The following is a 56,066-nucleotide window of genomic DNA, read 5'->3' as shown; positions in this document are numbered from 1 at the left end:
CTTCCATCCTAAGAGCCTGCAAAAACTGCTTTCTAGTTGCGAGCTTGAGATTGAGCCGCCTTTGATCGGGGTGGTTTTGTCTATTTTGGAGAGCATCAAGATGAATCTTTCTGGCAAAAATGCCCTAGCCTTGGTCAACTCGCCAATTTTGGGTGCCTCAATCAAGCACGTGCTGGAGTGCCGTGGAGCGAAGGTGAGGCTGCTTACTGGTGCTGAGACGAATCTGAAAGAAAGCACGATTGAGGCAGACCTATTGATTTCCGCCATAGGGCGCCCCAAGTTGGTGACTGCAGGCATGGTTAAGGATGGGGCCGTATTGATAGATGTCGGCATCACCCCCACGGCAGATGGATCGGTTTGCGGCGACATCGACTATAAAGCGATGTCAGAAAAAACAGGGTACGTCACCCCAGTGCCAGGTGGCGTCGGTCCGATGACCATCGCATTGGCTTTTAAAAATACTCTAGAACTCTATAAAAAGAGACATCTTGGCAATTAGCTATATCAGTGACTATACAGGAACAAAAACAAGCTTTGCGCGAATTGTTGAAAATCCATTACGGTTACGATGATTTTCGAGCCGGCCAAGAACAGGTGATAGACAATCTGCTCGACGGCGAATCCACTTTGGTCATCATGCCCACTGGCGGCGGCAAATCTTTGTGCTATCAGCTGCCAGCCTTGATTTGGGAGGGGGTAACGATCGTAGTCTCCCCGCTTATTGCCTTGATGAAAGATCAAGTCGATAACCTTAACCGCATCGGCATACCCGCGACTTTCATCAATTCATCCATCTCGGCGAATGAGACTTCGAACAGATTGGCTGAAATCAAAGAAGGCCGCTTCAAGCTATTATACATCGCGCCTGAGCGTTTCTATAGCAAGGAGTTCATCGACGCCTTGTCGCAGATCAAGGTTAGCCTGTTCGCCGTGGATGAGGCCCACTGTATCAGTTCTTGGGGGCATGACTTCCGTCCGAGCTATTTGAGGTTGCGCCAAGCGGTAGAATTTTTAGGCAACCCGCCAGTCGTTGCTTTGACCGCTACGGCCACCCCTCAGGTGCGGGACGACATCGTAAAACAGCTCGCTCTCAGTAATCCGCGCCAAGTCGTTACCGGTTTTGCCCGGCCTAATCTGACTTTCGCCGTGGTTCGAGCTAATGAAGGCCAAAAACCCGGCATCGTGCTGGAGGCCGTGCAGAATGCCCCGGATGGAGCAGGCATAATTTATGTCGGCACCCGTTCACGTGCCGAACAGCTGATGCAAGCTTTGCTGGATAGCGGCGTTGAAGCCATTATGTATCACGGCGGAATGGAACCGAATGAGCGCAAGTGGGTCCAGGAAAGCTTTATGAAGAATAAGGCAAGGGTTATCGTTGCGACAAACGCTTTCGGTTTAGGCATAGACAAGCCTGATATCAGGTTTGTGGTTCATTATGATATGCCTGGCACGATCGAAGCGTATTACCAGGAAGCTGGACGTGCTGGACGCGATGGGCAGCCCAGCTTCTGCCTGATGCTTTATAATTCACGCGACCGAGCGTTGCAGGAATTCTTTATAAAAGGCGACAACCCATCGCCTGAAATGATTTTCGAACTTTATGAGGTGTTATTGTCCTATGATTCGGATAGCGTCTTGGTAACCTATAGCGAATTGATGGGTCTTATGTCGGATAATGCCCCGGATATGGCGATCGGTACGGCCATTAAGATATTAGAACGAGAGGGTCTGATCAGGCGCAGTCAAGAGAAGTCGGCCAACGCCTATTTGAAATTGCTCAAACCTGCCAGTGAGGCTAGAAAAGTTTTTGGCCCTCGCTCAAAAAATAGCCAGGTCATCTTGGATCAGCTTTTGGCCAAGCACGGCCATGAGCTAGATGCCGGTTTCAACTTCAACCTGGAAGAGTTGGCCGGCGTGTTGGGGGTAAAAAAAGAGTCACTTCGGCGTGTGATCAAAAAGATTCAGGACGAAGGCTGCTTGGATTATCAGCCGCCCTTCAAGGGTACGGAAATCCACATATTGAAACGCCTTGATCGGCAGCATTTGAATATCGACGTTACCGCCCTCAAGGTGAAACTAAGTCACGCCTATGAGAAGCTTGATCAGATGGAAGATTATGTCTATCACCTGGGCTGCCGCCAACATTATATTTTGGACTATTTCGGCAGCCAGGGGACTTTACGCTGCGGTAAGTGTGACAATTGCGTCAACAGCCAAAGTGATGAATTGCCCGAAGAGCCGGACTTCCAGCCTTTCAGCGATGCTACGGACAAGCATGAGGCATCGAGCCCCAGTTTGGGCACTAAACTGACCCAGCTCGAAACGCTGGAGCTTTATCAGAAGGGTCTGGGCTTAGATGAAATCGCTCAAACAAGAAATTTGAAACCGGCGACGATTGTTGATCATTTCTGTTTTTTGTTGGAAAAAGGCATGAAGGTAAATGTCGGTGATTTCGTTTCGGAAGATAGCCGCCGCCTCATCATGGAAGCGGTGGAATCTGTCGGAGGTTCGAAGTTGGGGTTGATAAAAGAAAAACTGGGAGAGAACTTCAGCTGGAATGATATCAAGCTGGTTTTATCGTCACTCAAGTCAAAAAAATGAACAAGCAGAAAGAGTCTGAATTACTAGACCTGGTAAGACAGAATTATGAAAATATCGCTGATGACTTTGATCAGACGCGCCAACGGAAGCTTTGGCCGACATTAGCAGCTATCGCATCAAAAACCCCTACTGGCGCCAAAGTTCTGGATGTCGGTTGCGGTAACGGGCGCTTGCGCCAGGCTTGGCTGGGTAGAAATGTAGAATATGTAGGCATCGAGCCAAGTAATAATTTGCTTTTTTTAGCCAAAAATAATGCTTCCTGGCAGCTCCCAGGGCAGAAGCTGCTTTCTGGTGATATTATTGATTTGAATCGACTTGACCTGGGGCTGTTCGATGAAGTGTTCTGCATAGCGGTAATACACCATCTGCCCGGAAAGGATATGCGACGCCAAGCGTTAAGGTTATTGCTTGAGCAGGTCAAGCCAGGCGGCAGAGTTGTCATTTCGGCTTGGTCAATGTGGCAGGCACCATTGTTTAGGAAACTTGTTGTAAAAAATTTCCTATTGAAGCTGCTGGGTCTGAATGGATTAGATTTCGGTGATGTCGTTTTCAACGGTTTTAACCAAAAATGTCCACGCTATTATCACGCATATACCGAACGGGGCTTCAGGAAGGCTATGATTATCGAAAATGCGGAAATAGAGGAATTTATTTCTGATAAAAAGAATTACTACGCGGTTCTGAGAAAAAAATAGGGGCGGTTATTTGTTTGGCACAGTGAAAAATGTTATAATAAACAAAGTTAATAAGTTTGCCAAACAAATAGTATGGACTCAAAAAAAATGTTATTTCCTTTGGGCTTAGTTATGGGCGTAGTGCTCTCGCTAAGCTTGTTTTTATCTTGGCAATCTATTTTGGCCGCCTGGGATGCGCCAACGGCCAATCCGCCAGGCAATAATGTCGAAGCTCCAGTTAACACCAGCGTAAACGCCCAGTATAAGCCCGGAGTCGCTGGCGGTCTTGGTTTGGACAGACTATATTCTGATACCGCCCAAAATCATTTTTATGTCGATACGTCAAAGGGTGCGCAGGTGAGGATCGATAGCGACCAGGCGGTTAACCCGGATAACGCGACTTTTCAAGTGAATAATGGCAGCAATAGCCAGGTCTTTGCCGTTGATGAGAGCGGAATCATCTACTCCAACGGCACCAAGCTGATAAATTGCAATCCGGACGAGATTCTTATCGCTTCCAGCACCTCGCCAACAGGAGTCGGCTGCTCAAATGGCTTAACCTACGGTCCATAATATAAATAACAAATCAATATGGAAGAAAAAAACTCCACCAAGCTTATTATTGCCGCATTGGCGTTAGGCTTGATTATTTGCGTTGCTATTATTTTTGTCCTCCTGTCTAAGGATCTTGCCATCAAACAGGTCAAACTTCCTGAAAACAAGGCGGGTTCTAAGCCGGTTGCATCAGAACAGGCTACTACGACCAAGTATGAAATAACGACTTTGAGCAAAGAAGAGGCAGACAAGGTCAGGGCCGATGAGAAAACTACCTGCGAAAAGAGCGAACTCACCAAGGAAGAGCAGCAGATTTGTACAGGCGGCAGCTTGGCTTATTATATGAATAGGGCGATGTCAGACAAGGATGTCAGGGTCTGCACCCTCATAGACGATATGCGAAAACAGCAGATTTGCATTGACGGCATCCTGCGCCGGCTGGCGATAGAAAACGTCGATGAAAATTATTGCTTCCAGCTGTCTAGTGCGCAATCGGCCATTTCTTGCACCTCGGAAATTTACTATTATAAGGCTAAAAACGATCCAGCAAACGCTAAGACGTATTGCGGCAGGATTAAGGATCGCCCATTCAGTCTCAAGTGTATTAAGGATTTTTCGAAATAATTCGGATATGCGAAGGCCAAAAGCACCCCTATCGTATTTGGCAACAGCCTTATTGATTGCCGCTGGTTTCTTGATATTTTTTAATATCAAGTCCGGTTTGGCATTGTATGATGCGCCAGAGTGGCTGAGCCCGATGGAGGGGGATTATTTCGTGTCCAACGGCGACGGCACGGTTACGGTAAACTTCTCTGTTTATGCGAATGAGCCTGGCGCGGGCAATCAAGTCAGGATGTATCTGCAAGTGATCGACGATGCGTCTTCGACGCCCGTGGCATTGGATAACGGAGGTTTCGGCAGCTGGGTCGATTCTATCGATTCGAATATTCCGCATGAGTTCGGCACCAGCACTTTGCCGGTCAAGCTTGATCCGATCAGGAAATATAGGTATACCGCTTGGGTGGTCAATGATAGCGGCGTAACTACTACGGCTCCGACCCTGGAAAATGCGATCGTTCCTGGATCGGGTTTTCCGCCCCAATCAACTAAGCCGACAGTCGATGACGATAATATATACATCGCCTCGTCGGCGAATATGGTCCATGCTTATAATAATGTCAGTTTCAAGTTTTTAGATGCTTGGACGGGCGTTAACGGTTATATTATAGACAGAAAAATATTAGGCGAGCCGACCTGGGTTGAGGGCGCAACTTTTTATACCTACGATGACAACCGGGTGACGTTGGGCCACCCTAATCAAATAATGTTTCCTGACGGTGAGTGCCAGTCAGGACGAGTGTGTTTTTCCTTGGATGATCCTAGTGCTGTCGAGCCGAATGTCGTTTATCAATATCGGATCAGGCTAGCTTATCGGGCATCGCCATCAGACCCGGTAATCGCTCCTCAGGACGGTGGCAAGGCGTCTAGCACTTCCGCAAGCTTGGTTGATATACCCACCTTCGATGCCTTCAATATGGTCGCAACGTCGACCCATGCCTCTTCTTCGATGAGGCTTTATTTCCATGCTCCCGCACCGTTAGATTCGTATTCCAATGATGGCAATCCCGGCTTCGATTATTATGAAGGCGAAAAAATCGTGGATGGCGTGTCTTTGGGAGTCCAGTCTTTCGGCATCGATGAATACGACACTTTTTCTTCTCCGTTCTTCTCTTGTCCTAGCCTTTACCAGTGCTATAGCATTGACGACCTGGTCGTACCAGGAGTCACCTATCAATATCTTGTCCGACCCTGTGTTGTGGATGACGGACAGTCCCGCTGCGCTGACGCCTGGGCCACTTCATCGGCGTTGATGGCCGCAAATTATCTTGCCGTCCCGAAAGCCACGGCCATCGGCACTGAAGCGCCGACGTCTACGCCTGCTGATAGTACGATCAGGGTCCATTTTCGTAGCGACGTAGCGCTCACGAGCCTGCCAGTAACCCACTACCAGCTTCAGGTGGTGGAGAACGGCACTCCGAGAACTGAGATACCTGTCATTGCCTCGACAACAGGCAACGCAGCGGGAGATACTTTCTTCGGGGCTGGCAACTGCACAGGCAATTATCGCTGTTTTATCCCGACAACTTTCAGTGCCAATGCTTCAAGTATTAATTACAGGATAACCCCAGGCAATAACTACGTCTTCCGCGTCCGTTTGGCCTATCTCGGTTCATCGCCTTACAACAACGCTTACAGCGAGTGGATAGAATCTGCTCAAGTGACTGCAGCTGCTTTACTGCCGATTACCCTGAATGCGCCATTGGCGGTGAGGCCGCAGGTGCTTGGCTCTAATCTTATCGCCTTGGCCTTGGATTATGTTTATGACCCGACATTCTTGGCGTTGGTTAAGACCATTCCCGGTTATAGCACCTTGACCGGCTATGAGATTAACCGTTTTTCCAGTATCGATCAGATACAGTATCGTACAACCTCGACGCCGATCTGGAGCCCGTTTATGTCGGGTGCAAGCTACGTCCAGGCGGCTAGCGGCACGTATATAAGCAATGCCAACCAGACAATCGGCGATCAACCGGCCGAAATTTCTCCGACTTCGACGCCTCTGACTTATTTTTATGTCGATCCGAATCACTCCTATTTTTTCCAGGCAAAATCCGTAAACAAATATGTGGTCGGCCAAGACAGTGCGTACACTCAGAGCAATCAGATAAATATGAATCCCTTGCCTGACGCCAACAACGTCCAGGTCAACCGCTATGATGTCACTAATTACGATGTCAGTTTCCTTTTTGACTTTGCCAACTCCGGGCCGACAGCGTTTTACGTCCAGTGGAACACCGTCCAAGACGCATCAGACCCGGGCTGGAGCACGGTCAGACAGGACGATGTCCAGTGTACCACGCCTCTGGCTTGCCACCTCTATGTTTATGGACTGGACCCTGGTTTTGACTGGTATTTCCGCGTAATACCGATAGGCAAGCTTAATAATCAGTGGGATGGCTATATTAAGGCAGGCTCCGGCTCTATCCCTAATATTGCAAGTCCGATAGTCTTCAGTACCTCGTCCAATCACTCGATTTCACAGGTGAAGATCAACTTCAATCAGCCGAACAATTGGAACGGCTTTAATCGCTATGAAATAGTGGAGCAACGTGGAACCTGGAACGGCAGCGGCTGGAATTGGGCCAATTCCGGCTGGGCCTATAATGGAACAAGCACCCAGAACACGTCACTCAATAATAGCGAGGTTGAAAGTACTAGCCCGCCGTTTAATGGCGCTACTTGCAATATTGCTAACAGATGTTATCAGGTGGGCCATGCCAATACCTCAACAAACCCCATAATTCCTTCCAGTACTTATCGTTATTTAGTCAGGCTTTGCACGAGTAACGGTAATTTTTGTAGTTCTGACCCGGCCTGGGTAACCTCGACTCCGATCATGGCCCCGGCGCTGGTGCCGACACCGGATCCGACAACTCCAATATTGACGGCAACATCGACATATACCAAGAGCAAGGTAAATGTAGCCTTCAAATACACCGGCGGATGGGACGGGTTATACGGATATCGTATCGAAAGACAAGTTAATGGAGGGGCTTGGACCCTTGAAAATACCTACACAAGCACGAGCGGCGCAACGACCTCGCCCCCCGGATGCGCGACCCCCAACACATGCTATGTCCAGTCATACAGCAACCTGACCCCCTCATCGACTTATGCTTATCGGGTTCGGGTTTATGCCGCCACCCCAGCGATCAATAGCAACTGGGCGACATCCTCCCCAATTGAAGCTTTAAAATATAGGGTAGCCGGCATGCCGACCGAACCGATTATCGTGCCGCGTGCCTGTTTCGGTTCCGGCTGCTTCGACTTGCATGTCCGCTTTGCGCCAGACCTAATCGCTTGGATTAACCGCTATAAGTCGGAAGCTTCGTATAGCATTAATTACCCAGTATTATATTTTGATGTAAGGTATAAAAAACCAGCAGATTCAACCTGGGAGTGGGGTGGCTGGTTTGCTACATCCTGGGATCATCGCTATGAGGACTCTTCGTTGTATGCCTCTGGCAAGTGCACTAAGAGTCGTGAATGCTACAGTATCCCAACCGAAAATTTGGCGCCAAATGAAACATATGATGTGGCATTAAGCGTTTATGGCGAAGGATATACTCCCTATTCCATGCTTGTCGATGAAATTTACCCCATGGGCCAAGTTACGACACTGCCGTCATTGTCGGGGGAGATAAACCCGCCAGATGCGGTTGATGTCTTGAGCGATGACATCGGCAGTAACTTAGTTAAGCTAAAAATGGATTACACTTACCAAGCGTCATTGCCCCCGCTTTACCGTATGATTAATTCATATGATACTTTGCCCAATGGTTATCAGGTCACCGATCGCCGTTGGGATCATTGGTTATACACCGACGATGATGGCTGGACAAATCCGATACCAAGAGTCCACTGGAACCAGATCCAAATGAGCCATGACCAGAGTAATTGGCAACCAACAGGTATCCTGATTGCTGATGATAAATATATCACTCCGAGCAATTTATCGCTGGGAGACAACAATGGGGAATTAGAATACCCAAACAGCTTGGATTATTATTTTATCGACAGATCGGGCGGAGCTGATACTTATTTGAGGGCTAATGTGGTCAACCAGTATCTTACCGTTGCCCCTCCGCCAAAATATCAGACCATCGACTGGGTTGATAATTGGGTAGATTGGAACAACTCCGGAACATCGCCCCTGACCATCGCTTCAACAACTTACGTTGAGTCAAATAAAATCACCGGTCTCAAAGACTTTCCTTCGATGGTAACCCTGAAAGTCGACTATGGCGATTCTGACGGTAACTTCAATGAGTGGGAGGCTTACCTGACAATTGAATATAACTATACGAAGTCTGGGCCGACATTATATGAAATCCAGCAAAGCGACAGTCCGGCGCCAACCAGCGGTTGGGTCGACTCGAGTCCAGCTGAGGCGGTCTGCACAAGCGGCAACTGCTCCATACACCTGACCGGCTTGACTAGCGTTGATGGTAAGTACCAAAGATTCATCAGGGTCCGTCCTAAGGGTACCACTATCTGGATGTACAAGAATGATACGGTTATCTGGCGTGCCGCTTGCCTGAATATCAGTTTTGCCAATCCGACCTCCACCCCCGGCCAGGCTCTTAGTGCGTCCATGGTCAACGAGATAAGACAGCGCATCAATGTTTGTCGTGCAAACATGGGTTCAAGCGTCGGTTATTTTTCCTTCCACAACTCAAATGCCAGCGGTGATACCGACACGCAAATCGTCGGCCAAGGCCTCAATCCCATGACTCCTAATACTAGAATCAGGGCTACCCATGTCCTGGAGTTGCGAGAAGCGATTATGGAGATGTATAAGTCATTTGCCTCTGACCCGACTAACTTGAAGTATAGGGTCACTGACTGGCCGGCATTTTGGAACAAAGACGAGAAGGGGCAGCCATTGCCAGCAGAGTGCCAAAATCTAACTGTCGGCAGTAAGATTTGTATCAAGCACTTCTCGGTTATAAGACAGTTGTTAGTCGATCTGGAAAAATAGATAGATATAATAATAAAACCACTCCGTAAAGAGTGGTTTTATTATTTGTGCGCCGTGCAGGATTTACCCCTACGCTGTCGCTCCGGAGCATAAACTTCTCATCCTGCACGTATGCAAACAAATTTAAAACCACCCTTGTTGGGTGGCCTTAAATTTGTGCGCCGTGCAGGATTCGAACCTGCGACCGTTTGCTTAAGAGGCAACTGCTCTACCAGCTGAGCTAACAGCGCATATTGTAAAGTGGCTGGAGAGAGGCTCGAACTCTCGACCTCGGCGTTATGAGTGCCGCGCTCTAACCAACTGAGCTACCCAGCCTCGCCAGCGCACCCTTGCCTGCAGACAGGCGGCAGGATATCCTGCTCAAAGTGTGCCCAGCAGGACTTGAACCCACAACCTTCTGGTCCGAAGCCAGACGCTCTATCCGGTTGAGCTATGGGCACACTTTAGGCAGGAGAGTCCTTTAGGGCTAGGATGCTGATCTTGATACAAAAAACTCCCTCTCGAGAGCTTTTAATAGGTTAACACAAAAGCACGAAAAAGGCAAGACTTTGGCCGGAATATCAAAAAACCCTCAAAAAAGAGGGTTTTTAAGATTATTCTTTGCCTTTGAGGGCGTCTTTGAGAGTCTTGCCGGTTTTGAATTTGGCGACCGTTACTTGAGGAATCTGGATGCGCTCGGTCGGCTTCTGAGGATTAACACCGCCGCGAGCGTGTCGTGACTTGGCCATAAAGGTGCCAAAACCGGTAATAGTTACCTCATTACCGCTTTTGAGCTCGCCGATAATGATGTCGACCAATTTTTCCAGCATGTCAGTCGCTTGCTTCTTGGAAACTTTGGCCTCGGCAGCAATCCGGTCGATTAAGGCAGCTTTATTCATAGGAGTACGCTTAGTTATTATTTAATATTAGTATATTTGATTACTAGCTTCTTGGCAATACCTGAATAAATTATATCAAATTTTAATATTTTAGCCAATAATCAATAAAATATAGTAACTCGGCCTATAAGCAAAGACGCTCGCCTCTTGCCGAGGTCGAGCGTCTTTAGGTGTTGAAAAAATCTGTAGCTAGCGAGCGTATTCGGTTACGCGCATCTCACGGATAACGTTAACCTTGATTTCTCCTGGGTATTTGAGTTCTTGTTCAATTTTCTTGGCGACATCGCGGGCCAGCTGATGGGCAGCGAGATCATCGAGCTTGTCAGCTTCGGCGAAGACGCGGACTTCGCGACCGGCCTGGATGGCATAGGCCTTCTCTACTCCATCGAAGGAGGTGGCAATTTTTTCAAGCTCCTCTAGGCGGTAGATGTACTGCTCGAATGAATCGTGGCGAGCACCGGGCCTGGCTGCCGAGATGGCATCAGCGACCTTGACGATGACAGAGATCAAACCTCGTGGGCGGTCATCATGATGGGTTTCGATCGGGGCGATTATGTCTTCGGAAAGATTGAATTTTTTAGCGATATTAGCGCCGATTTCCGGGTGAGTGCCTTGCACTTCGTGGTCTACGGCCTTGCCGATATCGTGGAGTAATCCGGCCTTTTTAGCCAAAGTGACGTCAGCACCAAGCTCTTCGGCCAGAAGTCCGGAAAGATGGGCAACCTCCACAGAGTGGCGCAAGGCGTTCTGGCCATAGCTGGTGCGGTATTTCAAGCGGCCGATAATCTGGACTAGCTTGGTGTCGAAACCGGCAATGCCCAGTTCATACATCGATTCTTCGCCAGCTTTCTTGATGTCGACAGCCAGTTCTTTTTTGGCTTGCTCGATGGCGTCTTCGATCTTGGTCGGATGGATCCGTCCATCCAGGATCAAGCGGTCGAGAGCGCGTTTAGCAATGTGCCGGCGGATCGGAGAAAAGCCGGAAATGGTGATGACGTTCGGGGTGTCATCGACGATGATTTCCGTACCGGTCAGCTGCTCTATTACTTTGATATTCCTGCCTTCGCGGCCGATGATACGTCCCTTCATCTCGTCGCTTGGCAACTCAACGGCAGTCGTCGTGATTTCGGCTGTGTAGTTCGAAACTAGTCGCTGCATGGTGCTGGCGAGCAGGTCACGGGATTTTTCTTCAAGTTCGTCTACTGACTGTTTTTCCAGCTTGTTGATTCTTGATAGCAGATCTTCCTTGATTTCTGTCTCGACATTGTTCAGAAGGACCTGCTTGGCCTCTTCTTTTGACATTTGGGCGACAGTCTCGAGTTTGGCCAGCTGCTCTTCTTTTATCTGCTTGATCTTTTCCTTGATTTCCTCAATTTTGTTGACCTTGTCATAGAGCTGCTGCTGTTTGTCTTGGAGTTCCAGCAACTTCTGCGAAAAGACCGTCTCGCGCTTTTCAAGGCGTGATTGGAGCTCATTGATTTCCTTGCGCCGGCGAGATTCTTCCCGCTTGGCTTCGTCGATGATTCTTAAGGCTTTGTTCTGGGTCTCCAGTAGAAGGTCGGATTGTTTGGTTTTGGCCTCGCTGATGATCTTCTCCGCTTTGGCTTCGGCATTTTTAGTTTTGCGGTCGGCTTGCAGTTTGCTGACCAAAAAACCTAAAAATAGACCCACTGCCAGGAGGAGGACATAAATTGCAAAATTCATAGGCAGATATCCGCCTGTTGCGTTGGAGAGTAATGCGTTATAAAACAAACCGGCCCGCGTTTAGGCGGAGGCGATCACGGATGAGTGCGTGTTGGAAGAGAGGGGGCAAAGAATCACGAGTGAACGATTAGTTTGTTTAATGTTAGTCTTTTTCGCGACTACCGCAACTTTCGTAACTACAAGGCAACAGGTGGTTGGTGTTTAATTATTAAATCCAAAATTACCTTACCATTATTATCTGTTTTTGACAAGATTGTGTTCCGTTATCGTGCCAAGCAAAAGCCCCGTTTTTAGCGGGGCTTTTCTTATTATTGCTGTCTGATAATCTTGTCGATCAGGCCGTATTTCTTGGCCTCTTCGGGATTCATGAAGTTGTCGCGGTCGGTATCCTTTTCAATGTTCTGGACTTTTTGACCGGTATGAAGCGATAGGATCTGATTGAGCTTATCCTTGGTTTTGAGTATGTGTTCCGCCATGATTTTGATATCGGTTGCCTGTCCCTCGGCGCCGCCCATGACCTGATGAATCATTATTTCGCTGTTCGGCAGGGCTAGGCGCTTGCCCTTAGCTCCTGATGCCAGCAGAACGGCTGCCATGCTGGCTGCCATGCCGACGCAGATGGTCGAGACATCAGCTTTGATGTATTGCATCGTGTCATAGATGGCCAAACCGGCGCTGACCGATCCGCCCGGGCTGTTGATATAGAATTTTATATCCTTATCCTTGTTTTCGGCATCAAGGAAAAGGAATTGGGCAATGACGATGTTGGCCACGTGATCATTGATCGGTTCACCGAGAAAGATGATCCGGTCCTTGAGCAAGCGTGAATATATGTCATAGGCCCTTTCGCCGTAAGTCGACTTCTCAATGACAGTAGGTATTAAAGGCATGTGTTTATTTTAATAATTATGGTTAGTGAATTATGCATGTATTTTAAGAGTAAATCGGGCAAAAAGCAAATCAGGCTATCTGCCATTCGCCGCCACGATCGACAAGGCGGCCCTTGATAGAAAAACCCGCTGCCTTAGGGTGCCCTCCTCCTCCCAGAAGGCGGGCCAGTTTGGAAATGTCGATCAGCGGAGAGGCTGTCCGCAAATTGCCGCGTATTGAGCCGTCCGCCTCTTCCTGCAGGAAGAGGATGCCTTTGACTCCGTAAAGGTTGCTTAAAAAACCGGAAATCCCATCCAATTCTTCTTTGGGGACGGTGCTTTTTTCCCGCTCTTCTTGCGGCAGGATGGTTACGGCGAAGTCATATTTAGGATTGATGCGGATATTGGCCATGATCTGCCCCCAGAGTTTCAATCCGTTGAGACTTTTGTTTCTGAGGGTGTTTTCGGTAATCTGCGGCAGCCGAGCTCCTCGCAGGATCAGGTCAGCAGCGATCGAAACTGTTGCGATAGAGGTTGAAGGGTAGAAAAAATTGGCCGTGTCGGTGAGTATGCCCGTAAGCAGGCACATAGCCATATCTTTCGTAATTTTGATATGGTTGATCTTGTAAAATTGGTAAACCAATTCGGCCGTAGCGGCCGCCTCGGTGCTGCGCAATTCAATGTCGGCGTAGTCGTCAATTTTGGGATGATGATCGATTTCTATAATTTTTTGTCTCGGCTGCTTGGCCTTAAGCATGTCCGCTATTCCGGTCCGGCTGAGGCTGCCGCAGTCGAGCACTATGAAAATGTCATATTTTTCAAAATCAAGGCCAAGCGTCTCGATGGAGCCGAACTTGATTTTTTCGATTCCGGGAAGATAGCCCAGCATGGCTGGCGGCTGGTGCAGGCAATAACCTTCTGCCATTTTTCCGATTGAGAGCAGCCAATTCATCATTGAACAGAGGCTCGAGATTCCATCACCATCAGGATTGAAATGCGTTATCAGTAGAATGTTTTGAGCTGAATCGATTGATTCTAGAATGGATTGGTATTTTGCTATTTCTTGGTTTTGCATCGATTGAAGGTTTTTTTAATGGTAATTAAGAAAATTATCATAACCGGAGCCAGATTACAAGCCTGCCCTTAAAAAAAGAAAACCGCCCTAAGGCGGTTTTCATTATTGTTGTTGCTGGTTTATCGTTTTGAGAATCTCATCGATTTCAGCTGCCTTGACTTCGGTGTCGTCTACGGCCCAGACCAGCTTCGGGATCTGGCGCAGCCGGGTATGCTTGCGCAGATATTTGCTGAATGAGCCGCTGTGCTTTCGGAGTTCCGCTATGGCTGAGCCGAAGAACTTTTCCGGTAGGACAGATACGGATATGCGGGCGTAGCGTAAGTCGGGCGAGCAGTCTACGAAAGAAATGGTTATCAAAGCGCCGTCGAGATTGACATGCTCTTCGATCAGCTTGGCAAGCTCGAAACGAAGCAGGTCGTTTATTTGTTCAGTCTTATGCATAATCGGCTATAATTTTTTGGCAATCTTTTCTTCTTTGTAGAAGTAGAGTATATCATTTTCCTTGACCGAGTCGCCCTGGTATTTGATGCCGCACTCCTCGCCCACTTCGACCGAGCTCACTGTCTGCTTGCCGGATTGGAGTTCGGTAATCTTGCCTTGCCCGATAATCAATCCGCCACGTTCGATTTCAATCAAGCTGTCCTTCTCTATCTTGCCAGCTACGACTTTGCCTCCGAAAATCTGTTCGTTGGCGTCCGAGCGGAAAATGGCTTTCACGTGGAGCTTGCCTAGCTCGACGCGACGGATTTCCGGCTCAAGCAGGTCTTGCATCTGCTGTTTAACGTCATCGATCAAATCGTAAATGATCTGGTAAAGCTTGATCGATACGCCTTTTTCGCGTGCCAAGTCCTCGGCTTGCGGAGCAGCTTTGACGTGGAAGCCGACGATCTGGGCCTTCGCCGCATCGGCCCTGACGACATCGCCTTCGCCGATATTGCCTAGACCCTTATTGATTATTTTTACCTTGATGTCCTGGTTGCCGATTTTTTCTAGGGATTCTTCGATAGCTTCTGCTGATCCAAGCACATCGCTTTTGATGATGAGGTTTATCTTTTTGGCGCCTGAATCGTCGGCTTGGGAGGCAACAGCGCTTTCGGGCTTATTCAGGCCGGTTTTGATGTTCTTAAATTTGACCTTTTCGCCCTCTCCGGTTTCCAGGATGTCTCCGACTAGGGGGGCAACTTTCAGACCGATGATTTTGACCGGAGTAGAGGGTCCGGCCTCATCGATGCTTTCGCCGCGGTAGTTCTTCAGGGCTCGGACTTTGCCGAAAACTTTTCCGTCAAACAGGAGTTGGTCGGCGATTTTCAGGGTGCCGTTCTGTATCAGGACTGTCGCGACCGGGCCTTCGCCTTTGTCGATGCGTGAGTCAATGATGGTGCCGACGGCCGGAGCCTGAGGGTTGGCTTTGATATTTGATTGCTCGACTTCAGCAGTAAGAAGAATCATGTCTAAAAGGTCTTCGATGCCCGTGCCTTCGCGTGCGGAGATAGGGACGCAAACGGTTTTGCCGCCCCAGTCTTCAGGGACGATGCCGAGCTGTCCGGAAAGCTCTTGCTTGGTCTTGTCCAGATTGGCCTCGGGCTTATCAATCTTGTTGATCGCCACGATGAAGGGCAGTTTGGCCGCTTCGATGATGCGGAAAGCTTCGATCGTTTGCGGCTTGACGCCGTCGTCGGCCGCTACGACCAAGATGGCGATATCGGCGATTTTGGCGCCACGGCTACGCATGGCCGTAAAGGCTTCGTGTCCGGGGGTATCGATAAAGGTTAAGCGCTGATTTTTGCGAGTGACTTGGTAGGCACCGATATGCTGTGTGATGCCGCCAGCCTCACCGGCCACTACATCCGTCGAGCGGATGGCATCCAGAAGCTTGGTCTTGCCGTGGTCGACATGGCCCATAACAACGATGACCGGAGCCCGTTCTAGCATGTCCTCGCTTTTTTCTTTTTGGATGATGGTTGTCAGCTTGCTGACTTCCTGTTCAGTCGTTTCCGAAGTGTCGGCATCGGCCTTGATTTCAAGTCCGAGGTCGGTTCCGACAACGGCTGCTGTTTCAAAATCGATCCTTTCGTTCAAAGAAGCGAAAATGCCGTTTTTCATCAGCTCGCCAAGGACTTTATTGACCGGTAAGTTGGCCAGGGCTGCAAAATCCCTGACCGTTATGAAGCTTGGAAGAGAAACTACCTTTTTGACCGTAGGCACTTGGTTTTCCCTGGCAGATTGCCTATCTTTGAAAGATTGTGGAGTTGCCAACTTTTTGCTTAAAGTTGGCCATTGGTTAATGATTTTATTGGCGATGCGGTGGTCGATTTTGATGGCTTTTTGGCCAATATGAAAACCGAGTTGCGGCAATTTGTCGCGCAATTCTTGAGGGGTTAGTTTTAGTATGCGGGCTAGTTCGCTGACATTCATAGTGTAAATAATAAAAACGACAATGCGCCGTAAATTTATTTAAATTTACAATAAAAATGGCCAAAAGTCAAGGTGAAACGGGCTTGGTGCATGGTAAACTCGCCAAGCCTAGAAATGATTTTTATGGGAAAAATGATCAAAAGCTTTGCCGATTCCGGAGCTCAAAAGCGGAGTTGTGGTTTTGTTGCAAGTTATTTCGAATAATGAGGGCAAAACTACCGATGCAAGCAGAAAAAGCAGGCCGTAAAAAATAGGGGCTGAGTTTTGATCGTTGATATTGACCCAGGCATCGACAAACGGGCGGTGCAACAGGAAAGCAGAGTAGCTGTAAAGCCCGGCATAAGTTATCGGTTTCAGTAATTTTGGCCAGAAATTGGCAAAACGAAAGGTTTTTATGGAGAAGAAGATGATTGGGATAACCATCAAGATCGGATGCAACGGATAGGCAAATGGATTGCTGAAAGAATACAGCCCCAGAAGTAGCAGAAGAATGGCGATGACGGTGTATTTGTAGTCCTTAAAAAATGAAGCTGAATCAGTTTTTTGTTCATTGATGATTATGGCAGCGAACACTCCGAGGGAGAACTCGCCTATTTTAGCCAAGGGAAAACCTCCCATGGCGAAAAAGGGGTGCCATTGCTGCAAGGGGGATAGTTGGATGGCAATGGTTGCCAGGTAAGCGATTGATATGGTTGTGAGCAGGGTGATTTTAGGGCTTTTAAGGGTCGCCAAAAAAATGATCGGGAAAAGTATGTACAATATTGCAATTGTCCCCAGGAACCAATAAGAAGGATTGATTGTAAATATCGCCGAGGGGGAGTAGTTTGTCAGGAGTAGAAGCTTTGCCAGGGAACCAAGAAGCTCGTCAGCAAGCCCTTTGCCCCCTTGGCCGTAAAACAGAAGTCCGAAAAAAAACAAGCTAGCCAGGAAAAGAGGGAAAATCTTTTGGGCCCGGCTTTTAAAATATCCGGATAAGGCGAATTTTTCAGGCCCTCTTTTCAGGGCGGACATGGCCAGTCCCCAGCCGCTCAAAACGAAGAAAATGCTCACCCCCATGTAGCCGAGGTAGTAGAAAGAGGCGATGAATGCCTCGGATAGGCCAGAGAAGAAGCTCTTCAAAAAAGTTTCAAGAAAATTTTGCGAATAAATCCACTGGACATTCTGGGTGATGCCGTAAAGGCCGCGGTAGTAGTGATGAAGGATGATGCCGATTATGGCCAGGCCTTTCAAGAAGGGGGATGCGCTGCTGATGGCTTGATTGAGGGTCGAGTTTTGATTGCTCATTTCTTTAATATAGCATAAAAATATTCCATCAAGCCAACCGCAGCCGGTTGTCCACGCGGGCGCTTGATGTGTTATAATGGGGTTGTTATGGAATCAATCAAGAATATACATCTTAAAATCCTGTCACTTAGCCTAGTCAGCTTATTTGTTGTTTTACTGCTTGGCAATTCATTCAGCTATCTTGATAATGATTTTGGCTGGCATTTGTTGGCTGGCAAAGAGATTCTGAAAAATGGCCAGGTCCCTCAAGTCGCCGATTACAGCCACACTTTGCCTGGAGCAGCCTGGGTCGACCACGAGTGGTTGATCGATGCTGTGACTTATTTTTTGTATGATAGGCTCGGGTATATCACTGTATCTATATTTTTTGCCGCTATCATTTTGGCGGTTTTTATCATTCTTTATCGTCGCCAGTTTGCAAGATTGGAAAAAAGCGTATTTTGGTTTTTCGCGCTCGGCTTCTTGGCGTATTTTGCGGCCAGACATAGCCTAGGAGTCAGAATGCAGGAAGTGACTTTATTAGGACTTTTGCTTGAGCTCTCTGTGATTGATAATTTTCAGAAAAGCCGCAGAAGCAAGGACTTGTATTGGCTGGTGCCGCTTTTTCTGATCTGGGCCAACCTCCACGCAGGTTTTTTGGTCGGTCTGGCTCTGCTCTTGGGCTATTTCGTCCTGATGGCGCTTCTTGATTTTGGCAGGAGATGGCAAGACAGGCTTAAATTTATCGATTTTTCTCAAACCTTGCCACTCGAGAGGGTGAGAGTCTTCGGGCTATGGGCTGTCTTAGCGGCCGCTTCTACGCTGGTCAATCCTTATGGCTGGAAAATGTATGATTTCTTTTTTTCTTTCGGAAACACCTATTATTTGACTGCGATTAGCGAGTGGATGCCATTTTACTTTTTCCCGCAGCAACCGTTAGTCGTCCTCTATCTTTGCTTGGTCGCGACTGCCTTGATTTTGGTCTTGGTCAAAGTAATCAACAGGAGCCGTGGATTCAAAATTGATTTGTGGTGGCTGAGCTTAGTGCTCCTTTTTTGGGTGATGTCGCTCAAGTCGCGCCGACACACGCCTCTTTTGGCCGTTGTCAGTCTTCCTTGGCTGGTTGATATATTTTCAAAAGAATTTGTCGTTGCCAATGTCCGCCAATGGCTCGTTTCAAAGAGGGCTAGAATCATTATCGGCACGGGCTCCGCAGTATTTTTCAGCCTCGCCGCATTCTGTTTTACGAAGGTTAGTTTTACGAACAGCCCATTCGATTATTATTGCGGCTATTTCCCTTGCGCCGCTGTGGCCGAGTTGAAATCGTCTGTTCCTGCGCCGGCCAGGGTGCTTAATGATTTCAACTGGGGCGGTTACCTGTTGTGGCAGTGGCCCGGTCTTCCCTTGTTCGTTGACGGACGACAGCCGCAACACGGATACGAAGACCACACGATTCTTGAAGAGTATCATCGTTTTTTCAAAGAGGGCGAGGCAGACAAATATCTTAAGAAGCATCGGATCGATATGGTCATGCTGAGCAAACCGCGTGACCCAGAGATTACTTGGTTTAACAGGCTGCTTTTCGGAATAACAGAGAGCGACCTTAGGGCCGATAGTCATCTGATCGATTATTTGAAGTCGGCCAAAGAATGGCGCAACTGTTTTGAAGATGGCTTGGCAATCGCCTTCTGTAAAAATTAAGCTCTCCGGCGGGCAATAATGAAAAATAAATTAGCAAATCATATTAAAGAATACGCTGCCTATTATGGTGTGGCCTTGTTTTTGCTATCCAACGGGATTTTTTTTGCGTTGTCATTTGAAGTCGGGGCAGGCCACTTCAAGGCCATCTTCGGGGCAGCTCAATTTTTTCTGTTTTGGTATCTGGCAGCTTCTCTTCGTCCAGCAGCGCTTGGTTCAATCACCTCGGCTACGGTGCTTTTCGCTTATTATTTCTTGGTTTCCTACTCGGCCGTGGTTGGCGCGCCGCTCGACATGCTGTTAGCTGCTCGCCGCTGGCAGGAGTTCGTCTACTTGGGGCGAAGCTACATGTGGTTGGTTTTGCTGCTTTTGGTCACAGCCAGTTTAAATGCACTTATATTTTCAAGGTTCAAGAAAGCCAGCATAAGAACATCGGTTATCTTGTTTGTTGTCGTGATCGCCAGTTTGCGGATAGCAGACAACGAGCTGTTCGCTTTCGTTAAGCAAGTGGCGAACGGCAACAAGGGCGTCGATTTTTATCAGGAGCGGATTTATGATCCCTTGGTAGAGGAGTCAGTCAGGCTGAAGCCGCTGTCAGCCAAGCCTTTGGACGGGCAGAGCATAGAGAGCAATCTGAAACATATCGTCATGCTTCAGATGGAGAGCTTCAACGCCCGCTTGGCCAGCCCGAGCACGACTCCAAATTTTTTGAAAATCGCCAGCCAAGGATTTTATTTCCCCGGGTTTTATAGCAACAGCGTCCAGACGATTTTGGCCCAAGAGAATATCCTGTGCTCTTTACCAAGCTCATTCGCGAAAGACTTGGTTTCTGACGGCCGCAGCATCGAGGTCCGGTGTTTGCCAAAACTGTTGAAGCCGCTGGGCTATAAGAGCAGCTTTTACGCGAGCAGCCGCTTGGAATTCGAGCAGACGGGCAAGTTCATGTCAGAGATCGGTTTTGACCAGGTCCATGGTTATGACACGATGAAGCCGGGCGACCCGCAATTCATGTGGGGGCGGCAAGAAGGCGTTTTTTTGGAGAGAACTTTCGAGTCGATGAAAAGGGATGGCGATGAAAGCAAGAGCTTGGCCTACATCACCTTTGAGGCCACGAATCACTGGCCGTTCAATAATGCATCCGCAACTAACTCCGCCGAGCTCAAATTCAGTGACCGGCTTTCTGGCAGTATGGCGAAACAGGATGAGTATTTGGGTGAGCTGATCAGCGGTTTAGACAGTGTCTATCCGGAGAAGGATTATGTTTTGTTCGTCTTCGGCGACCATAGCTGGCCGGCTGCCATCCAGTCAGACAATTATTTCAACCAACGCGGTGCCCTGGATGAGAATTTTCTGACCTCGCTGGCGGTTTTCGTAGGCGGGCGCAAAGTGGGCAGGACGATAGACTCAGGGAGCTATAGCCATATGGACACTTTGCCGACGATAATGGAGCTCGTAGGCCAGCCGTTGCCCACTACCCGTTTCAGGCGCTCGTATGCTTCCGTGCTGGAAGGGCAGAATCCAGCAGAAAAGGGGAAAAGCATCTTGTTGATTCAGCCGTACTCGGACCGGTTTCTCGTATGGATGGATCAGACTGATAGGTATTCGTTCAATTTGAAACAGGGAAAAATCACCAAGACCGCTCAAGACGGGACTTCTCCGAAGGCAGAACAGATCGTGGCGGGCACTTTGAATGACAGTATTAATTTGTTTTTTAATCTGGTAAAATAGGGTCAAAGAAAACTCATGGATTATAAGGATTATCTGACCCAGCAAAAAATCGAAACCGATCACTTTTGGTACATTGCAAGAAAAGGCTTGATCCAGAGGCTGCTTGCTTCTATTTGCGAAGACAAGGACCGCTCCCGGGTAATTTTGGATATCGGGTGCGGTACGGGTACGGAGCTGCCGGTTTTGGCTGAGTTCGGAGATGTCGTGGGGCTGGATAATAACGCAGAAGCTTTGAAAATGGTGGCGGGCAAAGGTTTCAAGACATTGCTGGTCGATATGGATAATGAAAGCTTGGGCGAAGGGCTGTATGACGTGGTATGCGCTTTCGACGTTTTAGAACACTTGGAAAATGATCAAACGACACTTGATAAGATTTTTAAGAGCCTAAAGCCAGGCGGCTGGCTAGTGTTTACCGTGCCAGCCTTCGGTGCCATCTTCAGCCAGCATGACCGGGCCATGGGACATTTCCGCCGTTATGAAAGAAGCGGCATTGCCGAGCAATTATCACGCGCCGGTTACGGAAACGCGCGCCTGGGATATTGGAATGTCTGGGTATTTTTGCCCGTAGCTGTAATGCGGCTGACTAAGAAGTTGTTTAACCGAGGCAAAGGCCGAAACGAACTTTCGACGGAGGCAATCAACCTGCCTCGGCCGCTTAACGCCTTGCTGCTGTTGATATTGAATAGTGAAAAGTATTTGTTTAATAGGAAGGGTTTGCCGTTCGGCTTGACCATATACGGCGCAGCTCAAAAATATGAAGGTTGATTTTTGTCTGCCGATCTACAACGAAGAACAGATGCTCAGGGAAAATGCCTTGAGACTTTTGAATTATTGCCGCCAGGCCAATTTCGGCTTCGATTGGCAGATAGTCTTGGTCGTAAACGGGTCGATTGACCGGTCTTTTGCCATTGCCCAGGAGTTAGTTTCGGAAAACCCTGGTGAATTTGCGGCTATCGAGAGCGCTCAGCCCGGCCGCGGCCGCGCTTTGAAAAACTATTGGCTGCAGAGCGATGCGGATATTTTGGCCTATATGGACCTCGACTTGGCAGTTTCGCTAGATGATATTCCAGCCTTGGTTGGACCGATCATTGCAAACGAGTGCGACCTAGTAGTTGGATCACGTCTTTTGGTCGGCTCGAAAATAGAGCGATCCTTCGTCAGGGAATTCACTTCGCAAAGCTGCCACCTGCTCTCCCGCTTGATCTTAGGTCACAAGTTTTCTGATCTTCAGTGCGGGTTTAAGGCGATCAGGCGCTCTTCATTCCTTTTAATCGCCCCAAAGGTGATTGACGCCGGTTGGTTTTTTGACACCGAACTCGCGGTCTTCGCCGGGCTGGCTGGACTGAGAGTGCGGGAATTGCCGGTCGATTGGTCAGAAGAGCGCTATGACCGTCGCAAGAGCAAAGTCAGGGTTTTTCGCGATGCCACGAGATTCATGCGCAACTTCCTGAAACTGCGTCGGAGACTGGATTCAGGTAAATAATTTCGGCCCTGTTGTTCCTTCTGGCCAAAATATGCTAAAATATTACTAATGTTAATAAACACTTTCCGTGGAGCGTAAGCAGTTTAGTCCGCTAGGCCTAGTGGACTGAATTGTTCAAACAACATGAGAAATAAGCGTGCCGACGGCTTTGCCGCTCTGCGCCACCAGAGAGGGGGTGAATTATGAAAACATTGCGAAAATTAGCTATCGTGGCTGCTTGGGCAGTAGTATTACTGCCAGCAGTAGCCGCCAACGCAGGCGCCTTTGCCCCAACCACAGATTTGTGGGGCGGTCAGCAGGCAGCAGTTAATGCCGGCATTGGTTTGACCAACAATTCTCCTCAGGTGATTGTTGCTCGCATCATCAACGTTACCCTCGGTTTCTTGGGTATCATTGCTGTTGTTATCATCGTAGCCGGTGGTTTCAAATGGATGACCTCTGGTGGCAGCGAAGATAAGATTGGCGAAGCCAAGAAGTTGATGGCAGCCGGCGTTATCGGTCTGATCATCATTTTGGCAAGCTGGGGTATCTCCCGCTTCGTCATCTCGTCTATTTCTAACGCAACTATGTCCACATAGTTTTTTGGAATATACGTTCAATGCAGAGTTTTTACTCTGCATTGGCGCGCCCGCAAGATTTGCGGCCGCACCAATGCAGGATAATCGAACTAATTCCTTCACTCATTTATGATTTTTGCGACTTCAATATCGAGGCATGCGAATAAGTTGGCCGTTTTATTTTTGTTGGCTTATTCCTTGTTTTTCGCTGTATTGCCTGCCTTGGCGTTCGATGGTGGGCTGAACGAGACTGCTACGGCCATACCAAACGGGGGAGATTCTTTTAACCCGCAGTCACAACAAAATAAAGAGGACATTTCCACCAGGGTGGGTAGCGTAATAGGCATAGTCTTATCCTACGTCGGCGTCATATTTTTTGTATTGATCGTTTACGGCGGCTTGATGTGGATGACGGCCCAGGGCAATGATCAGAAAGTGGCCAAGGCCAAAGAGCTGATAATCAACGCTACTATCGGCTTAATCATTGTTTTAAGCGCTTATGCCATCACTTCTTTTGTGGGTGGATCGCTAACCGCTACGCCGGAATAACGCTATGAAAAAGTTTTTAGCTTTTTTTCTTGTAGGACTAGCGATGCTAACAGTCGGCAATAGCGTATTGGCTTACAGTTTCGCTGAAAGTACTGGGTTGAACAAGACAGCCACTCCTAGCGGTTATGATACGACAGCGGCCAACCCGGAAGAAACCCTGTCTCAAAGGGTCGCACAGGTCATCAGCATTATAATCAGCTTTGTCGGCGTATTGTTTTTAGGGCTAATGATATACGGCGGTTATCGCTGGATGATGGCCAACGGCAACGACTCAGAAGTCGTGCTGGCCAAGAAAATCATAACTCGCGCCCTTGTCGGGTTGGTTGTGGTGTTGGCGGCTTACTCCATTACTGCTTTCGTTGCAAATAATCTTAAAGGTAACTTGGTCCAATAAATATATGAAAAGACGGCTGATAAACAATGTAATCGCGTTTTTATTCTTGTCTTTTTTGGCATTTGCTCCTAGCTTGGTTCTGGGCGCTAATCTGAAAGATGCTTTCGGTACGACAGACAGCACTAGCGGAGACGGCAGAACCCCCCTTGATGAAGTGGCGGACAAATCGGGGTATAATATTGAAACAGAGAACGAAAGCCTTGATCCGATTATCGCTACGATAATCCAGACGGCGCTCGAATTTATCGGAGTCATCTTTTTGCTTCTGATCATCTACGGCGGTTATAATTGGATGACTGCCGCTGGCGATAGTGGCAAGGTGGATACGGCCAAAAATACCATAACACGGGCCACGATCGGGCTGATCGTGGTGCTCGCTGCTTATGCCATCAGCTACTTTGTCGTCAGGACTCTGGCCGAAAAAACGTTAAAAGGAGACATTCAATAAAATGACCAATTCCATAAAAAAACTAGGATTTTCTTTGGCCGCAATATTGTTAAGTTTTTCTGTCGCCAGCAAGGCTATAGCAGCTGAAACAAGATCCCTGTTCGGCAGGATGGACAATGTCGCATTGTCGGGTGGTTATGAAGTTGCTGACAAGTTCACCATGGCCAGGTTTATTGGGCAAGTTATAAGCGCATTTTTGAGCCTATTAGGCATCATCTTTATCGTTTTGATCGTCTATTCAGGCTACAATTGGATGACCGCTGCTGGCGACAGCGGCAAAGTCGATAAGGCGAAAGAGACTCTGTGGCGGGCAGTTATCGGCTTGATTATCACGGTCGGTGCATATGCGATCTGGGTCTGGATTTCAGCCGCTATGATCTGATTATGAAAAATATTCTTAACAAAAAAATCGTTTTTTTGCTTATCTGGGGCTGCATATTATTCAACTCTGCCAGCGCCAATGCTCTTAGTCTTATTTCCGACCAAGCCAAGAGCGGTATGTTCAACCAGCAGAAGGCCCTGCGCGAGACGGCTGGCTATGAATCAACAACCAAGGATGGCGTAGCGACAATCGTAGCCACAGCCATCAAGGCCTTCATCGGTCTTCTGGGTATAATTTTTGTCGTATTGATCGTTTATTCAGGTTATAGTTGGATGACAGCCGGTGGTGATGAGACTAAGATTACCAAAGCCAAAAATACCATTTCGCGAGCAGTGATCGGCCTGATCATAGTCTTGGCGGCCTATTCGATCACCTATTTCGTTTTCTCTAACCTGGATTCAGTTGTTGATAGCGGAGGTGGCGGTATGACCGGTTCGCCGTAGTAGTCAGTTTTCGTAAAAAATAAAGCGAGGCCATACGATCGTATGGCCTCTTTTTTTGTTGCGCTTTTTGGTGCGCTACCGATTGTAAACGGTGTACCAATGCACTTCTTTCCCGGCATAACTGTGCAGGTTCTGGGGCCTTACTTCAAAGTCCCAGGAGCCGCGGCTTTTGCCTCGGTAATAGGTGGTGGCAGTGTATTTGCCCGAGGGAAGGGTGCCGGAAATTTCTTGTCCGGCCTTGACGTAAAAACTCCGCTTGAGGCCGTTTCCGGTTATTACGACGTTAACGTCGCGGTCGGTTGAGGCAATGATGCCTTTGAATTCCCCGGTGTGCTCGGATAGAGAGCCTGATTTACCGTTGCGGGCAATCTGCTCGGCATAGGCCCAGTCGCCTACCGACTCTTTGTCTCCTGAGTAGGAGAAACCGGTGATGCCACGGTGGTAGCGGGAAGAAACGATGTTGCCGTTGGCGTCACGGGTTATTTCCGTGGTTGAGTTGACGAAGGGTGGCGGAGTAACGAGAGCACAACCGTTGAGTGCCGCCAGGGCAAGGGTTAATAGAAAGAGCTGTACCGTTTTCATGAGATAATCCTCCTCGTGGGATATTTTTTGTTGAAAAGGTGATTAGTTAATATAGTATATTATTGGATAATTGTCAAGCTATTTGTTTGCTGTTCACGGGGGATGGGTATTGACATTTTACGAAAAATATGCTACGATAGTCAATCAACAACAAAACGAAAAACAAAGCGAGGTCCTGTCGTATGATGGGATTTTTTAATTTGTTAAAGTTTACTATGGATTTAAGTGGTAGTTGTCACCGGTTAAAAAACCGGAAACACAAAATTTATGTCAATTTGCTGGTTGCGATCGTCGTTTATGACTATTTGATGTTTCCTTTGCCAATATTAGCCAAGGAAGCGGTATCAGCTAAACAGTTGCAGCCGGTTACGGCCGTTGCGGGGCAGGCCAGCGGATATTCATCCGTTTCAGAGAGTACCCCGGTTACTTTATCTAATATTAGCAAGAAAGAAGAGGTAAAGCCCGTCGTAGCCAAGACAGTGTTAAAGGTAAAGGATCACGGCTATCATTCGATGACTGCCTATAATTCGGAGGTTGGGCAAACAGATAGCGACCCCTGCACCACGGCTAACGGCTTTAACCTCTGCAAACACAACCAAGAAGACACCGTTGCTGCTAATTTTTTGAAGTTCGGCACCAAGGTGAGGATTCCAGAGCTGTTTGGTGATAGGGTTTTTGTAGTAAGGGATAGGATGAACTCAAGGTACCAGGAACGGGTTGATGTCTGGTTTAAAGATCGCCAAGACGCCCTTAAATTTGGCGTCAGAAAGGCTAAGATTGAGATAGTTGAAGAGATCTAACATATGAAAACGCCCCGGGTAACCGGGGCGTTTTTGATACTGGGCGGAGTTGCTTGGGATTTACACATCTGCTATATTGTAATAAGATGATTAGGGCTAATTCGGTCCTATCTATTTTTTTAAGATCAAGGTCACGTGGCCAAGTGGTAAGGCATGAGTCTGCAAAACTCTTATCGTGGGTTCGATTCCCACCGTGACCTCCAAAAACCCCAAGCTTAGTCTTGGTTTTTTTGTCCATTAAATCGTGGACTTATCTGTGGATAAGTTGTTGGTAAATATTCTTGGAGATGATATTTATGTCCAAGATACTGTGGACAAAAATAACTAAGCCTGCCACTCAAATATATTTTTTTGCTAATATTAAGTCAGGACTAGGTATGAAATATATACTTGACCAACCCTTTGCCATGTTGTCAAATTTATGCTATACTATTTATAGATGATCGTTCTTTAACACCGAAAGCTTTCTCTGAAAAACATTTTAGAGAGAACTTTGTTTTCTACTGATCTATCGCAAGAGTCAACATTGCACCAAAACAAAAACAAAAGAAAAAAGGTAGTAATAATTACTATATAAAATTACTATTACCGCAGATCGGTAAAAAACACGGCTTGCCAGAAGTTGACAAGCAAGCGAAATGCTCGCCCTGAGAGCGGAAATACTCTAAATCATCGAAAGATGAAATGGCGTTTATCTCTTAGGGATGGGGCTCAGTGGCCTATTATATTTCAATGTATGTTATATACAAAGAGGGGCCCGACTGGGCCCCTCTTTTTTTTGCTTGATTAGGCAAGATGCTTGTCAAATTGAGACTAATCAAGTAAGATAAGAGTGATTAAAACAATCATATGGAAAAAGATATACTGAACACAATCAAGGAAGATTTATTGAAAGAACGCGAACAGATCAGGGCCGAACTCGCCAAATTGGGCGGGGATGAGGCTGGAACTGTCTTTCCTGAATATGGCGATAAGCCTGATGAAAATGCCCAAGAAATCGATAGCTACACCACCAATCTGGCAACTGAGCGCATCTTGATCGACAACCTTCGTGATATCGACAATGCCCTGAAAAGGATCGAGGACGGAAGCTATGGCACTTGCAAGTATTGCGGCAATCCCATCAATCCCAAACGGTTGATCGCCAGACCGGTGGCTAGCGCTTGCGTTGATTGCAAGAGCAAGCTGCAGAACGGAGCCTAAAAACAATTATGCAGATCAGATACAAGACAACAGCAGTATTTTTGGCTGTTGTCTTTTTATTTATGGCAGACCGCTGGCTTAAGTCGTTAGCTATGGCTGGCTTTAGCAGGGAAATCATCGGATATCTCCTGGTGTTCGATTTCAGCAAGAATTTCGGCATCGCCTTTTCTTTGCCTTTCCCGGGGCACCTGCTTCCGATTTTGGTCGGAAGCATAATATTGATCCTGACGCACTTCGCTCGGCTGGCTTATTTGCAGCAAGATTTTTTTCTCGTAAGCGCGTATGTTTTGATTATCGGCGGGTCGATAAGCAACTTGTTCGATCGCCTGCGTTACGGTTTTGTCGTCGACTATCTGGAGGTCGCATATTTCAGTATCCTTAATGTCGCAGATATGATGATCTTTTGCGGCGTCCTCTGGCTATTAATACTTTTCCATAAAAAAAGGCCGACCACTGGGTGATCGGCTTTTGGCTTGTGAGGAGGCTACTCCTCTTTTTCCCAGACGATGAAAACCGTCTGGTCTTTGTGCTGGAATTGATCCCAGCAGCTGTACCCATCGGGCACCGAAGTAGCCACGAAGAAATCCGTGGTGTCGATTTTTTTGAGGGTTAACCCCTCAACAATCATGTCTCCGGCTGCGCGGGCAGCTTTGTTTCTGAGCAGTTCTGATGTCTTCATGTCGGCTGCCCTCCTTTCTGGTTTTTATTATGCAAATGTTCAAACAATAATTTTTTATTCTCTTTCAGGCCCACCAAATCGTTTATATATACCCATAGCTTTTCCTTGCGTTCATCGCGCCTGATATAGGGATCCTCATCGCCCATAATTTTTATGGCCATGCCGAAATCAATCACGCGCGGATCGAGGGTATTGCGGTCAATCATGACGTTGCCGGCATGTAGATCGCGATGATGGATGCTGCGTTCATGCATTTTTCGTATGAAGTTCTCTAACTTAGTGAAAAATACATCAGGATCGAATCCATCTGGTAACTTTTCTTTGTCATCCAAGACGTCCTGGATGCTGACGCCGTCGATGTTTTCCATGACCAAGACATGCTTGTCCTGGTTTTGGATACAGGCGTACGGCAGGGAAATCCTGGCGCCGTCAACATTTAGTGATTCCAACTTCTCAAGGAATGAGAATTCGGTTCCAATATCGTTGTCGCGCAAGTATTCCGATTTTTTCGTATTGATAATGATCTTCAGACAGTAGCTGGCGGTTGACCCGTCCTTGAGCGCCCTTTTGTGCACCTTGGCGGTTCGCCCGACACCGATAGGTTCGGGATTCCTTTCAATTATGGTGCCGACATCCTCAATCAGGGCTTTTTGCCATTCTTCATTTCTTTTGGCAGCCTCCTTGCTTAGTTTCAGGTCGAAGGTTTTGCCTTCGCTCTTTGGCTGAATGGCATTTTGTCTTTTTCCCGCAATTTCCAAGATGCGCACATAGGCGGCCTGCTGGTCTTCGCTCTCTTCAAAAAAAGTCCGCCACTGTCTCTGTAATTCAGATGGAAAAGTCGCCAGCAGCTTATCAGCCTGGTCTTCGACGTCAATTTCTGGGAGGTTTTCAGCGGCAAGGGGGTGCCTTAAAGATTTTTCTATATTCATGTGTAGATTAATACAATAGCATATTTTGTATAATTTGTCAATATCTAGCCAATTTCAATGCTTCTTTGTCCATCTAATATCTCAATCCTGACAATCTGGCTTTCTTCGGGTAAAATATCGGAAATCCGGTCAGACCACTCGATTATCGTCAGGGTAGCCTTCTCCCCCAGGTAATCTTCGATTCCCAGGGCGGACAAGTCGGCGGCTCCCTTAAGGCGGTAGGCGTCGACATGGCAAAGCTGCCGGATAGTGGGGTGGTTATGACAGTCGTAGATCTTCATAATTACGAATGTCGGGCTGGTTACCTGTGCTTCGACTCCGAGGCCGGCAGCCACGCCTTGGCTGAATACCGTTTTACCGGCGCCAAGATCTCCGACTAGCCCGATTATGTCTCCGCCCTTCAATTCAGCTGACATTTTTTTTGCCAAAGCAAAGGTCTCCTCGTTGTCGTTAGTAATATATTTCATGAATTCATTTTAACAGGAAAATATGTTATGGCAATATAAAAAAGAAAAAGTCTTTTGTATGGTTGGGAAATCAAATTCCTTGACCATGAAAAAAGCCCGCCGATTAGGATCGGCGGGCTTTAAGGGTGTCCGCATAAAGCAGTTATTCGAGATACTCCGGTTTGATGATGTAGGGACAGAAATCCCTGATAGCTTTGGCCATGCGACGGAAGTCGAGCAGGTGCTGCAAGCCGGTGCAGATCTTGCTGCCGAGCCACCACAGGAACATGCAGGGGAAGTAGATGGGAGAGAATACTGTTTTGGCGATGATGATGCCAAGTTCCGCATTCTTCTTCGATTTTTCCCGCTGCTTATGGTAAAGGACCTGAGCCTCTCTTACGCCGACCGATTTCTTGAGCATAATCTCGATGATCGGTAACCGGTGCTCTTCGTAGAGGTTGTGGAAGGAATCTTCGGCGGCGACAAGTTTGTCCAGAGCCTCGAAGCTATTGATACTCCTCATGATCAAAGCGATGGCTGCAGCTTCTTGGTGCGACGGGACGACATTGACGACGAAGCGGTCGATCTTGGTGGCCAGCTCGGTTTTCTGCTCAAGCGTCAACGGGCTGAACCAGCGGTTCTCGACCAGGTAGCGGTAGTTGAAGAGGCCGCTCAGCCGCATGTTGCCGCGGATGGCGTAGGTCTCTTCTTTGAGCTGCTTGATTTCGGGATTCATTTCCTGGGCCATCATCCGGGTCCAGAAAGCTGCGGTAGCTGAAATGATGCCGATGACCATGATGCCGGCCAGCGTCTGGCCAGACAAGAACGACCCGCCCTCCAGGAAAGAGATTACGATACAGCCCAGGGCCATTGCTCCGAAAATTACGAAGATGCTGTAGAAGCAGACTTTTTCGATCAGATAGTCGAGGTTGGTCTGCGTTTCTTTCGGCAGCCGGCAATAGGCGAAATAAAGTATGCCCATGAGCGCCAGCGGGACCAGTGCTACGAGCCAGAAGAGACCGACGGAAAGCATGCCGATCAGGAGATACTTGAGCGCCGGAACGACATAGTTCATGAAGGCGCCGGCAGCTAGCATGCACAACCAGGAGAGGAATTCATAAATCTGGACGCAGGCGTACGGTATCCATTCGGTGAACAGTTTGACCGCGTATTTTGCGACCCAAGCCAAGCCTTTGACCAGATACGGTGACCACTTGATCGCCAGCAAGCCGCCCAAGTAGAGGCAAGCTGTGTAGAGCGGGATGAATAGGTGCATCGGCATCGGCGTTTTTTCTTCGCCGATACGGCTGATCTTGTAGCCGACGTAGGCCGAGGCGGCTGCGCCTGCTAGGACGCCATTGTAGACGCCCAGACAAAGCTGGGAGAGGGCGAAGACGGCAATGCCGATTGCGAGCGAGAAAAATGTGCCCGCCGCCAATTCGGTTCCGCGAGGGTGTTTCTTACAGAAGGTTTCGATGCTGATGCTTGTCGACTTGATCCACTTGATGGCGCGGTTGTCGATCCAGCGATTGAACCGGATCCAGGAAAACTTGACTCCAGCGCAGAATAGCCACAGCGGCGTGATGACGGCAGGAATCGCCAGCAAGACATTGGCCCACCACGGCAGACGGTTGGACGAGGCGGTGGCGAGCAGGCCGGCGGTCATGGCCGGGGAGACGATCCAGAACATAAGATGGATCAGGATGGTGGCCCAGTAGCCGGGGCAGATGTGCGTCTTGAGTTCGACAGTCTTGTTCGGGAAGACGACGTAGTTCGATCGTGCCGAGCGGTAAAGCCTCATGTAGCGTCCGAATTCGGTGTCGACGACGAAGTCTTTGGTGTTGTCGCTGGAGTGCAGGCGGCGTCGATCGACCGTGCTTAAGACGGGTGAGTCGTTGTCGACTCCTCCGGGGTACCGGTTGAAACCGAAGTCGAAGCTGAACATGTTCTTGGTCCAGGCCGGTTTGGAAATGTGGCGCTGCCAGCGTTCGCGCTCTTCGCCCGAGGACAGGCTTTCGGCTTGGAACTCCGGGAGTCTCGCCTCCTTGGAGGTGAGGATCCGGGGTGTCTGTCCGTTATACAGATCGACGAAGTTAGACTCGATTGCCAGCCAGTGTTCCGGCTGCAGGCGACGCAAGAAGCTTTCGTAGGAAACGAAGTCGATGTTGGAGCGCCACAGGATGCGGCGCCAGATGGCGATCGGCATCAGCTCGATCATGGCGACGAGCCTGACATAGCGGTTTTCCGAGGACAAAAAGGACTGCAGGAAGCTTCGGCGTTCGTTGATGTTGTCAGCGTAGCAGAAATGTTCGTACTCACTGACGTGGGACTTGATGAATTTCCAGAATGTCAGTGCCGGCAGCATCGCCTCTTTGATGATGAGCTGTTCCTTGGTCCTGTAGTTAAAGGAAAGCTTGTCTTCGACTGATTCCCTGTAATTTTCCTTTCTCTCCTCCCAGAGCTCAGGAATCGTCAGCTTGCGTTGGAATTCCTCCAGTGCCTGGGCCATGGATTGGCCGTGCGAGACCTGTTTTTTCTGCTTTTTGCCTCTGTTTTTCTTCTTTTTGGGCATTTTGCCACCTCCTTGGGGTAGTTGACTCAAATGGTATAGTGCTTTATGCGAATAATTCGCTATGAATAGCGATTTTTAATGAGCAAATCAGTTTATTCTTCCATAAAATACGATTTTTGTCAACTCCAAATCACTGGGTTGACTGGCGAGAGGTTTTCCACAAAAAGTCATAAATAGACTCGAAGCTTTTAACAATCAGGGGGTGTTTGATGACCACAGCAAAAGGCGGGTTGCCTGAAAAGTGGACCAACTGGTTTTGCGCTAGCCAGAATGAAGCCTTGAAATCGATTTCTTTGGGCAATTCGCGCAATTCTATTTTTTGAGCCGCCAGTTTGGCCGGGTTAATCGTGCCTATGCTGCCGTGCGGCACCAGGGTGCGGGTCGATATGCCGCGCACCTGTTTTTTGCTAAGCATCGAGGAGCCGATCTGCTCCGAATAGATCTTGCTGTAGTTGCCGGCACTGGGCGTATCGATAGTATATATCGTTGATTTCTTGGGCTGGGCGGCGATGAATTTCTCGATAAAGTTGCGGATGGAGTTTTTGGTGTCGTAGACCTGGGCGTAGGGGAAATGCGTCTCGCTGCGGTAAAGGTCGGTCAAAAGAGAGTTCAGGTCATTGGCGACTTTTATTTTCGTCTCGAAGGCGCTGGCAATGGCCTGGGGCGACTCGACCCAGTAGTAGGTGACGCCGCGGTAGCGATGCTGGGTCAGATAATTTTCTTCGGCTAGCTTCGCAAGGATGCTGATGGCGGTCGTTCGTGGCAGACCGGCCTTTTTGGCGATCTGTGCTGCCGGTGCTTCGCCCAACTGGGTAAGCGCTACGTAGACTTTGATTTCATTGTGATTGAAGCCTAGCTCGGCCAGGCTTTTTTTGATTTCTGATAGCATATGATTATTGTTGTCGAAAAATTTCGACAGATTATAGGTTTATTTTATCAAAAATTAGTCAAAAAACAAGGGTATAATTATTTTATCCATCAAATCAAAGCGGGTGTTGCGGTTTCGGATAATAATGAAGAAAAGCTCATTACAATCAAGAGGGAGGAAATGGATATGAAAACGACATATTGTTACCCCGGTACCTTTTCGCCACCGACCTATGGGCACTTGGGCGTCGTCAGAAAGGCGGCCGCTCTCTTTCCGCAGGTTACGGTAATCTGCTCGGTCAACGCCGCTAAAGATCCGTGGTTCACCACCGAAGAATCCAAAAAGTTGTGGAGCGCCTACGCCCTGCCGAAAAACGTAACCGTGATGACGATCGAGGAGTTTAGGAATCTGCGCACGGATACTTCCCGGATCGTGATGATACGCGGCATTCGCGGCCAGAGCGACTTGGCGCACGAACAGGAGGTTGCTTGCCTGAACCGTGACAAATTCGGGATCGACAAGTATTTCTATCTGTTTAGCGACGACGGCTTGGCCGGGACTTCTTCCAGCCTGGTGCGCCGATCAGCCGCAGCTCTGGAGCTTCATGAGCTGGCGAAGCACGTTTCGCCTCTGGTCATATCGGCTTTGCTGGAAAAAGCGCTCGGGCTCAAAAACGTCTTCATGGTGGTGGGGCGTCCGGGTTCCGGCAAGTCGACTTTCCTTAAGTCGTTGTCGGCAGTCGATGCAAGAAATGTCCACGTCAATACGGATGATTTCAACCAGGAGCTGAAACCGTTTCTACGGGAGCATTTCGGAACCGAAGACTTGGTCGGAGTCGCCTTGGAAAAGCCGGACGAGCTGCGTGAAGCCGTCGGTCGCCCCTGGACCGAGCTTCTGAAGGATTCGCTCAAGCGCGCCCCCCAAGGCGCTAATCTTTTTCTGGAAATCCCCTACGGACTGCAGCCGGATAAATCCTTGTTCCGTCTGGTTGGCGGCAAAGTCATTCATATCGGTTGCGGGCGAGCCGAGACCAACCACGAGCGAGTCCTTAAACGAGGTACGCCGGAGTTGGCGGCCTTCATCGAGAGGATACCCGACTTGAGGGAAACGATCCGGATCGCCGCTGCCAACAGGCTGCAGCTGACGCGTATCTCGACCGATTGCGGGTTGCCGGAACTGCCGGCGGTCGCTGAGCAGTTAAACTATTCGATAATGAAAGGAGAATTGTCATGGCAGACTTATTCATCAGGATCATACTAGGGCATCTGATCGGCGATTATCTTTTGCAGAGCAAAAAGCAGGCGATCAACAAGACCGAGCCCGGATTGATCGGATTGGCCTGGTCGCTGTGGCACTGCCTGCTTTACACCGGCAGCGTCTGTCTGATGATGTGGGACTTCCGGCCTTCGGTAGCCTTGCTGGTATTCTTGAGCCACTGGCCGATCGATCGTTTCTGCCTCGGGGACAAGTGGCTGCGGATGATCGGCGGGCGCGACCTGTACGCCATCTATTACTCAGGCGAAAAGTATGCCGAAGTGGAGCCGTCGACGATCATCGGTCTGAGCTTCGGCTGCGTGGTCTATACGGTTGTAGATAACACGCTCCACCTCCTCTTGCTCTGGATATTTATGTGCTTGTTCTTCTGAAAGCAAGCTAAAAGGCATCGAAAGATGCCTTTTTTTCTTGGTTTGCATTTTAGCCGGCGTCTGCTAAGATATGAAAAATGGTCTTTATCTTATTTGAGGAGGCGAGCCATGGCCAATTTTGCAAGCGAAGCTATCAGCTACATCAGTCATTTATTGCCCGCCGAACAGGAGATTAAACGTTACTTCACTGAGGATGTGCCGGCGCCATCAGAGGGCGAAGCAGAAGAAGAGGAGAGCTTCGATTTTACCGAACCTTTGGAGCAAGAGCACTTGGAGGCCTTGGCACAGTATCAGGAGATGGTCGGAGGGGTCGGAAGTCCTGAGGATACGTTGGCAGCCATCTATGACTTCCTGCGAGAGAAGAGCGATCTTTCCTATCCTTTCGGCTTCTGGTATGAATGCTGCCTGTCATCGTCGGAGCGCAACCTTGCCTTGGCCTACATCATGATCATGATGAGCAACAATGCGGTTTCGCCCCACGAATCGGTCCACTGCCTTTTTACCGCCGCTCTAGAAGCGGTGAACGGAGTCCTGGAATTCGAAGCCGAAGCGTTCCAGCTGGTTACCGGAGCTATCAACGTCGCGAGGTACAAACTGATCCAATACGTACCTTTCGGCTATCAGCCGATGGTCGAAGCGCTTCTGAGCAATTATCTCGAAACGATCGATCGCGGCGACGACCAGATGGATCGCCAGCTCTTCGCCATCGAATCGGTTTATTTCAAATTGATCAGCGCACACTGATCCAGCCAGCCAGGTAACGCCTGGCTGTTTTTTTTATTTTCTGAGGACAATGGAGTTGAAAAATCGTTCCTGGAAGCTTGCCGACGCGAGGATTTCCTCGTCGGTGAAGGTCGCGCCATCGGATGCGAGTACCAGCTTGTCATCGTTATCGTCCAAGCGGTGGATGATGGCGATGCACCTGCCGGTAAAATTTTCGACTGGCTGATCGACGCCCAGGACGTAGGCGTCGATTTCTTCTCCGTCCGGAGCCAGAGTATTGGGAACGAAGCCGTAATTGAGGCCATAAACTAAGTCGTGCTTGGGGTGCTTCGAACCGAGCGGCCGATCTATGGTTACGGTCACGACTTGATTGAGAAAAGACGAATAGATTGGGTCGATTATCTGATTAGCCATTTTGGATGAGTGATAGTTTTTCTTGGCGGGAAAGTTTCTTGATGCGGCTTTCTTCTTTGGAGGCTTCCGACCGGTCAGCCGCTTCCCGGCTGTAAACCAAGCTGACCGGACGCCGCGCCTTAACGTACTTAGAGCCGACAACGGAGGTGTTGTGCTCCTTAATTCGGCGTTCAAGATCGTTGGTGATGCCGGTGTACAGGGTGCCATCGGCGCAACGGATTATATATACATGCCACATAGGTTTGATTCAGGGTTAGCGTACCTATTATACCACAGAGAAAAATAACATAATAAAATATCCGGTGAGTTAGGAATAAAAATAGGCAGCCTGGAGTCGGCTGCCGTTTTTGTGCGATTAATCGGTTCGATCAGATTCAGTCCATCCCGGGGCTGAAGTTGCGCGGGCGGCTAGTGCGTGCTAGCACGTAAACGCCATCGGAGATGTCGAGCGGCGGGTGATCAGGCGCTTTGATGAGACCGCTGCCGAGCGTCGCGGCCATGCTTTTGACCTTGAACTTCGGACGGGAGGTTTTTGATTTTTTGGGTTCCGAGGAGTAGACGATTATTACCCGACGGTTCAGATTGCCGTGCAGCGAGTGGCGCGACTCGAACAGCCATTGGCCGGTAGATTCGAACATCTTGGCGCTCTTCACCGCTTGGATCGCGTAGGGGATTTCACTGCCAGGATTGTCCCAGCTTTCCCCGATCTTGATAGCCCAGATGTCGCCTTGGCGCCGCGCAGGATTGGCAGTGGCGGATTCTATCAGTTTGATTTCCGCTGGTTTGAGCGAGTCGTAGAAAGCGGCTTCCCCATCTTTTTGGAATGCAACAAACTTCTTGCTGCTTATTGGAGTGACGAAGGGTCCGTCATCGATGCCAGCCAAGTAATAACGTTCCGGCCCGGTGTTATCGAAGTGTGGAGCTCTTCCGGGGTAGATCGGCCCGACCTGGATCAGCACCTGCGTGCCGCCCAGCAGCTGGTGAACGGCGTTGGTGGCGAAAGGCATCTGGAGCTTGGTGTCCTGCCAGATCGAAGGAGCCCGGTCGTAGAGCGCGAAGGCGACTCCGAGACTGCCGACCTGGTCTGGGAAAGGGACAAGCTGTCTGGTAGTGTCACAACTGAAAAGTTCGGTCATGGTGTCCTCCTGGTTTAAGAAATGTGCAAACTAGGCTTAAATTATCATTTATCTGGCTAGCCGTCAATCGAGCGAGATGGCCGTAGAAATAAAAAAATAACGCCATTTAGGCGTTATTTTTATGTGGGCGCACAAGGATTCGAACCCTGGACCCCTTCGGTGTAAACGAAGTGCTCTAACCAGCTGAGCTATGCGCCCAAGGACTCTGCCTGCGTCAAACGTCTGGTGGGCAAGAGAGGACTTGAACCTCCACGGCATTGCTGCCACAAGCCCCTCAAGCTTGCGTGTCTACCAGTTTCACCACTTGCCCTAAAGGGCAGAGCCGCGTATATTATTACGCAATCTTCTTCTCTTTGAGCTTCTTCTTGTAGTCGCGCTTCAAGAAATAGAGCTTGGCGCGGCGGACTTCAGCCTGCTTTTTGAGCTCGATCTTGGTGATGGTTGGCAAGTTGATCGGGAAGATCTTCTCTACGCCGACGCCATCGGTCACCTTGCGGACAGTGATCGTGCCGCCAGTCAGCTTGTTGTTCTTCTTGGCGATGATGATGCCCTCAAAATATTGAACACGTTCCTTTTCCTCGTTCTTCATGTTCAATTCTTTGATTTTTTGGTGGATGCGGACGGTCATTCCCGGCTTCAACTGTGCTCGGGCCTCGTTCAACGCTTCAAGGTCGGTGGTGATTACCTTCTCAACGCGTGGCTTCTTTTGGACCTTTTTCTTTTCGGCCATATGGATTCTTAAGATTATAAAAATAGAACCGAGGTTCTATTTGTTGGCTATTTTTAGCTTGGATATTACTTACCAGATATTATAACATTCTCTGGGTTTTGTCAACCTGGGATAGCTGGTCCTGTACATGGTTATATACTATGCTGAAAACTTGCTCTGGTGTCAAATCTGTCGTATCAACCACGAAATTGAAGTTTTTGGGATTATAAACTTCAATATCTTGGTAGAATTTGCGGTAGCGCCGCTCATCGCTCTCCTTGCGGTCGCGGTTGATGGCAATCATCTCCTCAACGGTCTCAACTACGGCTTCGTTGCGGCTATTGGCCTGTTTGAGCTCAGCCAGGATGCGCTCAGCCCCCACCTTTTCATCGACGGTCAGGAAAATCTTGAGCGACTGGGGGATAAAATACCAAGAAGTCCGGCCCTCGATGACGAAGTTGTCTTCTTTGCCGGCCAGCTCCTTCTGGTATTCATCAACCTCGAAATCGGTCGCCGGGTCAGTCTCACCCAGCTTGTTGTACTCAGCCAAGGTCAGGCCGCGTTCTCGCGCCTTTTCCCGGCGCAGGCCGCCGATATAATAGCGAGGCCAACCTAATTTGTCGGCAAGCATCTGGGCGATGGTGGATTTTCCGGAGCCGGCGTTGCCGCCGAAAGAGATGATCATATTCGATGGGTGTGTTTATTTGATGATTGTAAGCATTTTGGCGAAAGCCTCGGGCAGCTCGATCGTAAAGCTTTGTTTCTTGTTTGCGGCGTCTTTGAAAGTCAGTTCGTCGGAGACTAGGTAAATCCTGTCGGTTTTCAGCTTGGCATTCATTTTTTTGGCCGTGCTGGTGCCGTAGACCTGGTCGCCGACGATCGGGTTGCCGTAGGCCGCCAGATGGGCGCGAATCTGATGGGTCCGTCCAGTCTTGATGCGGACCTTGGCTAGGGTGTAATTGATATAGCGCTTGATTACGGCCACTTCGCTTTCGGCCTCTTTGCCTTCTTGGTTGGTCGGTTTGGCGGCCATCTTGTGACCGCTGGTAGCGCGTTCGATGTTGAAATTGATGGTGAATTCGTCTCGGGCGACCTTGCCATAGGCCAGGGCGGTGTAGCGTTTGAAGATGGTACGGTTCTGGAATTGCTTCTTGATCTTGTTGAAGAATTTCTGGTTCTTGGCGATCACCATCAAGCCGCTGACGTCCTTGTCCAGGCGGTGAACGATGCCTGGACGGAACGGATCATCTCCGACCGAGGCGACATCCGGATATTTGGACAAGAGCCAGGTGGCCAAGGTCGGTTCGGTCGTGTGTTCATCACCATGGACCAGAAGTCCGCTCGGTTTGTTGACAACGATATAATCATCGCTTTCTCCGATTATTTCGACTTCTGGCATCTTTGTCTTTGTAGCGGCTGGTTTTTCTTTGGTTTTTTTCTCTTTGGTGCGGCCGAACGTCACGACATCACCTGTCTTCAAGAACTGATGCGGAGTGGTGGGCTGTCCATTGACCAAGACGCTGCCGTCTTTGATCGATTTCTGCAGCTGGCTGCGCGTGGTTCCGCCGACGGCTTCGGTCAGGAATTTGTCGAGGCGGTTGCCGGCTTGGTTTTGGCTGATTGTGTATTCCATTGTTTTTATAATAGTTTTTCGAACTGCTCAAGCATCTTAGCGGAAGTGAAATATTTTTCAACCCTTTCCAATGCTTGCTTGCCTAGCTGGCGTCGGATTTCCTTGTCCTGGTGCAGGACCATTATTTTCTCTGCCAGCGACTCGCTATCGCTCAGATTCATCAAATAACCGGTCTTGGCATCGAAAATCAGGTCTTCGAGGCCGGAATCAGCCTGGCCGATGACCGGTCTCTCGGCGGACATCACGCAAAGCGTGGTTATCAGTTCCTGCAGGTCCAGCTTTTCATTAGTCGCAATGTAAAGATCGAAGCTTTCGATCCATTTCCGCAGATGTGCCTGCCCGCCGACTAGCCAGACCAGGTTATCGATTTCCATCTTTTTGGCCAGCCAGAGGAGATTCTTCTTCTCTTTGCCCTCGCCGACGACGATTAACTGAAGATTGGGAATGATGGTCAAACATTTCTTAACTGCCTGGAAGAGCGATTCGATCTTCTGCTGCTCGTCGAGATCGGTCACGGTGCCGATGGTAAAGTATTTTTTGCCCGGTCGCGTGCGGTCGGCCAAGTTATGGTAGAGGTCATCCTGATGAGTGTATTGCTGAAGTTTGATGCCAGGCTGCATGACTTTGATGATTTCGGGGTCGATGCCGGATTTTTCCAGTTTGGCTTTGGTGTGGTGGTTCAGGGTGAGTATGGTGGCAAGGCGGCTTAGTTTCTTATAGCTTTTCCAACCGGCGCGCGGAATCTGATTGTCGGGCAGCTCCAGCCAGATGGTCTTGACTCCGAAGCGTTTCGCTACGCCCGTAAACAATAGCTTCTCCGGCCAGCCGAAGCAGATAATCGTTGCTGGCAGATTGCTTTTGTTCCATTGCCAGTTGGCGTAGACGCCCAGGCGCACAAAGGGCAGCAGATATCGGAAAAGGCGGTCGCTAATCTTGCTGCCCGGCCTCGGACCGAGCCAGGAGATCTTTCTTTGCCAGTGCTTTTCATTGAAAGTATTCAGAAGATCGCAAGCCGGTTGATTGGTGCGCAGCTCAAAAGCGAAGTCGCGCTGGCTAAGCTCCTCCAAGAGATAGCTGAAGGGCTGCAACGAGCTGTTAACGGAAGAATATAGGGTTATTTTTTTGAACATAGGGTTATTCTCTGGCCAATAATGTCATTAGGTCTTGGCGGGTGATGCCTTTTATAAGGTAAAGCGAAATCGTATAAACTACGCAGGCGACAAGGATAGTCAGCCATAGATTCAGCCCGGTCGAGTAAAAGAGCCAGGCGCTCATCGGCAGGCAGGCCAGAAAAACTTTTCCGGCGATTTTCAGATCGGGCAGGAAAGAGCTTGTCTTCCAGACCAGCCAGCCTGAAGCCAAGGCGATGCTTAGCTCACTGTAAATCGTCATCCAGGCAGCGCCGAAGTAGGAATACTTCGGGATCAGAATCAGGTAGCCGATGAGGGCAGTAACGGCAACGAAGAAGTAGGCGCCGATGATTTTGCGCTGTTTGTCCACGGCAATGACGGCATGTGAAAACATGGTTCCAACGAAGATGATGCTGGCTGCCAGGATCAGGATGCGCAAAACCGGTCCGGAGGCCGAGAAATCATTGCCGGCCACCAAGGTCATTAGTCGATCGGCTAGGAATTGGGCGCCGAAGAAGAGCGGTATAGCCAAGATAACCATCAGGTCGAATGATTTTTGCAGCACCCGCTCAAATTGGCGTTTGTCGTTGCGCCAGCCGGAAGTCATGATCGGCAAGACTATCCCGGCAAAGATGAAGGGAATTGTAATAAGGACATCGATCACTTTATAAGTCGCGCCATAGATGCCGACTTCGTTCGAGCTGCGGAAGAGCGATAGGATCAGAGTGTCGGCTCGCAGATAGACAAGGTTGAAGACAATGGTCAAGCCGATCGGCCAGGAGTGGCGGATAATGTCTCGCCAGATTTCCCAATTGAAATTGATAGTAATTTTGGCTAGCTTCAAGGAGAAGATGTAGTGAAGCAAGAAACTGACCGCAGCCGAGGCGACGCTCGCCCACAGTATGCCGTATAATCCCCAATCGAGCCGGGCCGACATGATCGTGCCGCCAAACAGCACGACTCGGCTCAGGATTTCGGCCAAGGAGACCTTGTCGAGCCTCAAGGATTTTTGGAACAGTCCAACTAGGATCTGGTTGAGCGCTGGAAAAAGAAATGACGCAGTGGCAATAGCGACGCCTATTTTAACGGTATCAGCATAAGGCAGGAACCAGATGCTAAGTGGGGCGATAATCAGGAGGGCCAGGGCGGAAAAGAGCCGGAGACTAAAAAGATTGCTCAGGATCGTGTTTTGGTCGGCATCTGGCTGGCTAATCATCTGGACGGTAACCAAGGTTAAGCCCAAGTCTGCCGCCACGGCGAAAAATGAGAGGAATGTGATGATTGTGGTGTACTGTCCGAAGCCTTCTTGCCCCAGGTAGCGGGTCATAATGGCAATAGTGGCCAAACCGAGGGCGATCGAGATAATCTTGCTGATTAGCTGGATTATGGTATTTAGTGCAACTTTAGAGGCTAAATTCATGTATTGGCTGTGGAATTAGTATGTTAAGTTTAGGCATTTATGGGCTAGCGGTCAACCCACCTGAGGTTATTGTAGCATTTTTTTAATAAGGTGATTATGGTATAATTAATATACTTATTAATAACCTTCCTGATATGAGGAAAACTAAATTCGCCCTCAGTTTTTTATTAATCTTGCTATGTTTTTCTTTGGCCTACCAAGTCCAGGCCGGAGGCCTGCTTGATACGGTCAAGGAGGGCGGTTTGGATACGATCGGTGATGATGCTTACAATCAAAGCGGTGACCCCACGGACATCAGGGTAATCGTAGCTAGGATGATCAATATCTTGCTCGGATTCCTGGGAATTATCTTTACGGTCTTAGTGGTTTATGCCGGTTATCAATGGATGACCTCGGGCGGAGATTCGTCGAAAATCGGCGAAGCCAAGAAGCGAGTTACGGCCGGAGTAATAGGTTTGATAATAATATTAGCCTCATGGGGCGTGTCCACCTATGTTACTGGCTGTGTCTGGCAAGTGACGTCAGATACCGGTAATTGGATCTGCCCTGGACATTAAAATGTTGAAATGGTGGCATAGATTTTTGGTTTTTAAGAATATCGGACTAGTAGTTTTTGGAGTCTTGGTCGTTTTGTTGATTTTTAGTTTCGGAAAGATCTATCGACACGATGAATTGTCTTATGGCGCCACCTTTTCGCCGAAACACGCTAGGGCGCTAGGACTCGACTGGCAAAAGACATTTTTAGCCGCCAATGACGATCTTAAAATCAAGAATTGGCGGCTTTCGGCTTATTGGGATGAAGTCGAGCCGGCCAACGGGCAGTCTTCATGGGAAGAGCTGGATTGGCTTTTGGATCAAAGCGGGTCGCGCAGCAATAATGTAATATTGGCAGTTGGGGCGAGGCTGCCTCGTTGGCCGGAATGCCATCTCCCGGATTGGACTAAGGGTTTGACAAAAAGCGAACGGGAGGAGAAGATATTGAATTATATCGCTCAGGTGGTCAATCGCTATAAGGACAACCCGTCGATCGTGGCCTGGCAGGTGGAGAACGAACCATTCTTGTCCCACTTCGGCGAGTGCCCCGAATTGGATCCTGATTTTCTGGACCAAGAAATCGCCTTGGTGCGTCACATGGTGCCAGGCAAGCCTATTGTGGTGACTGATTCGGGGGAGTTGTCGTTCTGGATTCCGGCTGCTAGACGGGCTGATATCTTCGGGACCACGATGTATCGCGATACCTATTCCAGCTTTTTAAATAGCTACGTGCATTACCCCATCACCCCGGGCTTCTTCCGTGCCAAGCGCAATCTAGCTAGCCTGTTTGCCAAACCCAAGAATTGGATCGTGATTGAACTTCAGGCCGAGCCTTGGGCACCAGTGCCATATCAGAACGTCAGCCAAGCGGAGCGTGACAAAACGATGAGTCCCCAGAAATTCACGGAAATTCTTGATTTCGCCCAGCAGGCTGGGTTCAGGGAATTCTATCTCTGGGGAGTTGAGTGGTGGTATTGGGAAAAGACGACTAATAATCGTCCGGACTTCTGGCAAGAGGCCAAGGCGTTATATGGGCGCAATATGATTTCAAAACAATAAGATAAGGTTATGCTTAAGGAAAGTAAAATCGAATATGTCATCGGCATAGACATCGGCGGTACCAAGATGAGTGCCATTTTGTTGAATGGGACCAGGGTGATTGCTGATTATACCCTGGCCACGCCCAAGGATGATCTGGCTAAATTCACAGCTATGCTCAAAGCTTTGGTGGAGCCGTTGTTCGATCGGGCAAAGAAAGACAAGGTCAGGATCAAGGGCATCGGTATCGGTTTGCCGGGCGCTCTTGATCTCAAGGAGGGGAAGGTGCTGGCGGCACCGAACACGCCTGTTTTGGTTAATTTGAAAATCGTCGAGCTAATTAAGGAAAAAATTGACTCCGAATTGAACGTTAAGATTGACAATGATGCCAACTGTTTCGTTCGTGCTGAAGCGAAGTTGGGTGCTGGCAGAAAATATGAAAATATTTATGGCATGATTATCGGCACGGGTATCGGCGGCGGCTGGTGGGTGAATGGCGATGTGTATACTGGCGCTTTCGGTTCTGCCAATGAGCCAGGAAGTATGATAATTGACTATCGTACCGGGATTAGGCTCGAAGCGGCTTATCACAAACTGACCCAGAACAACCCAGCGATTCTGGCCGAGGAGGCCTATCGCGGCGACCGCTTGGCCGAAGAAGTATTCGGCGAATTCGGCTTGATTCTTGGCACGGCACTGACCAATATCATCAACTTGATCGAGCCTGAGATAATCGTAGTGGGCGGTGGCGCTGTCCAATCAGCCGACCTTTTCCTGCCCAAGGCCAAGAAGGTTTACAGGGAGTTAGTATTAAGTCCCCAGGCCAAAGAGGCCAAGCTGGTCAAAAGCAAATTAGGCAAGCTGGCAGGAGCCATCGGAGCGGCCTTGCTGATAGAATAAGTATTCTCGATACAAACAAAACGACCCACTTAAAGATGGGTCGTTTTGTTTGTTGCGGGATTCCAAGCCTAGAGTGAATATATATAAGCAAACTAGGTTGCAGTGATTTTGTCCAAGACGAACTTGGTTGCGCCGTAGGACATGAAGATGACGACTAAGCCGATAACGGCCCAGACTAGGATATTTTTGCCCTTAGTGACCTTGTCAGCGCTGCCGGCGCTAGTCAGCCAAGTGAAGCCGCCATAGATGAACATTAGCAAGGCCAGCGAGCCGACAACCCCCAAGGCAGTGTTGATAATTTTGCCGATAAACTGTTGGGGCGTTCCGACATTGACGGCGGGAGTAAGGGATACCGCTCCTCCTGTTCCTTGCCCGCCTGTGCCGACTACTGCGGCTGTACAACCACCGGTGCCGACCGGAACGCCTGGTGCGCAAGTAGCAGCAGAGGCAGTACTAACCAAGGCGAAAAAGAAAAAAGATATAAAGACGAATGCGGTTTTTAGAAACTTTTTTTCCGCCATAATGATTATCGTTTAATTTAGGTATCCTATTTATTATTAAAGCATAGTTTTTTAAAAAAAAGAAGCGCCCCGATGTCTCGGGGCGCAAATGCATTCTGAAAAAGGTTGAGGCTATTTTTTTTTGAAGGAGATGAATATCTCACTTTCCTTAAGGGCTATGATCTTAAGGTTGCACTCAATCTTGGGGAGTGGAGCATTCATTGAATATTCACTTCCATTTTCAAGAACAATTTTGTAAGCGGCGTTCTGAGAATGGCTGAATTCGAACGAACCGTAACCGATCTTAACCCAAGGAGATTGCTCATTTCCTTTTAGCTCAAAACCGAGGTAGCCGTCTTGGTCAAGCGTTAAGATGGATGGCACTTGTTTTTCGACATATCGGTCGCCGAGAAAAATCGAGGCCACATCCTTGTAGACCTTGGTCTGCGCCTCTCGTCCGGGCTGCTTGGCTAGTCTTTTGGCGATTTCAACTAACCGTTGACCAGTCTTTTCGTTGTAGCCCTGACAGAAGTTCCTCCCCTTAAGATAAAAGAGCGGACACGAGTCATCGTCAGCCTTGTCCCCGATCCCCGTATAAAGCTTGCAGATTTGGTCTGCCGTTTTGGGGCTGAGTGATCCAGCAACAGCAAATTTGCTGTCTTCGAGTCCGATCAGGCCACTCATGACTAGGCGCTCGCCTTCTTTGTAAAGTTCGTCAGCCAGCGGCTGGCGTAGAGAGGGCTGGTATTCGACTGCCTTAAAATAGAGAACCTGGGCCTCTGGCGCAAGATTATTATTTAAGGCCTCGCGGCCAGCCAGCTTGAAAACGCTGGCGATTTTTTGACCGTATTTGGCATCAAGCTTGATGGCCGCCTTGTAGCGCTCCTCAGCCCGCCTCAGGTCTCTCGTCATGGCGTAGCAGTTGCCAAGCTCATATTGGGCCAGGGCATTGGTGGGACTCTTTTCGGTGATGCCTTCAAGTACGGCGATGGCCTGGGGATACTGTCCGGCTTTCATGAAGCCCTCGGCATCCTTAATTGATGCTGCCGAAGCGGTTGTGCCAAAGAAAATGGCGAAAAAAAAGAAAACTCCCGATACGATAATCGACCTCGTTTTCATGACTAGACCCTCCCTCTCGTTTTTTTATTTTTTTTGGATTAATGAACCGTTTATGAGGTTTAGATAGAGCAAATTATCTTAAATAAAACATATTTATATAAAAAAGTCAATGTTTATCTTTGTTTTGCTTTTTGAAGAAATATAAAAAAAGAGGGCGACTGGGTGTCGCCCTCGGCTCAAGTGTTTTAACTTTCCTTAAGCTTGAGATCAATCTCGGCATCGCTCAATGCGATAATTTTGAATGTACGGAATTCGGGCCATTTCTGTCCGATGTGAAGTTCTTGCCCGCTAGGTAAAACGAGCATGAATTTGGAGTTGGGGCAGGCATAAAAATCATAGAACATGCCCAGCGGTATGCTGGCCGAATTCGTTTCTTGTCCGGCCTTTAGGCTCAGATGCACATTTTGCCCTCTTAGCGGCGGTATGTTGGCTGGTTTATTGCTTTCGAACCAGCCTTTGGTTTTGTTCATAAAGCTTGAACCGGCACTGCTGCTCGATTGCGGGTTGAGTGAGGCTTCGATCTTGGCCCGTTTTTCTTGATGAGCGCGGATCAGTTCCGCAGCGCCTTCGGTGTCGCCGGCCGCGAGTCTTATGCCAACTTCTCTTGTGAGATCTTTCTCCTCGTATTCCTTGTTGTGTCTGAAGAGTTCGCTCTTGGCTTCGACAGCGGGGCTGTCGATCTTTTTGGCGAACCACATTTCGGTGCCCATCTTGGCCCTTGCCAGCGTTGCCGAGGCGATAGGGAAGTAGGAAGCGAAAAGCGATTTTCCCATTGGCCAGACTGTAATGTTCATTATTACGATGAGACAGACCGCGATGCCGGCGCGGATGAGGCGCTCTTTCCACTTCGAGCTTTCGACGAAGCCGTCGAGAAAGACGAGTGTGATGACGACGGTTAAGCCCATCAGCATCGGAACGCCGAATGTCAGGCGCAGGATTATTGCCAGCAGGATGCCGACTAATGTGGCGCGAAATGCAAGCTTGATGATTTCGCTGGGCTTGGTGCGTTCGGGTAACATCTTCATGGTTTCCTCCTATCGGAACCAACGCGAGAGTATTTTGGGGACTGCTGCCATAAGGATTTCTGCGAGAATCTCAACCTTGAATTGCTCCATGAAACTTACTTTCTTCTTGATGTCCTTTACGTCCTTCCGTTCCTCAGCTTCTGCTTGATTGCCTGATTGCGTCTGGGCGGGTTGGGCGGGCGCTGTGGAGACTACAGGCGTAGCTGCGGGAGCGGGAGGCGCAGGGGGTTGCGCTGGCTGGCTGGGTTGTTGCGGGTTGAGCCAGCTGGACACCTTGTCCATTAGACCATCTCCGGCCTTGGTTTCATCGGGCCTGAGCTCGTCTTTTACTTCCTGGATCGTACCCCAGAATTCTTCCCTCATCGAAAGAGGGGCGTAGGCTAGGGCGATCAAAGTCCAGAGAAGAGTGAAGACATAAAGCTTACCATGCCCTTCAGGTTTTTTGACCTTCGGGTCCGGCGGTAGCGGCTGGCTGATGAAGTTCGGTTCCTTCGCGAACTGGTTGATGTCCATTTTCGCGGCTTGTTCTGGAGTCAGCTTGGTCTTGCGTGCAGCTTCGACAAGCTTGGTCACTTCGTCGTAGTTGTGTTCAGCTACCGTCTTTTGGGTCGGTTTTTGGATGATCGGCACCTCGGAGATAGCTGAGAAGCACTTGACCCAGAGCATGAGCATGACGAGCAGGCCGATGACTGCGCGACCGTTGTTGGTGCAGAGCCACCATCTCCAGTGATATTTCGGAGGCAGCGGCGGCAGCGAATCGCGGCGGCAGAGCTTGATGGTTGCAGTGTCGGTGATTCCCGATACCGCGGCGTTTACGACGGCTTCATTGCCAGGCTGGATGTTGTCCGGGCACTGCCAGGATGCCTGGCCATGGCAATCGGTCCTGATCGGAATCAGGCGGTCGAAGTAACTGAGAGTCACTACTTCTGCCAGGCCGTTGCCGGTGCTGTCGGTAACTCGGACGAAGACCGTGAAGTTGCCGTTGCCGTCATGGCTTTGGCGGAGGACGAGGTTTACCGGATCGGTTTTCGGCAGAGGAACATGTGAGAGAGTCAAAGACTTTTGCTCAGTTATTCCCGACACCGAAACGATGGCGCGGACGACTTCGTTGGCGGCGATTGGCCTGGGGTAGTTGAATATCGCTTCCCCATGCTTGTCAGTCTTGACCTCGTGGCGCTGGTTTTCAGCTGAGAGCCAAGCTGACGTCGGAACTCCGTTGCCAGCCGCATCGGTGATGCGGATTTTGACGGAGAACCTGCCTCGGCCGTTGTTCAACACATCGGCCTCGAGAGTTGCCTTTGCCTGTGGCACGGCAGCTGCGCGAGCGAGCGTGAGCTCCTTCGCTGCTACGATGCCGGGAGCGTAGACGTTCACCTTGATCGATTCGCCGATCTTGATGACGCGCGGGTAGTCGAAAGTGACATTACCCTGCTTGTCGGTCTTGATCTGGTGAAGCGTTCCTTCGGCTTCGATGGTGGCGTCGGTCTTGACGCCCTTGCCAGTCGAATCGATGACTCGGACAACGATTTTGCAGTTGCCTTTGGCATCGATATGCTCTTTGGCGCCGAGAATGTTCTGCGGTTGGGCAGGAGTTGTCGTCGGGGCAGCCGATGAAGCGGGTGAAGTTGCGGGGGCTGGGTTGGTGGCTGGGGCAGTTGCAGGAGCGTTGGCAATGTGGTTTTTGACCACGATGTCTTGGCTGTACTGCTCGCCTTCGCACTCAACAGTGAATTTGACTTGGCGGTCGCTTGTCTTGAAAACGAATTCAAGAAAGCCGGACGCGTTAGTCATCTTCGGGTTTCTGAGGCTCCCTTGGTTGATTGATCTGGTAACCGGCTTGTTTACGACCGGGTTACCGTTTTCAGTCACCTTGACGGTCACCTTAACTTCGTGTTCGCGGCCCTGTTTGGTCGCTGCAATCTGGGTAAATTCGATAATCTTGGCCATGGTGTGTCCCTCCTTAGGACGAGTCTGGTAGTTTCTTTGGTTTCGTTAAATTTTTAAGGTCCGAATCGGACCGTGATCTGGAAAACGGCTATATTCAGAAAACCCTCAAGGGAGGGTGGTGTGGGCACATCACGGCCAATTTAATGTATCAATATAGCATAAAAATAGGATATTGTCAATATATTTTAGCTCTTTTTGTTTAAATTTAGCAAAAAATAAATAATGCCATTTAGGCATTATTTATGAAAAAAATGATATTTCGGTCAAGCGGGCCGGATTTCTTGTTTTTGCTTTCGGTAGGGGTGTAAAATCGTCTTACCCCGGAGGGTCTTATTTTTTAGCCAAAGGCAGTTTTAAGGCAACGGTAGTGCCTTCGTTAATTCCGGTTTTTTCCACTAGGATCGAGGCTCCGGGTATGAAATCCACTACCTTCTTAATGATAAATAGGCCCAATCCGGTACCATCGGCGTGGGCTTCGACAGCATTTTTGGCCCGGCTGAACTTCTTGAATAGTTTGGGCAGGTCTTCTGCCGGTATGCCGATGCCGGTATCGATTACACGGATGATAATGCAGCCGTTCTCTTGTCTGGCCGACACCGTAACCTGACCTTGCTGCGTGTATTGTATGCCGTTGTTTATCATATCGACTAGGGCATGCTCAAGATAGCGTTCGTCTCCCAGGACCGGAGGAAAAGGTTTGGCCGGCAAGTCGAATATGAGTTTGATCTTTTTTAGCTCCGCCGCTCGCTCCTTGTCCGGCCTTATCTTATTGATGATGGCGTTCAGCTGGACGGGCATCAAGTCGAAAGTGAAATGGTCGCTATCGATTTCAGAGGCCCTGAGAATATCGTTGATAACATCACCAAGTTTGACGGCCTTTTCCATGGCGCCGCTGATGAAACTTTTTCTTTTCGCGGCCGGCACCGAACCTTCCTCAAGCATGCTCAAAACACCTTTCATTACCGAAACGGGGGTGCGGAGCTGATGGGAGGCGATATCCAGAAATTCGCCTCGCATCTCCATCAATTTTTTGAGATGCTCGGCTTTGGCGACTATGTCTTTGGTCTGCTCGTTGACCCGTTGCTGCAGCGTCTGGTTGAACTGGGCCACTTCCTGGTGAAGGCGTGAGTTTTCCAGGGCGAAAGCGACTTGTTCGCCGACGGTGCGCAGCAAGGAGAGATCGTCGTCGTCATAAACTTCGCGGCTTTTCTTGGGTCCAAGGGCGATCAGGCCGACCAGCTTGCTTTTCAAATTCAGGGGGATGATGATTTCTGCGCCCATGCTTTTTATCGTCCGTAGCGCAGGGTGCTTTTTGCTGGTGTCAGACAGCATCTCATCAAGCAGGAACGGCTTGCTCGATTTCAAAATCTTGTTAAGAGATGAGTCCGGCCTGATCGGAGCTTCAGATGATGGGTTGAGTTGGCGGTTGTAGACCACTGATAGATTGCTGTTGGAATCAAAGACCAATACGATCATGCCGTCATGGTAGAAAGCTGGTGCGAGCAATTCTTCGACTTCCTTAGAAATCGCTCTGGCGTCAAGGTTGGCGGCAAGCCGGTCGCTTAAGGCTGACAATAGTTGGCTTCGGTTGTAGAGTGAGGTGAATAGGTAAGTGCTGGCAATCTTTTCGGCATATTTTTTGAAAGGCGAATAAAGTGCGAAAGCTGAAAGCAGCATTATGATGTCGGCCCAAGGCGTATTCCCGAAGAGTTCGGAGATGGCCATTTTTATGTAAAGGGCTATGGCCAGAACGCAAGTGAACCAGACGATCCTGATGGTCGAGCGGCGAGCGATTAGCCGGATATCGAAGATGTGCCTGGCAATGATACCGTAGACCACCACAAAAAAAGAGGCTGCCATGAAAAGGTTGCCTATTGGCGGGAAGTCGTGGGTATACCAGCTGATGTAGTTGGTGATATTGAAAGTATAGGCCACCGCTACGCCGATAAGAACGTACCTGTTTTTTAGGCGGTCGATTGGGCTGGCATTTTCGGAGGCCTTGATCATTATTGCGATCGCATAAACCAGGTAAGCCATGAAATAAATTATGAAAGGAACGAATAGCGGGCCTGGAATCGGGTAGTAGCGCAAGTAGCCCGTGCCGGCGTTCACGCCGTTGCTCAAAAGTCCGTCGAGCGTAGCCAGGGAAAATAACACCGAAAAGAAGTATGTGCTAGCTAGGCCAAGCCGCCGTTGATGCATTTGGCCGACCAAGAAAAGGATGTATCTGATGAAGAAAAGCGGTATGAACATCACCCAGAACATCATCAGCCTGAGGTAGGCCTCGGCCATGTAGATATTCGGAGCAGTCTGCCACAAGAAGTAGCCAAAAGACCACAAGGCGACACAGAGCACTGTGTAGGCGATGTTACGATATGCTGGTTTGGAAAAGCCCTTGGTGATAATCCAGGCCGCAAGGCCGAGAAGCGCGATCGAGTTCCATAGGGCCGTTAACGCGAAGAAGTTCATAGCAATATGTGAATTATATAATTATAGCACATTTGCAGTGTCGGCGTTCAATAAAAAATCATCCCTGAATTTCAGGGATGATTTTTTATGAGTAGGATCAAGTTATTTCTTGTTTCGGCTTTCGGCTTTGCGCCATTTTTCTATTTCAGCATGATTTCCAGACAAGAGCACGTCCGGTACTTTGTATTTTTTGCCGTTAATTTCGAATTCTTCAGGGCGGGTGTATTGCGGGTATTCCAAGATGCCGGGCGTCGTGTGGGATTCCTGTACCGCGCTCTCAGCATTGCCGAGAGCTCCGGGCAGGAGACGAGTGATGGAATCGATCATGACCAAAGCGCCCAGTTCGCCACCAGTCATGACGTAATCGCCGATAGACACTTCCTCGTCTATCAGTTTGGCCACGCGTTCATCGACACCCTCGTAGCGGCCGCAGATAAAGATGACCTCATCGAGCTTGGCATATTTCTTTGCCATTTGCTGGTCCCATGTTTTTCCCTTGGCGGACATAAGAACTATTTTCTTATTCTTTACCCCCTTGCCTTGAGGGTCGATCGCCTGCAGGGCCTTGTAAATCGGCTCTATTTTCATGACCATGCCAGCGCCGCCGCCATAGGGGGTGTCATCGACGGTCTTGTGGTTGTCCTCGGTCCAGTCACGCAGATTGTAGGGTTTGATGCTGACAATGCCTTTTTCTTGGGCGCGCTTAATGATGCTCTCGCTGATGTAGGAGCTGAATATTTCCGGGAATATGGTGATAATTTTGAATTTCATGGTTTTTTGTTTGAAGAGTCTTATCTTACCAATTAATCAGATTTAATCAAGTCAAATTGGCTAAAGGCTTTTTGGATAATCGGGAAGCAGAAATCTTTGGCCAAAAAAATGCGGCCGCCAAAGCAGCCGCATGCAGGTAGAGGTTAACAGAATTTGATGCAGGAAATGCTGCATTGGCTGATATTGAAGGAATCGCGAATCATTGAGTTGACGACATGCACCGCCGGGCTGCTTTTGAAGATGGCTCGGTCCATGTAGAGCAGATTGCTCCAGGAACGCTCAGTCAGCAAAACCACCAGGCCGTCAACACCGAACCTTGCTGCCAGGTCATCCCTGAAAGGCACGCTGACAAGAGCGAGCGGGTTGTTGCAGTGCCGATTCTGTATGTAGCTGATGAAGCTGTGGTAGGTCTGCTGATGAAGCGGGCCGAGGTCGGAAAGCGAGTGGGCTTTGAGGTGCTTCAGTGTCAGGACTGCTTTCGCTTGTTCGTGATTCAGCATACTGTTCACCTCCTTTGGGTTGATGGAAAGAACCTATGCCCATTATAGCACGCTCTGGAAAACAAAAAAACCGCAGTATTGATGCGGTTTTTTTGATATCGAAACGAGTACGTTTAGATTTTGAGGTCGTCGATAGCTGATGTATCGATCAGCTCTTCTGGTTCTTGGCTGCGAGCCGGTCTGCGAGATCCTTCCGGTTCATAAATCTTCAGGTTGACGCGTGCATTGTTCTTGGCACCGACAATGCGCAACAGGGTGCGGATTGCCTGGGCGGTCTGACCGCGGCGGCCAATGATGTAGCCCATGTCTTCCGGGTTGATCTTCAGGGTCAGGAGGACACCCATTTCATCAATAGTGCGGTCAACGATGACATCGTTAGGATGTGCAACGATCGACTTAACTAGGAATTCTAGGAACTCTTTGTCTCTTTCCATAGGATTGTTTCTTCTTCTTCCAAACTGATCGATTGAAATCTTTTCAGCATTGAAAGGGCTCTTAATTAATTATGCTACCTTCGAAAACTCGAAGCCGCTTGATAATTATAGTACGATAGAAAACGAGTAGTTGTCAACGAAACGAATTAGCCCTTGGATTCTTTCTTGGGCTTGCGAGCGATAGAGGCTTTGACCTTCTCGCCTTCAATCAGCTTCTTGTCCAAAAGAAGATTGTTGACGGTTGCGGACATGCCGGCTCCTTGTGACAACCAGTGCTTGATGCGGTCAGCCTTGGCTTGCAATTCTTTGGTGTAAGGGTTGTAGGAACCCAGGATTTCCAAAGCGCGGCCATACGGATCACGACCCTTTTCAGAGATGACCAGGCGGTACATCGGCTTGTTCTTGGTGCCAACTCGGGATAGTCTGATAGTAAGCATAGTCTGGAGTTTGCTTAGTTATTTAATTCAAAATTAATACATAAATATTAGCCCATTTTTAGCAATTAGTCAAGATAGGACCCATGGGGTGCAATATTTGACAGATTGGTATTTTTATTGCTTTCCTTATCAAAAAACTCCCTTGGCGGGGAGCTTTTTGAGTATATAATTCCTGTTATCTTTCAACCGAGTAGACTTCGCCGTTATTCAGGGTTAGCGATATCCTGAAATGCTTGCCGTCGGCCGAAGGTTCATATTTGAAGGAGGGGTCCTTGGTAATCTCGTTATAGTCTTTGTACCATGAGGCCACATCGTCAATTTTTTCCGGGTAGTTTTCTTTTTCTCCCTTATAATAGTCCAAGGCGCGAGCTAGGCGATCCATGCCGCCACGGCGGACACGGGCCTCCGTATTGATGTCCTTGACTAGCATGTGCTGGAAATCCCTCACCGCCTGCTTGAATTCATCCCAATGAAAACCGACGTCCCTGGTAACGAAGCTGAAAATTTTTCCAGCCTCTCTCGGCTGGTCCTTAGGGTAGGAAACGTACCAATGGTAGCCGATGTAGATTGACAGGGCTAGCATGACCAATCGGAAAAAGTATTTTTTGGCGATTATGACCATATGGGTATAGTTTAGCAGATTTCGGGTACGAATTGAATCGTCGCAACCCGTTGGCTGCATCATTACCTAGAACAAGTAGACCTTGGCGTAGAGGAAGATACCAGAAAGAAGGGAGATGCTCCAAAGTAAAACAAAGAGACAGGTTTGCATCCGGTGGGCGGCGAAGTAGTTAGTGTTTTTCGCATATTCCTTTGAGGCCTTCAGGAAGAGCGCTACGACAGCGATCAGCATTATCAGTGAGAGTATGCCATGAGCGGCTGCAACGCCTTTCAGGGCGCCGCCTAGCTGTGCGGTTGATGGTTTTACGACAGTCCGATAGACCATGTAACCCACATTGAACACTATCTCGTAACTGATAGCGAAAAAGGCCAGCTTCGAAGAGAATTTATTGTTCTTGTAACCTTGAAAAACAATAAAATAAATCAGGAAGCCGATGATTAGCTCCATGATCAGGGTAATCGTGCTGGCGATAGGGATTTGCATATGGTTTAGTTTAATAATTAAAATTATACCACAGCAAACAAAAAACCAGGATTAATCCTGGTTTTTTGTTTGCTGAGCGGGTAGGGGGATTCGAACCCCCATCAATAGCTTGGAAGGCTATGGTAATAGCCACTATACGATACCCGCCTACCTTATGTCGGGGTGCTGGGAATCGAAGGGGCGGAAGCCCCACACCGTACACCGAATTCTCTGCCGCTCAGCACCGCGAGATAATTTTTGCCAAGGCACGAGGCCTTGCCAAAAAGTTATGTCGGGGTGCTGGGAATCGAACCCAGCCTACATGGTCCCAAACCACGCGTACTACCAATATACTACACCCCGAAATAAAAAATTTTCAATCACCGATGACCAATTTCCAATGAAGAAAGTTTTTTTGAAAATTGATCATTGATTATTGAAAATCGATTGGTGCCGAGGGGGAGGATTGAACTCCCGACACATAGATTTTCAGTCTATTGCTCTACCACTGAGCTACCTCGGCATATCGCACCAAAGATGCGATGTTTTTTGTTGCGGGGGTCGGATTTGAACCGACGACCTTCGGGTTATGGGCCCGACGAGCTGCCAACTGCTCTACCCCGCGACTATAGGCGCTTCGGAAGGGAAACGCATACGGTGGACGACGGAGGAGTCGAACCTCCGACCTCGACATTATCAGTGTCGCGCTCTAACCAACTGAGCTAGTCGTCCTAACTATGGTATTCTAACAAAAAAGGACTGTCCTTAACAATAGTTGAAGCCAATCCTTTCCCTACAAATAGGCCCATAAACTATTTGCCGATCAATTAATTGCTATATTTTGGGGTCAACAGGCGCCAATTCAATCCAAGTGCAACTCTGCTACTCTCGAGAGATAGCAGAGAGCGAATCACTTTAAAGCCTCACGGCAGTAAAATGAAACGACCTATCTAGAACGACCGAAGTGGTTCTAGAATAACTCCCTAGAAAGGAGGTGATCCATCCACAGCTTCCGCTACGGATGCCTTGTTACGACTTCGTCCCTGTTATCGATCCCACCTTAGTCCCTATTAGATAGAGCCTTCGGGTGTTACCGACTC

General features: G+C 49.0%; 57 protein-coding genes, 11 tRNA genes and 1 rRNA gene (1 of these 69 running past the window's edge). 26 read left to right on the top strand and 43 right to left on the bottom strand.

The features are described from left to right. The 6 genes from HGA34_03105 to HGA34_03080 all read left to right on the top strand — a co-directional run. Positions 1-499 carry the 3' portion of a bifunctional 5,10-methylenetetrahydrofolate dehydrogenase/5,10-methenyltetrahydrofolate cyclohydrolase gene (locus tag HGA34_03105; GenBank protein ID NTW22505.1) on the top strand. The gene continues 347 nt to the left of window position 1, outside the view, so 499 of the gene's 846 nt are visible here — the last part of the coding sequence; its start codon lies off the left edge, out of view; the stop codon is at positions 497-499. Positions 500-507: 8 nt separating this feature from the next. After that, positions 508-2,601, top strand: coding sequence for a RecQ family ATP-dependent DNA helicase (locus tag HGA34_03100; GenBank protein ID NTW22504.1), 2,094 nt, complete (start codon positions 508-510; stop codon positions 2,599-2,601). Continuing rightward, the gene (locus HGA34_03095) at positions 2,598-3,296 is read left to right on the top strand and encodes a class I SAM-dependent methyltransferase (protein ID NTW22503.1); all 699 of its coding nucleotides are present in this window, start codon (positions 2,598-2,600) and stop codon (positions 3,294-3,296) included. The genes HGA34_03100 and HGA34_03095 overlap by 4 nt, the downstream gene beginning before the upstream one ends. Before the next feature lie 72 nt (positions 3,297-3,368). Continuing rightward, on the top strand, positions 3,369-3,848 hold the full coding sequence (locus tag HGA34_03090) for a hypothetical protein (GenBank protein ID NTW22502.1): 480 nt from the start codon (positions 3,369-3,371) through the stop codon (positions 3,846-3,848). An 18-nt stretch (positions 3,849-3,866) separates the two neighbouring features. Then, positions 3,867-4,454: a hypothetical protein gene (locus HGA34_03085; GenBank protein ID NTW22501.1), complete on the top strand. Its 588-nt coding sequence runs from the start codon at positions 3,867-3,869 to the stop codon at positions 4,452-4,454. A 7-nt stretch (positions 4,455-4,461) separates the two neighbouring features. Beyond that, complete coding sequence (locus tag HGA34_03080; protein NTW22500.1) at positions 4,462-9,432, top strand: hypothetical protein; 4,971 nt, start codon at positions 4,462-4,464, stop codon at positions 9,430-9,432. Between the two features lie 157 nt (positions 9,433-9,589). Here HGA34_03080 and HGA34_03075 read toward each other — a convergent pair. From HGA34_03075 to HGA34_03030, 10 genes are all read right to left on the bottom strand, one after another. Further along, a tRNA-Lys gene (locus HGA34_03075) sits at positions 9,590-9,662 on the bottom strand. 11 nt (positions 9,663-9,673) lie between these two features. Next, positions 9,674-9,747 (bottom strand) — tRNA-Met (locus tag HGA34_03070). Between the two features lie 51 nt (positions 9,748-9,798). Next, positions 9,799-9,872 (bottom strand) — tRNA-Arg (locus HGA34_03065). 153 nt (positions 9,873-10,025) lie between these two features. Beyond that, a complete protein-coding gene (locus tag HGA34_03060) occupies positions 10,026-10,310 on the bottom strand; it encodes an HU family DNA-binding protein (GenBank protein ID NTW22499.1) in 285 nt (94 codons plus the stop codon). A gap of 189 nt (positions 10,311-10,499) precedes the next feature. After that, entirely contained in the window at positions 10,500-12,014 is a 1,515-nt protein-coding gene (rny, locus tag HGA34_03055; GenBank protein ID NTW22498.1) for a ribonuclease Y, read from the bottom strand. A gap of 308 nt (positions 12,015-12,322) precedes the next feature. Further along, the gene (gene clpP, locus HGA34_03050) at positions 12,323-12,904 is read right to left on the bottom strand and encodes an ATP-dependent Clp endopeptidase proteolytic subunit ClpP (GenBank protein NTW22497.1); all 582 of its coding nucleotides are present in this window, start codon (positions 12,902-12,904) and stop codon (positions 12,323-12,325) included. Between the two features lie 70 nt (positions 12,905-12,974). Further along, a complete protein-coding gene (locus tag HGA34_03045) occupies positions 12,975-13,958 on the bottom strand; it encodes a bifunctional oligoribonuclease/PAP phosphatase NrnA (protein ID NTW22496.1) in 984 nt (327 codons plus the stop codon). A 102-nt stretch (positions 13,959-14,060) separates the two neighbouring features. Beyond that, positions 14,061-14,399, bottom strand: a complete 339-nt coding sequence (locus HGA34_03040) for a ribosome-binding factor A (GenBank protein ID NTW22495.1) — start codon at positions 14,397-14,399, stop codon at positions 14,061-14,063. A 6-nt stretch (positions 14,400-14,405) separates the two neighbouring features. After that, positions 14,406-16,373, bottom strand: coding sequence for a translation initiation factor IF-2 (locus tag HGA34_03035; protein ID NTW22494.1), 1,968 nt, complete (start codon positions 16,371-16,373; stop codon positions 14,406-14,408). 108 nt (positions 16,374-16,481) lie between these two features. Then, entirely contained in the window at positions 16,482-17,657 is a 1,176-nt protein-coding gene (locus HGA34_03030) for an acyltransferase (protein ID NTW22493.1), read from the bottom strand. A gap of 87 nt (positions 17,658-17,744) precedes the next feature. Here HGA34_03030 and HGA34_03025 point away from each other — a divergent pair, with 87 nt between their 5' ends. From HGA34_03025 to HGA34_02980, 10 genes are all read left to right on the top strand, one after another. Next, positions 17,745-19,337 carry a hypothetical protein gene (locus HGA34_03025; protein NTW22492.1) on the top strand — a complete coding sequence of 531 codons (1,593 nt, stop codon included), beginning with the start codon at positions 17,745-17,747 and terminating at the stop codon, positions 19,335-19,337. 18 nt (positions 19,338-19,355) lie between these two features. Next, entirely contained in the window at positions 19,356-21,062 is a 1,707-nt protein-coding gene (locus HGA34_03020; protein ID NTW22491.1) for a sulfatase-like hydrolase/transferase, read from the top strand. Between the two features lie 15 nt (positions 21,063-21,077). Further along, positions 21,078-21,827, top strand: coding sequence for a class I SAM-dependent methyltransferase (locus HGA34_03015; protein NTW22490.1), 750 nt, complete (start codon positions 21,078-21,080; stop codon positions 21,825-21,827). Then, on the top strand, positions 21,817-22,545 hold the full coding sequence (locus HGA34_03010) for a glycosyltransferase (GenBank protein ID NTW22489.1): 729 nt from the start codon (positions 21,817-21,819) through the stop codon (positions 22,543-22,545). Before HGA34_03015 ends, HGA34_03010 begins: the two co-directional genes overlap by 11 nt. A gap of 182 nt (positions 22,546-22,727) precedes the next feature. Continuing rightward, positions 22,728-23,123 (top strand): hypothetical protein, encoded by a 396-nt coding sequence (locus HGA34_03005; protein ID NTW22488.1) that lies wholly within the window; start codon positions 22,728-22,730, stop codon positions 23,121-23,123. A gap of 108 nt (positions 23,124-23,231) precedes the next feature. Beyond that, on the top strand, positions 23,232-23,651 hold the full coding sequence (locus HGA34_03000; GenBank protein ID NTW22487.1) for a hypothetical protein: 420 nt from the start codon (positions 23,232-23,234) through the stop codon (positions 23,649-23,651). A 4-nt stretch (positions 23,652-23,655) separates the two neighbouring features. Beyond that, a complete protein-coding gene (locus HGA34_02995; protein NTW22486.1) occupies positions 23,656-24,045 on the top strand; it encodes a hypothetical protein in 390 nt (129 codons plus the stop codon). 4 nt (positions 24,046-24,049) lie between these two features. Then, on the top strand, positions 24,050-24,493 hold the full coding sequence (locus HGA34_02990; GenBank protein ID NTW22485.1) for a hypothetical protein: 444 nt from the start codon (positions 24,050-24,052) through the stop codon (positions 24,491-24,493). 1 nt (position 24,494) lies between these two features. Continuing rightward, a complete protein-coding gene (locus HGA34_02985) occupies positions 24,495-24,875 on the top strand; it encodes a hypothetical protein (GenBank protein ID NTW22484.1) in 381 nt (126 codons plus the stop codon). 2 nt (positions 24,876-24,877) lie between these two features. Continuing rightward, positions 24,878-25,318: a hypothetical protein gene (locus tag HGA34_02980; protein ID NTW22483.1), complete on the top strand. Its 441-nt coding sequence runs from the start codon at positions 24,878-24,880 to the stop codon at positions 25,316-25,318. Positions 25,319-25,393: 75 nt separating this feature from the next. Here HGA34_02980 and HGA34_02975 read toward each other — a convergent pair whose 3' ends face one another. After that, positions 25,394-25,900, bottom strand: a complete 507-nt coding sequence (locus HGA34_02975) for a hypothetical protein (GenBank protein ID NTW22482.1) — start codon at positions 25,898-25,900, stop codon at positions 25,394-25,396. A gap of 182 nt (positions 25,901-26,082) precedes the next feature. On the opposite strand from HGA34_02975, the gene HGA34_02970 reads away from it, so the two are divergent. From HGA34_02970 to HGA34_02955, 4 genes are all read left to right on the top strand, one after another. After that, positions 26,083-26,700: a hypothetical protein gene (locus HGA34_02970; GenBank protein NTW22481.1), complete on the top strand. Its 618-nt coding sequence runs from the start codon at positions 26,083-26,085 to the stop codon at positions 26,698-26,700. Between the two features lie 129 nt (positions 26,701-26,829). Further along, positions 26,830-26,903: transfer RNA gene (locus HGA34_02965), tRNA-Cys, on the top strand. A 646-nt stretch (positions 26,904-27,549) separates the two neighbouring features. Further along, the gene (locus HGA34_02960) at positions 27,550-27,903 is read left to right on the top strand and encodes a TraR/DksA family transcriptional regulator (GenBank protein ID NTW22480.1); all 354 of its coding nucleotides are present in this window, start codon (positions 27,550-27,552) and stop codon (positions 27,901-27,903) included. An 8-nt stretch (positions 27,904-27,911) separates the two neighbouring features. Continuing rightward, on the top strand, positions 27,912-28,364 hold the full coding sequence (locus HGA34_02955; protein NTW22479.1) for a signal peptidase II: 453 nt from the start codon (positions 27,912-27,914) through the stop codon (positions 28,362-28,364). 23 nt (positions 28,365-28,387) lie between these two features. Here HGA34_02955 and HGA34_02950 read toward each other — a convergent pair whose 3' ends face one another. From HGA34_02950 to HGA34_02930, 5 genes are all read right to left on the bottom strand, one after another. Next, a complete protein-coding gene (locus tag HGA34_02950) occupies positions 28,388-28,582 on the bottom strand; it encodes a hypothetical protein (GenBank protein NTW22478.1) in 195 nt (64 codons plus the stop codon). Beyond that, entirely contained in the window at positions 28,579-29,511 is a 933-nt protein-coding gene (locus tag HGA34_02945) for a protein kinase family protein (protein NTW22477.1), read from the bottom strand. Before HGA34_02945 ends, HGA34_02950 begins: the two co-directional genes overlap by 4 nt. Positions 29,512-29,555: 44 nt before the next feature. Continuing rightward, complete coding sequence (gene tsaE / locus HGA34_02940; GenBank protein NTW22476.1) at positions 29,556-29,978, bottom strand: tRNA (adenosine(37)-N6)-threonylcarbamoyltransferase complex ATPase subunit type 1 TsaE; 423 nt, start codon at positions 29,976-29,978, stop codon at positions 29,556-29,558. A 142-nt stretch (positions 29,979-30,120) separates the two neighbouring features. Continuing rightward, entirely contained in the window at positions 30,121-32,529 is a 2,409-nt protein-coding gene (locus tag HGA34_02935; protein NTW22475.1) for a hypothetical protein, read from the bottom strand. Positions 32,530-32,659: 130 nt separating this feature from the next. Further along, complete coding sequence (locus HGA34_02930; protein NTW22474.1) at positions 32,660-33,418, bottom strand: helix-turn-helix domain-containing protein; 759 nt, start codon at positions 33,416-33,418, stop codon at positions 32,660-32,662. Positions 33,419-33,583: 165 nt separating this feature from the next. On the opposite strand from HGA34_02930, the gene HGA34_02925 reads away from it, so the two are divergent. The 3 genes from HGA34_02925 to HGA34_02915 all read left to right on the top strand — a co-directional run bounded on the left by HGA34_02925 (position 33,584) and on the right by HGA34_02915 (position 35,787). Then, positions 33,584-34,657, top strand: coding sequence for an adenylyltransferase/cytidyltransferase family protein (locus HGA34_02925; GenBank protein ID NTW22473.1), 1,074 nt, complete (start codon positions 33,584-33,586; stop codon positions 34,655-34,657). Beyond that, positions 34,627-35,043 carry a DUF3307 domain-containing protein gene (locus HGA34_02920; GenBank protein ID NTW22472.1) on the top strand — a complete coding sequence of 139 codons (417 nt, stop codon included), beginning with the start codon at positions 34,627-34,629 and terminating at the stop codon, positions 35,041-35,043. The genes HGA34_02925 and HGA34_02920 overlap by 31 nt, the downstream gene beginning before the upstream one ends. A gap of 108 nt (positions 35,044-35,151) precedes the next feature. Beyond that, positions 35,152-35,787, top strand: a complete 636-nt coding sequence (locus tag HGA34_02915; protein ID NTW22471.1) for a hypothetical protein — start codon at positions 35,152-35,154, stop codon at positions 35,785-35,787. A gap of 33 nt (positions 35,788-35,820) precedes the next feature. Here HGA34_02915 and HGA34_02910 read toward each other — a convergent pair whose 3' ends face one another. From HGA34_02910 to HGA34_02865, 10 genes are all read right to left on the bottom strand, one after another. Further along, the gene (locus tag HGA34_02910; protein NTW22470.1) at positions 35,821-36,180 is read right to left on the bottom strand and encodes an inorganic pyrophosphatase; all 360 of its coding nucleotides are present in this window, start codon (positions 36,178-36,180) and stop codon (positions 35,821-35,823) included. Continuing rightward, positions 36,173-36,418, bottom strand: coding sequence for a GIY-YIG nuclease family protein (locus HGA34_02905; protein NTW22469.1), 246 nt, complete (start codon positions 36,416-36,418; stop codon positions 36,173-36,175). Before HGA34_02905 ends, HGA34_02910 begins: the two co-directional genes overlap by 8 nt. A gap of 136 nt (positions 36,419-36,554) precedes the next feature. Beyond that, on the bottom strand, positions 36,555-37,316 hold the full coding sequence (locus tag HGA34_02900) for a hypothetical protein (GenBank protein ID NTW22468.1): 762 nt from the start codon (positions 37,314-37,316) through the stop codon (positions 36,555-36,557). Positions 37,317-37,440: 124 nt separating this feature from the next. After that, positions 37,441-37,514 (bottom strand) — tRNA-Val (locus HGA34_02895). Between the two features lie 25 nt (positions 37,515-37,539). Next, positions 37,540-37,626: transfer RNA gene (locus HGA34_02890), tRNA-Leu, on the bottom strand. A 24-nt stretch (positions 37,627-37,650) separates the two neighbouring features. Then, a complete protein-coding gene (rplS, locus tag HGA34_02885; protein ID NTW22467.1) occupies positions 37,651-38,046 on the bottom strand; it encodes a 50S ribosomal protein L19 in 396 nt (131 codons plus the stop codon). 79 nt (positions 38,047-38,125) lie between these two features. Further along, complete coding sequence (locus tag HGA34_02880; GenBank protein ID NTW22466.1) at positions 38,126-38,710, bottom strand: AAA family ATPase; 585 nt, start codon at positions 38,708-38,710, stop codon at positions 38,126-38,128. A gap of 15 nt (positions 38,711-38,725) precedes the next feature. Then, positions 38,726-39,658 (bottom strand): RluA family pseudouridine synthase, encoded by a 933-nt coding sequence (locus HGA34_02875; protein ID NTW22465.1) that lies wholly within the window; start codon positions 39,656-39,658, stop codon positions 38,726-38,728. A 5-nt stretch (positions 39,659-39,663) separates the two neighbouring features. After that, entirely contained in the window at positions 39,664-40,788 is a 1,125-nt protein-coding gene (locus HGA34_02870; GenBank protein NTW22464.1) for a glycosyltransferase, read from the bottom strand. 4 nt (positions 40,789-40,792) lie between these two features. Further along, a complete protein-coding gene (locus HGA34_02865) occupies positions 40,793-42,208 on the bottom strand; it encodes a flippase (GenBank protein ID NTW22463.1) in 1,416 nt (471 codons plus the stop codon). A gap of 134 nt (positions 42,209-42,342) precedes the next feature. Here HGA34_02865 and HGA34_02860 point away from each other — a divergent pair, with 134 nt between their 5' ends. The 3 genes from HGA34_02860 to HGA34_02850 are packed head-to-tail and all read left to right on the top strand — an operon-like array spanning position 42,343 to position 44,680. Then, entirely contained in the window at positions 42,343-42,765 is a 423-nt protein-coding gene (locus tag HGA34_02860) for a hypothetical protein (GenBank protein NTW22462.1), read from the top strand. Between the two features lies 1 nt (position 42,766). After that, complete coding sequence (locus tag HGA34_02855) at positions 42,767-43,801, top strand: hypothetical protein (GenBank protein NTW22461.1); 1,035 nt, start codon at positions 42,767-42,769, stop codon at positions 43,799-43,801. A gap of 9 nt (positions 43,802-43,810) precedes the next feature. Continuing rightward, positions 43,811-44,680 (top strand): ROK family protein, encoded by an 870-nt coding sequence (locus tag HGA34_02850; GenBank protein ID NTW22460.1) that lies wholly within the window; start codon positions 43,811-43,813, stop codon positions 44,678-44,680. A gap of 92 nt (positions 44,681-44,772) precedes the next feature. Here the strand turns inward: HGA34_02850 and HGA34_02845 are convergent, their stop codons facing one another. The 17 genes from HGA34_02845 to HGA34_02765 all read right to left on the bottom strand — a co-directional run. Beyond that, on the bottom strand, positions 44,773-45,201 hold the full coding sequence (locus tag HGA34_02845) for a hypothetical protein (GenBank protein NTW22459.1): 429 nt from the start codon (positions 45,199-45,201) through the stop codon (positions 44,773-44,775). Positions 45,202-45,312: 111 nt separating this feature from the next. Further along, positions 45,313-46,299, bottom strand: a complete 987-nt coding sequence (locus tag HGA34_02840) for a tetratricopeptide repeat protein (GenBank protein NTW22458.1) — start codon at positions 46,297-46,299, stop codon at positions 45,313-45,315. Positions 46,300-46,484: 185 nt separating this feature from the next. Next, positions 46,485-47,324, bottom strand: a complete 840-nt coding sequence (locus HGA34_02835) for a hypothetical protein (protein NTW22457.1) — start codon at positions 47,322-47,324, stop codon at positions 46,485-46,487. Between the two features lie 9 nt (positions 47,325-47,333). Beyond that, on the bottom strand, positions 47,334-49,271 hold the full coding sequence (locus tag HGA34_02830; GenBank protein NTW22456.1) for a hypothetical protein: 1,938 nt from the start codon (positions 49,269-49,271) through the stop codon (positions 47,334-47,336). A gap of 330 nt (positions 49,272-49,601) precedes the next feature. After that, the gene (locus HGA34_02825) at positions 49,602-51,740 is read right to left on the bottom strand and encodes a GAF domain-containing protein (protein NTW22455.1); all 2,139 of its coding nucleotides are present in this window, start codon (positions 51,738-51,740) and stop codon (positions 49,602-49,604) included. Positions 51,741-51,842: 102 nt separating this feature from the next. After that, entirely contained in the window at positions 51,843-52,511 is a 669-nt protein-coding gene (trmD, locus tag HGA34_02820; GenBank protein NTW22454.1) for a tRNA (guanosine(37)-N1)-methyltransferase TrmD, read from the bottom strand. A gap of 143 nt (positions 52,512-52,654) precedes the next feature. Continuing rightward, on the bottom strand, positions 52,655-53,011 hold the full coding sequence (locus tag HGA34_02815) for a hypothetical protein (protein ID NTW22453.1): 357 nt from the start codon (positions 53,009-53,011) through the stop codon (positions 52,655-52,657). A 113-nt stretch (positions 53,012-53,124) separates the two neighbouring features. Next, positions 53,125-53,445 carry a KH domain-containing protein gene (locus HGA34_02810; protein NTW22452.1) on the bottom strand — a complete coding sequence of 107 codons (321 nt, stop codon included), beginning with the start codon at positions 53,443-53,445 and terminating at the stop codon, positions 53,125-53,127. A gap of 146 nt (positions 53,446-53,591) precedes the next feature. After that, positions 53,592-53,882, bottom strand: coding sequence for a 30S ribosomal protein S16 (gene rpsP, locus HGA34_02805; GenBank protein NTW22451.1), 291 nt, complete (start codon positions 53,880-53,882; stop codon positions 53,592-53,594). Between the two features lie 175 nt (positions 53,883-54,057). Further along, the gene (locus HGA34_02800; GenBank protein ID NTW22450.1) at positions 54,058-54,504 is read right to left on the bottom strand and encodes a hypothetical protein; all 447 of its coding nucleotides are present in this window, start codon (positions 54,502-54,504) and stop codon (positions 54,058-54,060) included. Between the two features lie 66 nt (positions 54,505-54,570). Then, positions 54,571-54,987, bottom strand: coding sequence for a hypothetical protein (locus HGA34_02795; protein ID NTW22449.1), 417 nt, complete (start codon positions 54,985-54,987; stop codon positions 54,571-54,573). A gap of 75 nt (positions 54,988-55,062) precedes the next feature. After that, positions 55,063-55,134: transfer RNA gene (locus HGA34_02790), tRNA-Gly, on the bottom strand. Between the two features lie 124 nt (positions 55,135-55,258). Then, positions 55,259-55,329, bottom strand: a tRNA-Pro gene (locus tag HGA34_02785). An 85-nt stretch (positions 55,330-55,414) separates the two neighbouring features. Further along, positions 55,415-55,489: transfer RNA gene (locus HGA34_02780), tRNA-Phe, on the bottom strand. 29 nt (positions 55,490-55,518) lie between these two features. Continuing rightward, positions 55,519-55,591 (bottom strand) — tRNA-Met (locus HGA34_02775). A 33-nt stretch (positions 55,592-55,624) separates the two neighbouring features. Then, positions 55,625-55,698: transfer RNA gene (locus HGA34_02770), tRNA-Ile, on the bottom strand. 246 nt (positions 55,699-55,944) lie between these two features. Beyond that, a 16S ribosomal RNA gene (locus HGA34_02765) occupies positions 55,945-56,066 on the bottom strand; the annotation flags it as partial.

It is taken from the genome of Candidatus Falkowbacteria bacterium, assembly GCA_013336275.1.
GTDB lineage: Bacteria > Patescibacteriota > Patescibacteriia > Patescibacteriales > GWE2-39-37 > JAAXUA01.
Note: the sequence above shows the minus strand (reverse complement) of the source record. Positions and strands in the feature narration are given on the sequence as shown.

Excerpts from the sequence above, each read along its gene's own strand:
- HGA34_02950 (NTW22478.1), bottom strand. The coding sequence starts at position 28,582 with ATGAAGACATCAGAACTGCTCAGAAACAAAGCTGCCCGCGCAGCCGGA.
- HGA34_02835 (NTW22457.1), bottom strand. The coding sequence starts at position 47,324 with ATGAAGATGTTACCCGAACGCACCAAGCCCAGCGAAATCATCAAGCTT.
- HGA34_03020 (NTW22491.1), top strand. The coding sequence starts at position 19,356 with ATGAAAAATAAATTAGCAAATCATATTAAAGAATACGCTGCCTATTAT.
- HGA34_02925 (NTW22473.1), top strand. The coding sequence starts at position 33,584 with ATGAAAACGACATATTGTTACCCCGGTACCTTTTCGCCACCGACCTAT.
- HGA34_02860 (NTW22462.1), top strand. The coding sequence starts at position 42,343 with ATGAGGAAAACTAAATTCGCCCTCAGTTTTTTATTAATCTTGCTATGT.
- HGA34_02910 (NTW22470.1), bottom strand. The coding sequence starts at position 36,180 with ATGGCTAATCAGATAATCGACCCAATCTATTCGTCTTTTCTCAATCAA.
- HGA34_02800 (NTW22450.1), bottom strand. The coding sequence starts at position 54,504 with ATGGTCATAATCGCCAAAAAATACTTTTTCCGATTGGTCATGCTAGCC.
- rpsP (NTW22451.1), bottom strand. The coding sequence starts at position 53,882 with ATGCTTACTATCAGACTATCCCGAGTTGGCACCAAGAACAAGCCGATG.
- HGA34_02875 (NTW22465.1), bottom strand. The coding sequence starts at position 39,658 with ATGGAATACACAATCAGCCAAAACCAAGCCGGCAACCGCCTCGACAAA.
- HGA34_03085 (NTW22501.1), top strand. The coding sequence starts at position 3,867 with ATGGAAGAAAAAAACTCCACCAAGCTTATTATTGCCGCATTGGCGTTA.
- HGA34_02870 (NTW22464.1), bottom strand. The coding sequence starts at position 40,788 with ATGTTCAAAAAAATAACCCTATATTCTTCCGTTAACAGCTCGTTGCAG.
- rplS (NTW22467.1), bottom strand. The coding sequence starts at position 38,046 with ATGGCCGAAAAGAAAAAGGTCCAAAAGAAGCCACGCGTTGAGAAGGTA.
- HGA34_02990 (NTW22485.1), top strand. The coding sequence starts at position 24,050 with ATGAAAAGACGGCTGATAAACAATGTAATCGCGTTTTTATTCTTGTCT.
- HGA34_03010 (NTW22489.1), top strand. The coding sequence starts at position 21,817 with ATGAAGGTTGATTTTTGTCTGCCGATCTACAACGAAGAACAGATGCTC.
- HGA34_03045 (NTW22496.1), bottom strand. The coding sequence starts at position 13,958 with ATGCAAAACCAAGAAATAGCAAAATACCAATCCATTCTAGAATCAATC.
- HGA34_02880 (NTW22466.1), bottom strand. The coding sequence starts at position 38,710 with ATGATCATCTCTTTCGGCGGCAACGCCGGCTCCGGAAAATCCACCATC.
- HGA34_02980 (NTW22483.1), top strand. The coding sequence starts at position 24,878 with ATGAAAAATATTCTTAACAAAAAAATCGTTTTTTTGCTTATCTGGGGC.
- HGA34_02930 (NTW22474.1), bottom strand. The coding sequence starts at position 33,418 with ATGCTATCAGAAATCAAAAAAAGCCTGGCCGAGCTAGGCTTCAATCAC.
- HGA34_03060 (NTW22499.1), bottom strand. The coding sequence starts at position 10,310 with ATGAATAAAGCTGCCTTAATCGACCGGATTGCTGCCGAGGCCAAAGTT.
- tsaE (NTW22476.1), bottom strand. The coding sequence starts at position 29,978 with ATGAAATATATTACTAACGACAACGAGGAGACCTTTGCTTTGGCAAAA.
- HGA34_02825 (NTW22455.1), bottom strand. The coding sequence starts at position 51,740 with ATGAACTTCTTCGCGTTAACGGCCCTATGGAACTCGATCGCGCTTCTC.
- HGA34_03025 (NTW22492.1), top strand. The coding sequence starts at position 17,745 with ATGGAATCAATCAAGAATATACATCTTAAAATCCTGTCACTTAGCCTA.
- HGA34_03035 (NTW22494.1), bottom strand. The coding sequence starts at position 16,373 with ATGAATGTCAGCGAACTAGCCCGCATACTAAAACTAACCCCTCAAGAA.
- HGA34_02815 (NTW22453.1), bottom strand. The coding sequence starts at position 53,011 with ATGCTGAATCACGAACAAGCGAAAGCAGTCCTGACACTGAAGCACCTC.
- HGA34_02810 (NTW22452.1), bottom strand. The coding sequence starts at position 53,445 with ATGGAAAGAGACAAAGAGTTCCTAGAATTCCTAGTTAAGTCGATCGTT.
- HGA34_02830 (NTW22456.1), bottom strand. The coding sequence starts at position 49,271 with ATGGCCAAGATTATCGAATTTACCCAGATTGCAGCGACCAAACAGGGC.
- HGA34_02900 (NTW22468.1), bottom strand. The coding sequence starts at position 37,316 with ATGACCGAACTTTTCAGTTGTGACACTACCAGACAGCTTGTCCCTTTC.
- HGA34_02795 (NTW22449.1), bottom strand. The coding sequence starts at position 54,987 with ATGCAAATCCCTATCGCCAGCACGATTACCCTGATCATGGAGCTAATC.
- HGA34_02935 (NTW22475.1), bottom strand. The coding sequence starts at position 32,529 with ATGCCCAAAAAGAAGAAAAACAGAGGCAAAAAGCAGAAAAAACAGGTC.
- clpP (NTW22497.1), bottom strand. The coding sequence starts at position 12,904 with ATGCCTTTAATACCTACTGTCATTGAGAAGTCGACTTACGGCGAAAGG.
- HGA34_02975 (NTW22482.1), bottom strand. The coding sequence starts at position 25,900 with ATGAAAACGGTACAGCTCTTTCTATTAACCCTTGCCCTGGCGGCACTC.
- HGA34_02960 (NTW22480.1), top strand. The coding sequence starts at position 27,550 with ATGGAAAAAGATATACTGAACACAATCAAGGAAGATTTATTGAAAGAA.
- HGA34_03000 (NTW22487.1), top strand. The coding sequence starts at position 23,232 with ATGATTTTTGCGACTTCAATATCGAGGCATGCGAATAAGTTGGCCGTT.
- HGA34_03080 (NTW22500.1), top strand. The coding sequence starts at position 4,462 with ATGCGAAGGCCAAAAGCACCCCTATCGTATTTGGCAACAGCCTTATTG.
- HGA34_02855 (NTW22461.1), top strand. The coding sequence starts at position 42,767 with ATGTTGAAATGGTGGCATAGATTTTTGGTTTTTAAGAATATCGGACTA.
- HGA34_03005 (NTW22488.1), top strand. The coding sequence starts at position 22,728 with ATGAAAACATTGCGAAAATTAGCTATCGTGGCTGCTTGGGCAGTAGTA.
- HGA34_02920 (NTW22472.1), top strand. The coding sequence starts at position 34,627 with ATGGCAGACTTATTCATCAGGATCATACTAGGGCATCTGATCGGCGAT.
- HGA34_03015 (NTW22490.1), top strand. The coding sequence starts at position 21,078 with ATGGATTATAAGGATTATCTGACCCAGCAAAAAATCGAAACCGATCAC.
- HGA34_02850 (NTW22460.1), top strand. The coding sequence starts at position 43,811 with ATGCTTAAGGAAAGTAAAATCGAATATGTCATCGGCATAGACATCGGC.
- HGA34_02955 (NTW22479.1), top strand. The coding sequence starts at position 27,912 with ATGCAGATCAGATACAAGACAACAGCAGTATTTTTGGCTGTTGTCTTT.
- HGA34_02845 (NTW22459.1), bottom strand. The coding sequence starts at position 45,201 with ATGGCGGAAAAAAAGTTTCTAAAAACCGCATTCGTCTTTATATCTTTT.
- HGA34_02865 (NTW22463.1), bottom strand. The coding sequence starts at position 42,208 with ATGAATTTAGCCTCTAAAGTTGCACTAAATACCATAATCCAGCTAATC.
- HGA34_02985 (NTW22484.1), top strand. The coding sequence starts at position 24,495 with ATGACCAATTCCATAAAAAAACTAGGATTTTCTTTGGCCGCAATATTG.
- HGA34_03030 (NTW22493.1), bottom strand. The coding sequence starts at position 17,657 with ATGAGCAATCAAAACTCGACCCTCAATCAAGCCATCAGCAGCGCATCC.
- HGA34_02840 (NTW22458.1), bottom strand. The coding sequence starts at position 46,299 with ATGAAAACGAGGTCGATTATCGTATCGGGAGTTTTCTTTTTTTTCGCC.
- HGA34_02945 (NTW22477.1), bottom strand. The coding sequence starts at position 29,511 with ATGAATATAGAAAAATCTTTAAGGCACCCCCTTGCCGCTGAAAACCTC.
- HGA34_03090 (NTW22502.1), top strand. The coding sequence starts at position 3,369 with ATGGACTCAAAAAAAATGTTATTTCCTTTGGGCTTAGTTATGGGCGTA.
- HGA34_02905 (NTW22469.1), bottom strand. The coding sequence starts at position 36,418 with ATGTGGCATGTATATATAATCCGTTGCGCCGATGGCACCCTGTACACC.
- HGA34_03040 (NTW22495.1), bottom strand. The coding sequence starts at position 14,399 with ATGCATAAGACTGAACAAATAAACGACCTGCTTCGTTTCGAGCTTGCC.
- rny (NTW22498.1), bottom strand. The coding sequence starts at position 12,014 with ATGAATTTTGCAATTTATGTCCTCCTCCTGGCAGTGGGTCTATTTTTA.
- trmD (NTW22454.1), bottom strand. The coding sequence starts at position 52,511 with ATGAAATTCAAAATTATCACCATATTCCCGGAAATATTCAGCTCCTAC.
- HGA34_02970 (NTW22481.1), top strand. The coding sequence starts at position 26,083 with ATGATGGGATTTTTTAATTTGTTAAAGTTTACTATGGATTTAAGTGGT.
- HGA34_02995 (NTW22486.1), top strand. The coding sequence starts at position 23,656 with ATGAAAAAGTTTTTAGCTTTTTTTCTTGTAGGACTAGCGATGCTAACA.
- HGA34_02915 (NTW22471.1), top strand. The coding sequence starts at position 35,152 with ATGGCCAATTTTGCAAGCGAAGCTATCAGCTACATCAGTCATTTATTG.
- HGA34_03095 (NTW22503.1), top strand. The coding sequence starts at position 2,598 with ATGAACAAGCAGAAAGAGTCTGAATTACTAGACCTGGTAAGACAGAAT.